We start from the raw sequence: 41,250 nt of genomic DNA, 5'->3' as shown, positions 1-41,250 counted from the left end.
CATCGCCAGCGTCAAACTGCTCTCAAGACGGGTGGCCCGGACATAGCCACAGCCATGCCGATTCCGAGTCCGACTCTAAGTCCGTTGAGCGCGATTTTTCTGCTCTCATATCTCAGATTTTTGCCACAATAAGCGTCACGCTCGCTAGCCAGCTAAAGCCATTCCAGCACGACAGAGACAGCATTTTTAGAAAACTATTTGTAAGGAAGAAGCATGAATGGCTAAAGTACGATAAAGTAGAGCAAATTTTCGTTAAGACTTATGCCTATAGTAGAATTAAAAAGCAATTGTCATATTTGCTCGTCGGCCGAAAAGGAAGCGGGAAGTCCACCGTAACTTCTTCAATACATCTTTCTACAGACATATACAAAGAAAATGCCAGCATAAATGTCGACAAAATAATATTGGAAAGAATATTTTCTTGGTTTGACTTTAAAAAGTTTGAGTCCGACATCAACCATGTAATTACTCAGGTTAACTTTTTTGAGTATGCCTGGGAAATGTTTGTTTATATCGTATGTATGGAAGTGGTTGTGCGAGAGAGCAACAAGAGATCACTACAGCCTGAGCAGGCTGTTATGATACCTATTGTAGAAAGCTTTCTCGACAACATAATGAGAAGAAAAGTTAGAAATCATATTTTGGACAAAGCGTCCCTCTATGTATTTTGCATGACATCCATAGCCCATTACTTTGACACACTGGTCAAGAACGCGAGACCGGAGCCGCAATATTTTTATACTGACATTTCAGCTGGTATTCAGCTCGACTTAATACTTTATAACTGCATTGGTCATGATGTTGTTTCAGGATTTAACCAAATCATTGGATACTGTCAAAAGAAATTTTTGATCTCTATGGACGGTTTCGATACAATCTTTGATGAGTTTCGTCGGACTACAATCAGCTTGGAAAGAAAGGAACCAGCCATATATGAAAAGAGAATGATGCTTGAAGTAGACTGGCTTAGATCATTTCTGCACGTCGTGTGCAGAATGAAGTCTAACCATGAGTGCTCCGCCTTTTACGATAACATAGACTTTTGTATTACAATACCAAAAGACCGATTTATGGAAATAATGAGAATGGAAAGAGATGCATACAACTATCACGGAAGATATATAAATCTAAACTGGTCTGGGGTCGAGTTAGCAATCTTATTAAGAAAAAGATTAGAGCACGTTTCTAATTACTTTGCAGACAAAAAAGGCAGCCCTAAAGAGCGCCTTGATCAAATTGTTGCGCAAAAATATTCGAACATCCCGCAATACGTCGCAACATTTGTGGGAGGAAGAGAGTATAAAATGCCATTATTTTTATACGTGCTGAGACATACGTTTTGGCGGCCGAGAGACATACTTTTCTATTATTGGAACATAATTACAACTATAGATACCTTGTCAGCTAAAAAGCTTCCTATTAACGATGAAGCCATTAGGAGAATTGTCGCAGATACGACAATTCAGATAATAAATACGGAGTTTATTAATGAGTTCCAAACGTCTCTCATAAATGTACATGAAATTCTCGATGCTTTTACAAAGTCCTGTCAGGAGCTATCTTTTGATGATGTGTCGCAACTGATAGGGAAAATGGACTTTCTATTTTACGACAGATTAGCACCAGTTACAGATATAGAGACCAAAATTTCTTTTCTTTATGAGATTGGATTCATTGGCATAAGGTCAACGGAGAGAACAACAAAGAGATTTGGCGTCAGATCTTCTCACTCATTTTATTTTACAGAAAATGATGATATTAATGTGTCTTATGGAGTAGATGCACTGAGGACTGTTAAGTTCCTCATCCATCCGATATTCTGCGAATTTCTTCAGCTTGATACAACATGCAATGATGAGTTGGTGCTTGAGTTAACCTGGGAATTTATAGAGTCCAATGAAGCCTTCAATTTTGCTACATGAGTAATTTGGAGTGCTAAGAGTGTCTTGTTCTTTCGAAAGCCTCGCGGTCTGACAGCGTGATGACCATTTCACATCGTATCATGAAAAATCATCTGTCGTGTCAAGGTCATCGCAACCACTCCATACCGACATGAGATGCACCCCCTGCTCAATGACTCAGGGAACGCTGCCGGTGACCGTGCTTACCGGCAGCGTTCGAAGGTCGAACCCGTCATGTCGATTGAGAAGCGGAAGTGAGGCGTGGTCCTATCCGCCCGCACCGACCTCACGCAACGGTCTCAAACATTGCTCGGAGACGTCGTCTACAACGTCAACCGCCTTGTTCTGCTTGGTATTTCCGCAGGAGCCTTTCGACAGAGCCAGGCGCTCTTAGGACGCCGCATGTGCCTCCCTTTTCCAGAAGGAGGGCTATTCCCCTACTCCGCCTTCCTCTCCAAAATCAGCGTCGACAGCGGCGGGATGGTGAGGTCGAGCGAGTGGGTGCGGCCGTGCCAGGGCATCTCCTCGGCATAGACGCCGCCGCCGGGATTGCCGACGCCGCTGCCGCCGTATTTGCCGTCGTCGGTGTTGATCCGCTCGACATAGCGGCCGGGCAGCGGCACGCCGACGCGGTAGCCCTGGCGCGGGACGGGGGTGAAGTTGCAGACGGCGATCACGATGTGCTCGGGGTCGTCGGCCTTGCGCAGGAAGGTGTAGACCGAGTTCTCGTTGTCGTTCGATTCGATCCACTCGAAACCGGACGGGTCGCAGTCGGTCTTGTGCAGCGGCTCCAGCTCGCGGTAGAGGCCGTTCAGGTCGCGCACGAGGTCGCGCATGCCGCGGTGCATCGGCTGGTCCAGCAGGTGCCAGTCCAGGCTGCGCGCTTCGCTCCACTCGTTCCACTGGGCGAACTCGCCGCCCATGAACAGCAGCTTCTTGCCGGGATGGGCGAACATGAAGCCGTAATAGGCGCGCAGGTTGGCGAATTTCTGCCAGTCGTCGCCCGGCATCTTGTTGATGAGCGAGCCCTTGCCATGCACCACCTCGTCATGGCTGAGCGGCAGCACGAAGTTCTCGGAGAACTGATAGATCAGCCCGAAGGTCATCTGGTGGTGATGGTAGCGGCGGTGGATCGGGTCGTTCTGCATGTAATGCAGCGTGTCGTGCATCCACCCCATGTTCCATTTGTAGCCGAAGCCGAGACCGCCGAGATATGTAGGCTTCGACACCATCGGCCATGAGGTGGATTCCTCCGCCACCGTCATGGCGCCCGGCTGCTGGCCATAGACCAGCTCGTTCATCCGCTTCAGGAAGGCGATGGATTCCAGGTTCTCGCGCCCGCCGAACTTGTTGGGGACCCACTCTCCTTCCTTGCGGCTGTAGTCGAGATAGAGCATGGAGGCGACGGCATCGACGCGCAGGCCGTCCAGCTTGTACTGGTCGAGCCAGAACAGCGCGTTGCCCAGCAGGAAGTTCTGCACCTCCGTCCGGCCGAAATTGTAGATAAGGGTGTTCCAGTCCTGGTGGAAGCCCTGGCGCGGGTCGGCATGCTCGTAGAGATGCGTGCCGTCGAAATCGCCCAGCCCATGCGGATCGGTCGGGAAATGGCCCGGCACCCAGTCCAGCAGCACGCCCAGCCCGGCGCGGTGGCAGGCGTTGACGAAGTCCTTGAAGTCCTCCGGCGAGCCGTGGCGGGCGGTCGGCGCATAGAGGCCGATGGGCTGGTAGCCCCAGGAACCGTCGAACGGATGCTCGGTGATCGGCAGCAGCTCGATATGGGTGAAGCCCATGTCCTTGGCGTAGGGGATCAGCCGCTCCGCCAGTTCCTGATAGGTCAGGAAGCGGTTGTCCTCCTCCGGCACCCGCGCCCAGGAACCCAGATGCACCTCGTAGATCGAGATCGGGGCGGTGCGGTCGGAGGTGGCGAGCTTGCGGCTCTGCCAGTCCTGGTCGCGCCATTCGTAGGACGGCAGGCCGTGGACCACCGAGGCGGTGGCCGGGCGCATTTCCGCCTGGAAGGCGTAGGGGTCGGCCTTGGCCGGCATCAGGTTGCCGTTGGGCCCTCGGATCTCGAACTTGTAGCGCTGGCCGGGACGGGCGCCGGGAACGAAGATCTCCCACACCCCGACCTCGACACGTCGGCGCATCGGCAGGCGGCGGCCGTCCCAGTTGTTGAAGTCGCCGACGACGCTGACGCTGCGGGCGCTGGGAGCCCAAACGGCGAAGGACACGCCGGCGACGCCGTCGACCTCGCGCGGATGAGCGCCGAGCTTCTCGTAGGTCCGCAGGTGGGTGCCTTCGGCCAGCAGATGGACGTCCAGTTCGCCCAGCATGTTGCCGAAGCGATAGGCGTCCTCGAACTCCTGGGTCGCCAGCGGGTATTGCGCGCGCAGGCGATAGCGGAAACGCTCCGTCCGGTCGGGCATCACGGCCAGGAAGAAGCCGTCCTGGTGAATGCGCTCCGCCTCACCCGCCGGCTCGCCGGTGGCGCTGTCGATCACCCACAGCCGCTCGGCGCCGGGAACGAAGGCGCTGACCTCCACCGGGCGGCCGGGGCCCTCCTGCTGCATGCCGAGCACGGCGAAGGGATCGCCATGGTCGGCCCGCGCGATGGCGTCGGCCGCCGCGCGCAGGGCCTCCATCCGGTGATCGGGCCGGTGATCGGTGGGGCCGGGGTTACGGCTTTCGGAGACGCCGGTCTGCGCCTGGTCCTTGCGGGTGTCCGTCGTCATGTCGCTCGCCATTGGCCAAGTGCCCTTCTTCGTGGAGGCCCTATCGTCTTCATGGACCATAACTGTCCCAAGGCCGTCATCCCCGCGAAGGCGGGGATCCAGGCTTACGCGCTAAACCCCGTTTTGGGGAGCCCTGGATTCCCGCCTTCGCGGGAATGACGGCGAACGAGGCGCTGCATGGTGCAATGCCCCGCCGGAACGCCTTCTCCGGAGGTGAACATACCCGCGGCGGTTTCGTCACACCATGCCCGCCGCGGATTTGTCCGGCTACTCCTTCGCGCCCGCCTCGTTGGCGTCGTCGAGAAGGCCCAGAACGCCCTTGACCGGGATGCCGATCCAGTTGGGCCGGTTCGCCGCCTCGTAGCCGATCTCGTAGAATGCCTTTTCCAGCAGGAACAGGGTCAGCAGGCCGCGCGCGGTGCCGCCCTCCGACGGCCAGGCCGGGCAGCCCTCGATCACCGTGCGGTAGCCGTCGAGGAAGGATTCGACGCTGCGGCGCTCCCAGTCGCGGGCGGCGGCCAGTGCCGGGCTGTCGCCGCTGTTGGACCCCTCGCCGGCGCTGTCCAGCCGGAACAGCGCCGCCCAAGCGGCATAGTTGAAGGAGCGCAGCATGCCGGCCACGTCACGCAGCGGGCTGGACTTGGCGCGGCGTTCCTCCAGCGTCTTGGCCGGCTCCCCTTCGAAGTCGAGGATGTACCAGTCGTTCTGCGCCCGCACGACCTGCCCGAGGTGATAGTCGCCATGGATGCGGGTCTTGACGCCGTCGGCCGGCATCGACGCCAGCGCCGACAGCCGGTCCATCGCCTCCGCCCGGCGGGCCAGAAGCTGTTCGGTATCGGCCCGCACGTCTGCCGGCAGGCGGTCCAGCGTGCCCGGCAGGGCGGCGAAGGCGGCCTCCGCCTGGACGCGGGCGGCATCGGCCCAGCGCGCCAGATCCTCAGGCGTAATCGGCTCCGGGTCGAAGGCCGGATTGGCGGTGCCTTGCTTACCGGGGCCTTGCGCCAGCGCCCGGTGCAGTTCGGCGGTGCGCTGTCCCAACGTGGTCATCATCACCAGATGCATGCCGAAGGGCTCGCCCGATTCGGCGGCGTCCTCGGTGGTGCCGGCGACCCCCAGACGGATGTCCTCCAGCTGGCGTTCCAGCTCCTCCACCGTGCTGGCCCAGCCGTCGCCCTGGTTGCGGACGAAGGCCTGGGCCACCGCCAGTGCCGTCGGCGTGCCGTCGGCGGCGACCTGTTCGACCGTGCCCAGCAGGGCGGGGGTGTTGGCGAAGCCGACCTCGGTCAGGAAGCGGCCCATCTCGACCTCGGGATGCTCGCCCTCCACCAGACGGCGCAGCACCTTCAGCACGATCTGGCTGTCGACCAGGACGGAGGTGTTGCTCTGCTCCACGCCCAGACGCCGCACCTCGGGCTCTTCCGACAGTTCGATGGCGTTCAACGCCTCGGTCGCGGTGAAGCGGACGACGTCGTCACCGGCGGCGGCCTTCAGCGTGTCGCCGCGGCGCAATGCCTCGATCAGCGCCAGGGCGAAGCCGTCGGCCTGCACCGCGTCATAGATGGCGCCGGTCCTGGGACCGCGCCGCACCTTGCCCAGCGTGTAGGGCAGCAGCGGCCAGCCGGTGCCGCCGGCCCCGCTCTCCCAGCTCATCGCCAGCGGCAGGAAATAGCTCTGGTCGGCGGCGTCACCATCCACTCCGATCCCACTCAGGCCGACCTGCGTCCTGACCAGCATGAAACCGTCGCCGGGACCCGGCAACTGGGCGGCCATGGTGACGTGCGAGCGGGTGATGCGGCGGTCCTTGGCGGAGAACCAGCGCTGCTTGGGCAGGAAGGCCTGCAGGATATCGCGGCCCAGTTCGTCCGCCGCCTTGCCACTGGTCAGGCTGTGCCAGCCGTCGCGCATGACGACGGTCAGCAGGTCCGGCACCGGCTCCGGCGGAGTCTCGTGCCAGGTCGGCAGCTCCGCCTCCGCCGTCAGGGCGAACCAGTAGAAGCCGTAGGCCGGCAGGGTCAGCAGATAGGGAAGGTCGCCGATCGGCGGGAAGACGGTGCGGCCCAGCAGTTCTACCGGGATCCGGCCCTTCCAGTTCTTCAGGTCCAGTTCCACCGCCTGGGCCGAGCGCGACAGGTTGGCGACGCACAGCGCGATCTCCGACCCGTTTTCCGACTCCAGGCTGCGGATATAGGCCAGGACCTTGCGGTTGCCGGGATAGAGCAGCGAGAAGCTGCCGCGGCCGAAGCTCTGCCGCTGCTTGCGCACCGCCACCAGCCGCTTCATCCAATTCAGCAGCGAGGATGGATTGCGCGCCTGCGCCTCGACATTGACGGCCATGAAGCCGTAGATCGGGTCGAGCACCGCCGGTAGATAGAGCCGCGCCGGGTCGGCGCGCGAGAAGCCGCCGTTGCGGTCGATCGACCACTGCATCGGCGTGCGCACGCCGTCGCGGTCGCCGAGATAGATGTTGTCGCCCATGCCGATCTCGTCGCCGTAATAGAGCACCGGCGTGCCGGGCATAGACATCAGCAAGCTGTTCAGCAGCTCGATCTTGCGGCGGTCGTTTTCCAGCAGCGGGGCGAGGCGGCGGCGGATGCCGAGGTTGATCCGCATGCGCCGGTCGGCGGCATAGAAGTTCCAGAGATAGTCGCGCTCACTGTCGGTGACCATCTCCAGCGTCAGTTCATCGTGGTTGCGCAGGAAGATGGCCCATTGGCAGTCGGCCGGGATGTCCGGGGTCTGGCGCATGATGTCGGCGATGGGATGCCGGTCCTCCATCGCCACCGCCATGTAGATGCGCGGCATCAGCGGGAAGTGGAAGGACATGTGGCATTCGTCGCCGCCCTTCTCCGGATCGCCGAAATAGGGCAACACGTCCTCCGGCCACTGGTTGGCCTCGGCCAGCAGCATGCGGTCGGGATATTCGGCATCGAGAGCGGCGCGGATCGCCTTCAGGACGTCGTGGGTTTCCGGCAGATTCTCGTTGTTGGTGCCCTCGCGCTCCTTCAGGTAGGGGATGGCGTCGAGCCGCAGCCCGTCCACACCCATGTCCAGCCAAAAGCGCATCACCTTCAGCACTTCCTCCAGAACCTCCGGATTGTCGAAGTTCAGGTCGGGCTGGTGCGAATAGAAACGGTGCCAGTAATAGGCGTTGGCGACCGGATCCCAGGTCCAGTTGGACTTTTCCGTGTCGCAGAAGATGATGCGCGTGCCCTGGTATTTCTGGTCGCTGTCGGACCAGACATAATAGTCGCGGTGGTTGGAGCCGGGAGGCGCCTCCCGCGCGCGCTGGAACCAGGGATGCTGGTCGGAGGTGTGGTTGATGACCAGCTCCGTGATCACCCGCAAGCCGCGATTGTGGCATTCCTCCATGAAGCGGCGGAAGTCATCCAGGTTCCCGTAGGTCGGGTTGACCGAGGTGTAGTCGGCGATGTCATAGCCGTCGTCGCGCAGCGGCGATGGATAGAAGGGCAGAAGCCACACCGCCGTCACCCCCAGTTCCTGGATATAATCCAGCTTCTGGGTCAGGCCGGCGAAATCGCCGATGCCATCATTGTCGGCGTCGAAGAACGCCTTGAGGTGCAATTGGTAAATGACGGCGTCCTTGTACCAAAGCCGGTCCTGCCGATCGATCATGGGTCGAGCACTTTCGAGAAGCGTTTGACGGAACACGTGTCGCGGGAACACGGGACGGAAACAAGACACAGGGGCGAAGGTTTCACCCGAAGGGCCGTCAGACAACCCCTGACTTCCGGATAGGCAGGACGGCGAGAACCAGGGCGTACCACGTTCAGAAGGAGCCGGCCGGAGGTTCCAGGCAACCGTTCGAAAGCGCAGCAATCCAAACTGGACATCGATTGACGCCGAAGGGTTATCCAGGCAGGGTGGCTCTACGCACAACTTTACGCCTATGGCGTATCGGGTAAATCATGCTGGGCTCCTTCATCGTCGTCACCGGCGGCGACAGCCGCTATCATCCGTTGATCCGCGAGCTGATCGCGTCGCTGCGGGCGTTGAAGCCGGCGGCCGACTGCCCCATCGGCGTGATCGACGCGGGCCTGACGGACGGGCAGATCGTGGAGTTGAAGGCGCAGGGGGCCGCAGTGGTGACGCCGCCCTGGCCGGTCAGCATCCCCGCGCACAAGCTGCGCAACCGCATCCATTTGAAGGCCAACCTCGCCAAGCTGCACCTGCCGACATATTTCCCCGGCTACGACACGGTGATCTGGATCGACGCCGACGCCTGGGTGCAGGATTGGGAGGCGGTGGAGATGCTGCGGCGGGGGGCGGCGCTGAACCGCTTCGCCATCGTCGCCCAGTTCGGCCGCTTTTCGGAGACGGAGCTGCGGCTCGCTTGGCTGTTTGGGCCCTTCGCGCGGGTGCGGTCGATCCTGTACAAGAACTCCAGCCGCGCCGGACTGACCACGGCGGAATGCCGGGCGCTGGCGACCCGCCCGACCTTGAATGCCGGCGCCTATGCGCTGAAGTCCGACGCGCCGCATTGGGAGGCGTTCCAGCGCTGGCAGAAGCGGGTGCTGCGCAAGGGCCGGCTGTTCACGTCGGATCAGCTGGCGATGGCCGGCGCCATCTATCTGGACGGGCTGCCGGTCGAGCTTCTGCCGGAATGGTGCAACTACATCGGCCCCTGGCGCTTCGACCCGGAGCGGCGGGAGTTGGTGGAGTATTACCTGCCCAACCGCCGCCTGGGCATCGTCCACATGGCCGGCGAGGACGCCATGCGCGCCGACCCGTCGGTGCTGCGCCCGGTGCTGGACATGCAGGACCGCACACACCAGCTGAGCCTGCGCTACCCGGCCTGGGAAGTGCCGTCGGTGGAGCGGGTGGCGGAGGCGGTTTAGCGGTTCTTCCTCCTTGTCCAAACAGTTCCATGTTATCTTGTTTCCGGATGCCAGTCGGTTTTCAGATGCGACCTGCGTGGAGAAAACGAGATGGCGACCCTCAATAGAGGCACAGCGATGACCGACGAGGATCTGAAAGCGATGAAGGAGGCGATCCGGCAGGCGACGGAACGTGCGCTGGAAACGCCGGAATCTGCCCGCCGGTTCATCGAACGGATCTCCGCTCCCCCTGCAAACCAGCAGGGCGACGCGGACTGATCCTGTACAATGACCGATCTCTCCAATCCGTTCGTTCTTGGCTATCACGGGTGCCGAAAGCTAGTTGGTGAGGATATTCTCGCTGGAAGGGTCCCCCATCTGCTGGACAGTCAAAACAAATGGGACTGGCTCGGATCGGGGGTATATTTCTGGGAAGCCGACCCGCGGCGGGGCTACGAATGGGCACTCGACCGTTACGGTCCAGGTGAGGCATTCGTCATCGGTGCCGTCATCCATCTCGGCTATTGTCTGGACCTGATGTCGCGCGGACCGCTCGATCTTCTGAAGCCCGCCTATGATAGTTTGGTCAGAATCTATGAAATGGCAGGCACGCCTCTGCCGGAGAACAGGCGCACCATACGGGGACCCTCCCATGCCCTCGATTGCGCTGTAATCAACGCGCTTCACGACCATCGGGCGACCAGTCAGCCGGAGCCTCTGCAGCCGTTTAATACCGTTCGTGGGCTCTATCAGGAAGAACCTCCGGTCTTCGAGAAGTCGATGATCATGTCCAAGACGCATGTTCAGATCTGTGTGCGGACACCGGACGAAAGCATCAAGGGCTACATCCGCGTGCCGGAGAGCCAATACCTTCCGCAAAGCTGACCTCACCCGGTCGCCAACCGCGCCAGATCGCGCACCGCGCGGTCCAGCATCGCCGGGTCGTGGGCGGCGAAGCCGAGGAGGAGGCCGTTGCCAGCGGTCCCGGGGTCGGAGCGGTGATAGTTGGACAGCGGCGGCGTGGTCAGGCCGATGCGGGCGGCGCGCTCCGCCAGGAGATGGTCGGGGCAGTCGGGCGGCAGGCGGAGCAGGACATGCATGCCGGCCTCCCCCGCCTCGGCGCTGGCGAAGCCGGCGAAGGCGTCGGTGATCGACTCCAGGATGGCGGAGCGCTTGGCGGCGTAGAGGGAGCGCATGGCCCGCAGGTGCGAGGCGAAATGGCCGTCCGCCAGGAAGCGGTGCAGCGCCGCCTGCGGCACCACGCTGGTCCCGCCGTCGAAATGGCGGCGCGCCGCGCGCACCAGCTCCACCAGATCGGGCGGCACCACGACATAGCCGAGCCGTAGCGCCGGGAACATCACCTTGCTGAAGCTGCCGACATAGATGACGCGGCCGGCACCGTCCAGACCCTGGAGGGCGGCCAGCGGCGGGCCGGCATAGCGGAACTCGCTGTCGTAATCGTCCTCGACAATCCAGGCGTCGCGCGCCGCCGCCCAATCGAGCAGGCGCAGGCGGCGCGCCAGGCTCATGGTCACGCCCAAGGGGAACTGGTGGGAGGGGGTGACCAGAGCCAGCCGGGCGCCGGCCCCGCGAGCCATGCCGGCGGCGACATCGATGCCCTCGCCATCCACCGGCACCGGGACCAGCCGCGCCCCGGCGCCCAGCAGAGCGGCGCGGTTGCCGGGCCAGCCGGGTTCCTCCACCCAGGCCTCGTCACCAGGGTCGAGCAGCAGTTGCGCCATCAGCGCCAAGCCCTGCTGCGCGCCGGAAACGATGACCACCTGCTCCGCCTCGCAGCGCACGGCACGGACGGCACGCAGATAGGCAGCGATCTCCGCCCGCAGCGGAGCGTAGCCGAGCGGGTCCGGATCCGTCGCCAGCGTCCGTCCGCCGTGGCGCCAGCAGCGGCCGAGCAGCTGCGCCCACAGCTCGATGGGAAAGGCACCGAGGTCCGGCGTGCCGAGCGCGAAGGGCCGCCCCACCCGGTCGCGGGCGATGGCCGGCGCCTCGGCCAGCGCCCGGCCACGGGCGGACAGGCCGACACCGCGCCGGGCCTCGTCGCGGGCCGGAACGCCGCCGGGCGCCGCATCGGGAAGCGAGGGGGCGATGAAGGTGCCGGCCCCCACCCGGCCGCTGACATAGCCCTCCGCCAGCAGCGTGTCGTAGGCGGTGACCACCGTGTTGCGCGACAGTCCCCACTCGGTGGCGAGCGCCCGGCTGGGCGGCAGGCGCTCGCCCGGACGCAGCCGGCCGTCCAGCACCGCCTGACGCAGCGCGCGGTAGAGCTGGCGGTGCAGCGGCTCCGCCCCGTCGCGGTCGAGCGCCACCGGCCCAAGGCTGGACAGAACCGGACGCGCCGATCGGGCCATGGCGAGCCTTTCAGGAGGACAGTAAATTGGTCCCTATGGAATCGACATTCCGGACCTTTCGAAGGAGCCATTCTGCCGGCCATTCTGGGCCATCGCAACAGTTCCGGCCTTGAGCACGACCATGACCAGCCTTCTCACCGAGTCCCCTGCGGTCGATTCCCCCGCCGCCTTGGCCCAGACCCCGCGCACCCGTCCGGTGCGGTTGGGCGACCGCGGCAGCCATGACGTCGCCCTGATCCATTCTATCATCGACGAGGCGCCGATCTGCCACGTCGGCTTCGTCGACGACGCCATCAAGGGTCAGGGCGCTCCATCCCCCATGGTGATCCCGACGGTTCCCTGGCGGGTGGGGGACGAGTTGATGATCCACGGCGCGTCCTCCAGCCGGATGATCCGGCGGCTGCAGGAGGGGGGCGAGGCCTGCATCACGCTGTCGCTGATCGACGGTTGGGTGCTGGCGCGCTCGGCCTTCCATCACTCCGTCAACTACCGCTCGGTCATGCTGTTCGGTCGGCCGCGGCTGGTGGCGGAGGAGACGGAGAAGCGCGCGGCGCTCGACGCATTGATGGAAAAGATCGAACCCGGACGTAGCGCCAAGGTGCGGGCGCCCAATGCGCAGGAGCTGAAGGCCACATCCGTGCTGGCCTTCCCCATCGCCGAGGCGTCGGTCAAGCGCCGCTCCGGCCCGCCCGGCGACGATCCGGAGGATATGGACCACCCGGTGTGGGCGGGCGTGGTGCCCTTGCGGCTGACCGCCGGCGAGCCGGAACAGGACCCGGCCCAGATCGGGGGGTGATAATCGGGGACTGACAGCAGTCTGAAACAGAAAAAGGCCGCAACCGGAAAGCCCGGCGCGGCCTTTTTCCTGCGGTTTCTCCCGCTGGCGGGAAGGCCGGTCCGATACCCCCGGAACGGCCCCCTGCCAACCGTCCTTAGGACGACGGAGCGTTCAGCAGGCGCGGCAGGATCTGCGCACGACGGTTGGACGGCTCGCGGACGTTCGGACCGGTCTGAACCAGCAGCTGGCTCTCGCCCTTGCCCTGGGTCGTGATGTTGGCGGCCGGGATGCCCTTGGCGACCAGGGCCTTCTTGACCGCGTCGGCACGACGCACCGACAGCTTCTGGTTGTAAGCCGGCGACCCCGAGGTATCGGTGTGGCCGACGACGTTGATCTTGGCGCCACCGTTCTTCAGGATGGCCGACACCGCGTCACCGATCACGCGATCGGCGGCCGGGGTGATGTTCGACTTATCCCAGTCGAAGAACACCAGATATTCGCTCTGGACCGCGGCGACGGCAGCCGGAGCCGGAGCGGCGGCGGCCGGCGGGCACGGATAGCTGCCCTGATGGATGACATAGCCGCCGTCAGCGGTGCGGGCGGCGACGTTGCCCCAGCCGATGACCGGGTTGCACCACTCGGTGCCCTTGCCGACCAGGCTCGCGTCCTGGGCATTGGCGGCCGCCGACAGACCGAAAGCGACGATGGCGGCCGGGATGGCAGCCAGACCCGCGCGAACAATAGTCTTCATTGTCTTCACTCCCTTCCAGAACCCTTCCCCATCAGAGTGCCTGCGGGGGATGAACCTATCAATCGAAGCATCCGCCCGAGTTCAAGCGCGGCAGCGACCTTCCCAACATGTGGTGCGCGGTGGTGTTCCGACACCCCAGCCGATTGGCCGAACCGTACCCGTTCTTGGACCTATGCTCCACTTCCATAGCAGCTTTTCCGGTAGGTTTCCGCCAAATCCGTGTAACGGTGGCTGAGAACCGGAAAAACCGCGAGATCGCGCTCCGTCAGCTCGCGAACCGGTCTAGCAGGGCTGCCGGCCCACAAGAGTCCGGACGTCACCCGCTTTCCGGGCGTCACCAGAGCACCGGCCGCGACCATCGCCCGCGACTCGACATAGGCCCCATCCAGGATGCAGGCCTTCATGCCGATGAAGCAGCCGTCTTCCAGCGTGCAGGCGTGCAGCAACGCCATGTGGCCGACGGTGATGTCGTCGCCGATGTAGGTGCCCTGCCCTTCAGAGGCCACGTGGATCACGGTGCCGTCCTGAATGTTGGTGCGAGCGCCGATTCGGACCTCGTTGACGTCTCCACGCACGGTGCAGCCGTACCAGATGCTGCTGTTCGCCCCGATCACGACATCACCGATCACCGCCGCCGTTTCCGCGATGAACGCGGTCGGGTCGACGGTGGGCAGGATGCCGTTGAAGGCGCGAACAAGGCCGGTCATCAGGTCGTACCGAAGTCGTGCATGACGGGCGGGATTGAAGCACCGTAAGGCTTAAGGCACCACCTGATTTCGCATTGACAGGCCAAAGCAAATCCCGATTGGTGCCTCTGTGCAACAGTGCGGACAGGGGGCCACAACGCTGTCACAGCCCCCGCCCCACCCTGCCGCGGTACCCGATTACGGGAAAAGCGGCGCCTGATCGATGCCGGTCGTCTCGCCCAGCCCCATCATGACGTTCATGTTCTGGATCGCCTGACCCGACGCACCCTTCACCAGATTGTCGATCACCGACACGATGATGGCGCCGCGCGGGGTGCGGTCGGCGACCACGCCGATCAGATTGTGGTTGGAGGCACGGACATGGCGCGTCGCCGGCACCACGCCGGCGGGGGTCACGCCGACGAAGGGCTCGTCGGCATAGCGGGCGGCCAGCGTCGCGCGCAGGTCGTCGGCGGTGACGCCGTCGGCCATGCGGACATAGATGGTCGCCATCATGCCGCGGTTCATCGGCACCAGATGCGGGGTGAAGGAGACGGTGACCGGCCGGCCGGCGGCCAGCCGCAGTTCCTGCTCGATCTCCGGCATGTGGCGGTGGTGGCCGACACCATAGGCGTTGAAGCCTTCCGACACCTCGGTGAACAGGTTGGCCTGCTTGGCGTCGCGGCCGGCGCCCGACACACCGGACTTGGCATCGATGATGATGCCGCCCGGCTCGATCTGGTTCTCCATCAGCAGCGGCAGCAGTGGCAGCAGCGAGCAGGTCGGGTAGCAGCCCGGATTCGCCACCACCCGCGCCTTGCGCACGCCATGGCGGTTGAACTCGGTCAGGCCGTAGGCGACCTCCTTCTGCAGGCCGATGGCACGGTGCTCATGCCCGTACCAGGTGGCGTATTCGGCCGGGTCGCTCAGGCGGAAATCAGCGGACAGGTCGACCACCTTCAGGCCGCTGGGCAGGCCGGCGACAACCTCCTGCGTGGTGCCGTGCGGCAGGGCGCAGAAAATGAAGTCCAGATTGTCCCACTTCAGCTCTTCGATCTTCACCAGATCGGGCAGGCCATAGCCGCCCAGATGCGGGAACACCTCCGCCATCGGCTTGCCGGCCTGTCGTTCGGCGGTCAGCGCGGCGATCTCCACGTTCGGGTGGCGCAGCAGCATGCGCACCAGTTCGGCGCCGGTGTAACCGGAAGCGCCCAGGATGCCGACGCGGATTTTCGAACCGCCGGGGGTGGTGCCCGGAATGCTGATCGAGGCCATGGAACCGATGTCCTTCGCTTGACGGGAGGAACGTTGAAGTTTGGGTAGGCGTAACGGTGAGGGCAAAAAGAAAGGGGCGCCCCTTTCGGGACGCCCCTCGCTTGTACCGTAAAGCAGCAGGCCCGTGTAGGGATTAGCGCTTCGAGAACTGGAAGCTGCGGCGGGCCTTGGCGCGGCCGTACTTCTTACGCTCGACCGTACGGGCGTCGCGGGTCAGGAAGCCGGCGGCCTTCAACGGCGGGCGCAGGGCCGGCTCGAAGTAGGTCAGCGCCTTGGAGATGCCGTGACGGACGGCACCGGCCTGGCCCGACAGACCGCCGCCGGCGACGGTGGCGACCACGTCGAACTGCTCCGAACGCTCGGTCACGCCGAACGGCTGAGCAATCATCATGCGCAGAACCGGGCGGGCGAAATAGACCGACTGGTCGCGGCCGTTCACGGTGACCTTGCCGGAGCCCGGCTTGATCCACACGCGGGCGACGGCGTCCTTGCGCTTGCCGGTGGCATAGGCGCGGCCCTGGGCGTCCAGCTTCGGAGCGGCCAGCTCTTCGGTGACGGTCGCGGTGGCGGCGGCGCCCGTCAGTTCCTTCAAGCTGGAGAGGGTGGTGGTGACCTGAGCCATTGTTACGCGCTCCGCTTATTCTTCGGGTTCAGGGCGCCGACGTCGAGGGCGACCGGCTGCTGCGCATCGTGCGGATGCGTGGCGCCCTTGTAGACCTTGAGATGGGTCATCTGCTGGCGGCCGAGCGGACCGCGCGGAACCATGCGCTCCACGGCCTTCTCGATCACACGCTCCGGATACTTGCCGTCCAGGATCTGGCCCTTGGAGCGGCCCTTGATCCCACCCGGATAGCCGGTGTGCCAGTAGAAGATGTCGGCGTCGCGCTTGTTGCCGGTCAGCTTCACCTTCTCCGCATTGATCACGACGATGTTGTCGCCGCAATCCATGTGGGGGGTGTAGGTCGGCTTGTTCTTGCCACGCAGGATGTTCGCCAGGATGCTGGCAAGCCGCCCGAGAACGAGGCCGTCGGCGTCAACGACGTACCACTTCTTCTCGATTTCGGTCGGCTTCAGATTGAAGGTCTTCATCGCCACACTCGTTTCTTCGAATACGGATCGGCAGGCCGCCGATTCCGGGGCGCCGAAGCGGACGGCTTTCTACGGGCCGGAGCAGGCCTCTGTCAACGGAAAAATTTCCGTTTTCTTTCAATGGCTTACGGACGCGGTAATAAGATACCGCGCAGACAAACCCATTGATCCTAAACGACTTTTTATGGCGCCTCATCCATGCGGTAATGAGATACCGCAACGGTGACGGGGGCGTGCGGCGGGATGGAGTAGGTTCCGGTGACATGGGCGACCGGCTCCGGATCGCCTTCGGAGAACAGCAGGATCTCGCCATAGGCCAGCCGCTTGCCCAGCTTCAGGACGCGCGCCTCGGCGATGATGGCGACGGGCGGCGGGCGGCGCAGGAAGTTGATGGTCATGCTGGTGGTCACCGCCAGCTCGACCCGGCCGATCAGGCTCAGCACCGCGCCATAGAGCGCCACGTCGGCCAGCCCGAACATCGCCGGGCCGGTGACGGTACCGCCGGGCCGGACGAAATCGTCCTTGTAGGGCAGGCGCAGGCGAATCGTCCCGGCGCTCAGGCTTTCCACGACGATGCCGAAATTCCCGACCAGGGGAACCCCCTCGCGGATCAGTTCCTCCAGCTCTTCCTTCGTCATGGCGGGAGCGGAGACGGGGGCGGCGCTTTGTGCGGTATCGACGGCGGACATGGACCCTCTGCCGGTGATCTCGGTTGGACCTCCGGACTGTGCGCCATCCCGGCCATTCGGACAAGTATGGTGCTGCTATTCCGCCGGCTTCGGCTCCGCTGGGGGCGGCTCTGCTGGGGGCGGGCCTGCGGGCTCCGGAGCCGCCGCGGGGGCGGGTGCGGTGGGTGCGGTGTCGGTGGGAGCGGTGTCGGTGGGGGCAGTCAGACGGATCGGGCCGCCGCCGCTGGCGGGCGGCGCCGGTTCGGCGGTGGACTGCTCCGCCGGAGCGGGTACCGCCGGCGCGGCCGGTTCGGCGGGCGGGGCGAGCGGGACGGCCTTGATGTCCGATTTCGGCGCTTCCGATTTCGGCGCATCGGGCTTGTGTGCGTCCGCCTTGGGCGAATCGGCCTTGGCGGGCGCGGGATCGGCCGGGGTGGAATAGTCGGGGACGATGCGGGCCTGGCTGCCGGTGATGACCAGAACCTTCTGGCCGATGGGCAGCGGCTGCGGCTCCTTCTGGGTCAGCGACAGCAGGTCGCCATTCGATTTGCGGACGATGTATTCCCAGCCGGTGGTGTCGCCGGCAATGTGCTCCATCGCCGTGCCCAGCAGGCCGCCGATCGCCGTGCCGCCGACGGTGCCCAGCGCGGCGTTCATGCCGCCCGTCCCCACCTGCGCCCCCAGGATGCCGCCTGCCGCCCCGCCGCTGACCGCGCCGACCGTACCGTTGGCGCTGATCGCCACCTGACGGAATCCGACGACGACGCCCGGCTCCACCTTGTTGGCCTGCTGGACCGCGTTGGAGGCGTAGGTGTTGGGAGAATAGTCGGAGGTGCAGCCCGCAAGACCGCCGGCCGCGGCGATGAACAGGCAGAAGGAGACCGATCGGAGCACGGGGTAGCCATCCGTTTTGAAACCCGCCGAGTTTCTTACGGCAAAGCCCCCCGGCTCGTCACCGGGCAAAATCCGGACACGGCCGGAAGGCTGCGTTGCAGTGCAGCGATGGCCGCCCGGCGTCAGCGGCCGGCGGTCTGGTTGCTGGCCTTCAGCGACAGGTATTTCAGCGTCAGCTTCGGCACATTCTCGATCACCCAGGAGGCCATCGCCTCCTCCTCGCGCAGCGAGGTCTGCAGCAGCGGCGTGGCGAAGGCGAAGTTGCCGGCGTCCGCCACCGTCAGCAGCGAGCGGTAGCTCGCCACCTCGAAATTCTCAAAGGCGTAATTGGCGAAGGAGTTCTTGAGGATCTCGTCCTCGGCGAAGGTATGGCCGAGCGCGGCCAGATTGCCCATGATCGACAGGGCGGTGTCCTTCAGCCCGGAATGGCTTTCCTGCAGCTGGTCCAGGATCTGCTCGATGCGGGTGATCTGGGACTCGGTCTCGCCACGGTGCATGCGCAGATGGTCGGAGACTTCCGGATAATTCACGAGGCGGTCCAGCTGGCGGTCCATCAGGGCCAGCGCCTGCTGTTCCACCGCATGGGCGTTGCGCAGGCCGGTGACGAACAGCGCGCGCGTGAGATCCGCGGGATAGGCGGCCATGTGTGTGCTCCTGTGGTATCAACGCTCCGTTGAACGTCTGCCCGCTCCAACAGCGGGACACCGTCTTCGACGCTTACCGCTTCCGCCATAATTCAAAAGGGCAGAGCTTCGGCCACCCGTGTCCGGCACCGGTGGGGAAGTGCCACGACCGGGACACGGACGCGCGGTTGCCGGACACGCGGTATCGCGGGGATATGGTGGGCATGATCCGCATCCCCGCCAAAGGCGCCCCCGCAAGAGGCATCCCCGCCATGCCAGTCACCCTGCCCGGATCCGTGGGTGCGGTGGTCGTCCTCATCCTCGCGTTGGCCGCCCTCGCCGGCTGGCGCCGGGCGGAACCGGAGGACCTGACCGGCTGGCGCGCCGAACGGCTGGCGGCCTTCCAGGTCTGGCAGGCGGCCAACCCGGCCCGCGAGATCTGGGACCATCCCGACGCCCCGGTCCTGGTGGCGCTCCCCCCCGGCAGCTTTCTCCAGGGCTCGCCCGAATCGGAACAGGAGCGCTTTCCCGACGAACCGCTGCAACGGCTGATGTCGATCCAGCACCCCGTAGCCATCGGCAAATACCCGGTGACCCGTGGTGAATATGCCCAATTCATCCAGGACAGCGGTTACAAGCCACGGACGATCTGCCGCGGCTATGCCGGCGAGACGGAGCTGCTGCCGCGCTGGCATTTCTCCTGGCGCCGGCCGGGCTTCGACCAGACGAACCAGGACCCGGCGGTCTGCATCAGCTGGTACGACGCCAAGGCCTATGTGGACTGGCTCAGCCGGCGGACCGGCAAGCCCTACCGCCTGCCGACGGAGGCGGAGTGGGAATATGCGGCCCGTGCCGGCACCCGGACCGCCCGCTGGTGGGGCGACGATCCGGCCAAGGGGTGCGATGCGGCGAACGAGGCCGACCTGAGCGCCAAGGACCGCTTCACCGACTGGGAGGTCGCGAACTGCCGTGACGGCGCCCTGTTCACCGCGCCGGTCGGCAGCTATCGGCCCAACGGCTTCGGCCTCTACGACATGCTCGGCAATGTCTGGCAGTGGGTGGAGGGCTGCGCGACGGATGGCGGCGGGAAATGCCCGCAACGGGTGATGCGGGGCGGTTCGTGGCACAGCAATCCGCGCTATGTCCGGTCGGCCGTCCGCCGGATCGACGGGGCGGAGATCGGCTATGCCGCCTACGGCATCCGCGTCGCCCGCGATCCCTGAGGCCCCGCTCCGGCCCCCTCAGCCACGCAGGACGGCCAGCGCCGACAGCCCCTCCACCGCATGGTCGAGGAAGGCGCGAACCCGGCCGGGCATCAGCCGTGCCGTCGGCACCACGACATGGACGGGCAGCGGCGCCGGCTCGGTGTGCGGCATCAGGCGCACCAGGCTGCCGGCGGCGAGATCGTCGGCCGCCTGATAGGACAGCGGCCGGGCGATGCCATGGCCGTCGCGGGCGGCGAGCAGCGCCGGCTCGATGTGGCTGACCGAGAGCCGCGGGGTGACCCGGACCACCCGCTCCCGCCCATCGACCAGGAAGCGCCAGTCGGGCGGCCGGGGCCGGGCGGTCGACAGGATGATGTCGTGGCCGGCCAGATCCTCCGGAGTCGTCGGTGTGCCGCGCCGCGCCAGGTAGGCGGGGCCGGCGACCAGATAGCGCCCGACCTGCCCCACCCGCCGGGCGACGAGGCCGGAATCGGGCAAGGGGCCGATGCGGATCGCCACGTCCAGCTCCTCCTCGATCAGGTCGAGGTTGCCGTCGGACAGCACCAGTTCGACCCGGATGTCGGGAAAGGCCCGCATGAAGTCGAGGACCAGCGGCGTCACATGCTTGCGTCCGAACATCACCGGCGCGGTGACGCGCAGCCGCCCGCGCACGGGCCGGTCGGTGCCGGTGGCGGCCAGCGCCTCGTCATAGTCGGCCAGCAGCCGGCGCGCCTGCTCGGCAAGCCGCCGGCCGGCGTCGGTGGGTGCGAGGTTGCGGGTGGTCCGCTCGATCAGCCGCAGGCCCAGCCGCTCCTCCAGCCCCGACAGCGCGCGGGTGACCGCGGGAGCCGACCGCCGCAGCCGCTTCGCCGCGCCGGCAAGGCTGCCGGCCTCCAGGATCGCCACGAAGATTGCCAGTTCGTCCAGCCGGTCCACAATTCTTCCGCTTCCTGAAAGAGTCCCTTTTGATGAAAGCGCATTCCTGCCGATGCGCGCAAGTGGTTGGCTGTGGGCATCCGCGAAACAGACATCGAGGGGAACCGTCCGATGAGCATCACCACCGAGCCCGCCATCACGCTCTACGGCACGCCGCTGTCAGGGCACACCCATCGGGTGGAAGCCTTTCTGAACATCCTCGGCCTGCCTTACCGCTATGTCGAGGCCGGCGCCGAGCTGCGGCGGTCGGAGAGCTTCCTCGCCCTGAACCCCTTCGGGCAGATCCCGGTGCTGGTCGACGGCGACCTCGTCCTGCCGGACTCCGTCGCCATTCTGGTCTATCTCGCCGACCGCTATGACGCCTCCGGCCTGTGGAACCCGAAGGCGCCGGAGGACGCGGCGCGGGTGCAGCGCTGGCTGTCGATCGCGGCCGGCGACCTGCGCTTCGGGCCGGCGCTGGCGCGGATCCTGACGCTGTGGGGCGGAGCCGCTTCGCTGACCGACGCGCAGGCGGTCGCCGGGCGCGTGCTGCGCTTCATGGATGGTCATCTGGCAAGCCGCGAGTGGCTGGCGGCGGAGCGGCCGACCATCGCTGACATCGCCTGCTACGCCTATGTCGCCCGCGCGCCGGAAGGCCACATCCCGCTCGACCCCTATCCGGCGGTCCGCCGCTGGCTGGAGCGGGTGGAGGCGATCCCGGCACTGACACCGATGCCGCAGAGCGCTATTCCGCAACCCGCCTGAACACCCGCCACCGCGACCGAAGGAGCACGGCCATGGACCAGGACCGCATCCCCGACCCCTTCCATCCCGGCGAGCGGGAGGCGCAGGCGCGGGCCGGGTTCCGCGTGCCGTCGGCGCCGATCCGCGACCGGCTGATTCCCCAGCATCAGCAGTTCTTTCCGCTGCTGCCCTGGCTGCTGGTCGCCGCGCGTGACGAGGCCGGCGACCCGACGGCCGGGGTGCTGACCGGCGCCCCCGGCTTCGTCTCCGCCACCGACCCGCAGACGCTGTGGGTGCGGCCCGACCATGGCGCGTGGCAGCCCTGGCCGGCCGGACCGGCGGTGGGGGAACCGGTGGCGGCGCTGGGCATCGACCCCGCCACCCGGCGCCGCAACCGGGTGAACGGCCGGGTGGCGGCGCGCGACGGGCTGGCCTTCGCCATGGCGGTGGAGGAGAGCTTCGGCAACTGCCCGCAATACATCCATGTCCGCTGGGTGGAGGAAGAGGCCCCCTCCCCCGCCGGAGCCGTGGAAACGCTGGCCAGGCTGGACAGTGAGGCGCGGCGGCTGATCGGTGCGGCCGACACCGCCTTCGTCGCCTCCGCCTCGTCGGCGGGGCGTGACGGCCGGCTGGATGTGTCGCACCGGGGCGGGCCGGCGGGATTCATCCGGATCGAGGGGGACCGGCTGATCGTGCCCGACTATGCCGGCAACCGCTATTTCAACACACTGGGCAACATGCTGCTGAACCCGCGCGCCGGGCTGCTGCTGGTCGATGTCGCCGGCGGCGACGTGCTGCACCTGACCGGGGCGGTTAGCATCGATTGGGAGCCCGACCCTACCCTGCCCGACGCCCAACGAAGCTGGAGCCTGCAGGTGGAGCGCGGATGGCGGCGGAAGGCGGCGATCCCGCTGCGCTGGAAGGAACCGGGAGAACGTATCGGGGTACCGTGACGCATGGGTCACACGACCGTCGCCAAGCGTCCGGATCTGTGTTTCGATGACGGTTCCATGACACTTGATGGATGGGTGTGTCGATGCGCAATTCCGCCTGTTCCGGGCGCTGGTCGCTGCTGTCCGGTGCGGTTGTCCTATCCCTTCTCGCCGGGCCCGCCCTGGCGGCTGATCCGGCACCTCAAGGCTCGGTGCCGCAGAGCGACCTGCTGAACGCCGAGCTGTGGATGCAGCGGTCGGTCGAGTACAAGGCCAACGCGCTGGCGGTCTACGCGCTGGGCAAGGTCCAGCTGGACAAGGCGCTGGCCGACAAGAACTGGACCGCGGCGACCGAGCAGACCGGCAATTACCAGGACCTGCCGCCGGCGGTGGTGCTGGACCTGGACGAAACGGCGATGGACAACTCCGCCTATCAGACCGGTCTGGTGACCAGCGGCACCGACTTCTCGCCCAAGACCTGGGACGCCTGGGTGAAGGCGGAAAAGGCGACGGCGGTGCCGGGTGCGGTGGAGTTCACCCAATATGCCGAGTCGAAGGGCGTCAAGGTCTTCTACGTCACCAACCGCAGCGCCGACCAGGAGGAGCCGACCCGCCGCAACGCGCAGGCGCTGGGCTTCCCGATGGGCGGGAACGTCGATACCTTCCTGATGTCGAAGGAAAAGCAGGAGTGGGGTTCGGCGAAGAGCGCACGCCGTGCCTTCATCGCCAAGGATTACCGGATCGTCCTGCTGTTCGGCGACAATTTCAACGACTTCACCGATTCCGCCAACGGCAGCGAGGCGGAGCGGATGAAGGCCTATGAGACGGTGAAGGAGCATTTCGGGCGCGACTGGCTGATGCTGGCCAATCCCGGATACGGCTCGTTCGAGAGCGCGCCCTATGGGCATAATTTCAAACTGTCGGCGGACGAGAAGCGGGCCAGGAAGATCGGCGCGCTGGAACCCTGGGTGGTACCGGCCCAGTAAGGGTGTGAAGGGGAGTGCGCCAGATTTAAAAGATCAGGCGCACCGCCTGCACGATCACCACCCAGGGCGCGCCTATCATCACGGTCCACACCGCCAGTCGCGGCAGACCGCTCATCTTGCGGACCTTCGGTTCGGCGGAGGGGGTGGCTTCGAACGACGCGGCGTTGTAGATCGACATGGCCTGCTGCTCCATGAGCAAGATGACGGTGAGGACATCTTGCGGTTTCGATCCTTAACGACCATTAAAGAGCGCCGCCTGCGAAGTCGACGTTTGCGAATTACCTCGACAGTCGGAATATACCCCGAAATTGCGCGGCGTCGTGGGGTGGAAGACCACCACGACGCCACGAAACAGGGGATTACGGCTTCGCCACATGCCAGACATTGTTCACGCCGTCGCCGGTGGCGTCGCCGGGCTTCATGTCCTTGGCCCAGGTGTAGAGCGGCTTGCCGTTGTAGGCCCACTGGTGGCTGCCGTCGTCGCGGGTGACCACCGTGTATTTGCCCATCGGCTTGGCGGAGGCGGGAGCCATCAGCGGCGGCCAGTTGGTCGCGCAAGGGCCGTTGCAGGCCGACTTGCCGGCGCTGTCCTTGTCGAAGACGTAGAGCGTCATGCCCTTCGCGTCGGTCAGGACGGGCCCCATCGCGGTCTTGCCCATCATGGCCGGCTCTTTTTCCTGGGCGAAGGCGGGCGCGCCGAACAGCACGGCTCCCAGGCCGATGGCGGCGGCGGTGAAACGGAGTGCGGACGTCATTCTGCGGTTCCTCCCCAAAACCGGTCCGCCGGACGACGGACCCGATGGAGGAAGGACGCACCCGGAGGCGGGGTTATTCCGCAGGCATCATTCCGCTGGCATCACACCGTCAGGTATTTGCGAACCTCCTGCTCGTCGAGGCCGCTGCGCGGGCCGGACAGCATCACTTCGCCGCGTTCCATTACCACCCAGTCGTCGGCAAGGTCGCGTGCGAAGTCGAAATACTGCTCCACCAGCAGGATCGCCATGGTGCCCTTGTCGCGCAGATAGGAGATGGCGCGGCCGATGTCCTTGATGATGGAGGGCTGGATGCCCTCGGTCGGCTCGTCCAGCACCAGCAGGCGCGGCCGGGTCACCAGGGCGCGGCCGATGGCGAGCTGCTGCTGCTGGCCGCCGGACAGGTCGCCGCCACGGCGGTCCAGCATGGATTTCAGCACCGGGAACAGCTCGAACACCTCGTCGGGGATGGAGCGCTGCGAGCGCGGCAGCGGGGCGTAGCCGGTCAGCAGGTTTTCCCGCACGGTCAGCAGCGGGAAGATCTCGCGCCCCTGCGGGACATAGGCGATGCCGCGGCGCGCCCGGTCGGCGGGCGCCATCTTGGTCACGTCGGCGCCGTCCCAGCCGATGGAGCCGCCGGACACCGGCTTCAGCCCGACGATGGCGCGCAGCAGGCTGGATTTGCCGACGCCGTTACGGCCGACCAAGCACGTGACTTTGCCGATTTCGGCCTTCATGGAAACGCTGCGCAGGGCCTGTGCGGCGCCGTAATGCAGATCGAGAGAGCGAACGTCCAGCATCTTGGGATCTCCCGTCAGCGGCCGAGATAGGTGTCGATGACCTGTTGATTGGCGCTGACCGCGTCCAGCGAGCCTTCGGCCAGGACGGAGCCTTCGGCCAGCACCGTGACCTTGACGCCGAGCGCACGGACGAAGCTCATGTCATGCTCCACCACGATCACCGAATGCTTGCCGGCGATGCTGCACAGCAGTTCGGCGGTCTGTTCGGTCTCGGCGTCGGTCATGCCGGCCACCGGCTCGTCGACCAGCAGAAGCTTGGGGTCCTGGGCCAGCAGCATGCCGATCTCCAGCCACTGCTTCTGCCCGTGCGACAGGCTCCCGGCCTGACGGTTGCGCAGGGCTGACAGGCGGGTGATGTCGAGGATTTCCTCGATGCGGGACCGGTCGTCGCGGCTGATGGCGTAGGTCAACGTCTTCAGCGGCCGGCGCGGCGCCTTCAGCGCCAGTTCGAGGTTGTCCCACACACTGTGCGGCTCGAAGACGGTCGGGCGCTGGAACTTGCGGCCGATGCCGAGATTGGCGATGGCGGCCTCGCGCAGTCGGGTCAGGTCGGTGTCGCCCTCGAACAGGATGGTGCCGGTGTCGGGGCGGGTCTTGCCGGTGATGACGTCCATCATCGTCGTCTTGCCGGCGCCGTTGGGGCCGATGATCGCCCGCATCTCGCCCGGCATCATCACCAGCGACAGGCTGTTCAGCGCCTTGAAGCCGTCGAAGCTGACCGACACGCCGTCGAGATAGAGAAGGGTCGATTCCGCGCTCATGGGTCAGGCTCCCTTCTGGTCGGCGGTTTGGGCGTTGGGGAGGGCGGGGGTCTTGCGGCCGGGCAGCTTGGCCTTCAACTGCGCGCCCAGCCCCAGCAGGCCCTTGGGCAGGAACAGGGTGACCGCCACGAACAGGCCGCCCAGCGCGAACAGCCACAGCTCCGGCAGGGCGCCGGTGAAATAGCTCTTGCCCATGTTGACCAGCACCGCGCCGAGGATGCCGCCGGCCAGCGTGCCGCGCCCGCCGACCGCGACCCAGATCACCGCCTCGATCGAACTGGCCGGGGCGAATTCCGACGGATTGATGATCCCGACCTGCGGGACATAGAGGGCGCCGGCAACGCCGGCCATGCAGGCCGACAGGGTCCAGGCGAACAGCTTGTAGCTTTCGGTGTCGTAGCCCATGAAACGGACGCGGCTTTCGGCGTCGCGCAGCGCCACCAGCACCTTGCCCAGCTTCGACCCGATGACGCCGGACGCGATCATGTAGGAGAGCGCCAGGGCGGCCACCGTCGCCACGAACAGGGCGACGCGGGTGGTGTCGGCCTGGATGTCGTAGCCGAGGATGTCCTTGAAGTCGGTCAGGCCGTTGTTGCCGCCGAAGCCCATGTCGTTACGGAAGAAGGCCAGCAGCAGGGCGAAGGTCAGCGCCTGGGTGATGATCGACAGGTAGACGCCGGTGACGCGGCTGCGGAAGGCGAACCAGCCGAAGGCAAAGGCCAGCGCCCCCGGCACCACCAGCACCATGATGGCGGCGAACCAGAACTGGTCGAAGCCCAGCCAATACCAGGGCAGCTCCTTCCAGTTCAGGAAGACCATGAAGTCGGGCAGGACCGGGTTGCCGTAGACGCCGCGCGGCCCGATCTGCCGCATCAGGTACATGCCCATGGCATAGCCGCCGAGCGCGAAGAAGGCGGCATGGCCGAGCGACAGGATGCCGCAATAGCCCCAGACAAGGTCCAGCGCCAGCGCCAGCAGCGCAAAGCACAGGTATTTGCCCAAGAGCGAGACGGTGAAGACCGACAGGTGGAAGGGCGAGTCCGCCGGCACCCACAGCGTCATCACCGGAACCGCCACCGCCAGGATGGCGAGGATCGTCAGGACGATCCCGGCCTTGCGGTCCAGCCCCATCAGGAAAAAGCGCAGCAGCATCGGATCAGGCCTCCACCGCGCGGCCCTTCAGCGCGAACAGGCCGCGCGGACGCCGTTGGATGAACAGGATGATGAAGATCAGCACCAGGATCTTGCCCAGCACCGCACCGGCGTAAGGCTCAAGGAACTTGTTGATGGAGCCCAGCGTCAGCGCGCCGACGAGCGTGCCCCACAGGTTGCCCACCCCGCCGAACACCACGACCATGAAGCTGTCGATGATGTAGCCCTGGCCCAGGTTCGGGCTGACATTGTCGATCTGGCTCAGCGCCACACCGGCCAGCCCGGCGATGCCGGAGCCGAGGCCGAAGGTCAGCGCATCCACCCGCGCGGTGCGGATGCCCATGGCGTTGGCCATCGGCCGGTTCTGCGTCACCGCCCGGATAGACAGGCCGAACCAGGTGCGCTTCAGCGCCACCAGCAGCGCGGCGAAGACGGCGAAGGCGAAGATGACGATCCACAGCCGGCCGTAGGTGATGGTCAGGCCACCCAGTTCGAAGGCGCCGGACATCCAACTCGGCGCGCCGACCTCGCGGTTGGTCGGGCCGAAGATGGAGCGCACCGCCTGCTGGAGCGCCAGCGACAGGCCCCAGGTGGCGAGCAGCGTTTCCAGCGGACGGCCGTAGAGCCAGCGGATCACGCTGCGCTCGATGATGATGCCGACGCCGCCCGACACGATGAAGGCGGCGGGCAGCGCCACCAGGATCGACAGGTCGAACAGGCCGGGGGCATGGGCGCGGAAGAACTCCTGCACCAGGAAGGTGGTGTAGGCGCCGATCATCACCATCTCGCCATGGGCCATGTTGATGACGCCCATCACGCCGAAGGTGACGGCCAGCCCGATGGCGGCCAGCAGCAGCACCGAGCCCAGCGACAGCCCGTACCAGAGATTTTGCAGCGCGGCCCAAAAGGCCAGCTTCTGTTCCAGGGTGGAGACGGCGGCGGCGGCCGAGCGTTTGGTGACATCGGACGCACCGGAGCCGGCGACCATGTTCAGCAGGACCAGCGCGTCGCGGTCGCCGCGGGCGGCCAGCGTGTCGGTCGCCGACTGGATTTCGGCATCGCTCATCTTCGACGCGGCTTCGCCGGTCAGCAGGATCGCGGCGCGCGCCTGCTCCATGGCGGCGCGGACGCCCTTGTCCTGCTCCTTGTCGATGGCCTTCTGCAACGTCGGCAGCGCGTTGGCGTCGCGGCTCTTGAACACCGCATCGGCGGCGGAGCGGCGGACGCCGGCATCGGGGCTCATCAGGGTCAGGGCACCCAGCGAGGCGCTGATGGCGCGGCGCAGCGAATTGTTGATGCGGATCTTCTCGACCGCGGCGGCCGGCGCATCGCCAAGCGCGGCGCGGGTCAGCGGGTCGGTCAGGGTGAAGGCGTCGCCGGCCTTGCGGGCGACGACCACGGTGCCGTCGGCCTTGCGCACATAGAGGTCGCCGGCCTGGAGCGCCTCGATCACCGGCACGGCGGCAGGGTCGCCGGCCTCGGACAGTTGCGCCAGGGCCTTTTCGGTTCCGGAATAGCCGCCGCTGCCCAGGGCCTGGACAAGCGGGCGGAGGTCAGCGGCGAGTGCGGCGGTCGATGTGGCGACCACCACACAGACGGCCATCAGCCAGCGGAGAGCGCGTCGCATCGCGGGTCCTTTGGTGCGGGGGGCGGATGTCGGGAGAACGTTCAAAATGCGCTGACGCTTGCCCCCTCCCCGACCCTCCCCCGCTGACGCGGGAGAGGGAGAGATCCCCTCCACCGCCGGAAGGCGGGGGAGGGTTAGGGAGGGGGCAAGCGTCGCGACCACTCAGACGATCAAGTCAGCGAACGCTACCGTCACGACCCCTTGCCGCCGCACTTGCCGGTCTTCACGTTGAAGTTGCCGCAGGACATCGGCTTGCGCCAGTCGGCGATCAGGTCCTTGCTGTCCGGCAGATAGTCCGACCACTCGTCGCCCGGGACAAGGCCCGAGGTCTTGGAGACGACGTCGAACTGGCCGTTCTCCTGCACTTCGCCGATCAACACCGGCTTGGTGATGTGGTGGTTCGGCAGCATCGCCGAATAGCCGCCGGTCAGGTTCGGGACCGACACGCCGACCATGGCGTCGATGACCTTGTCCGGCTCGGTGGTGCCGGCCGCCTCGACCGCCTTCACCCACATGTTGAAGCCGATGTAATGGGCTTCCATCGGGTCGTTGGTGACGCGCTTGTCGTTCTTGGTGTAGGCCTTCCACGACTTGATGAACTCGGCATTGGCCGGGGTCTCGACCGACTGGAAGTAGTTCCAGGCGGCCAGATGGCCGAGCAGCGGCTTGGTGTCGATGCCGGCCAGTTCCTCTTCGCCGACCGAGAAGGCGACGACCGGGATGTCCTCGGCCTTCACGCCCTGGTTACCCAGCTCCTTGTAGAAGGGAACGTTGGCGTCGCCGTTGATGGTGGAGACGACGGCGGTCTTCTTGCCGGCCGACCCGAACTTCTTGATGTCCGCCACGATCGACTGCCAATCGGAATGCCCGAACGGCGTGTAGTTGATCATGATGTCCTCGGGCTTGACGCCCTTGCCCTTCAGGTAGGCTTCGAGGATCTTGTTGGTCGTGCGCGGATAGACGTAGTCGGTGCCGGCCAGCACCCAGCGCTGGACCTTCTCCTTCTGCATCAGGTAATCGACGGCCGGGATCGCCTGCTGGTTCGGAGCGGCGCCGGTGTAGAAGACGTTGCGGGAGGACTCCTCGCCCTCATACTGGACCGGGTAGAAGAGGATGTTGTTCAGTTCCTCGAACACCGGCAGCACCGACTTGCGGCTGACCGAGGTCCAGCAGCCGAACACGGCCGACACCTTGTCCTTGCTGATCAGCTCGCGCGCCTTTTCGGCGAACAGCGGCCAGTTGGAGGCCGGATCGACCACCACCGGCTCCAGCTTCTTGCCCAGCAGGCCGCCCTTCTTGTTCTGCTCGTCGATCAGCATCAGCATGACGTCCTTCAACGTCGTCTCGCTGATCGCCATCGTGCCGGACAGGGAGTGCAGGATGCCCACCTTGATGGTGTCGTCCGCCGCCTGGGCCGGCATCGCGAAGGACGCCATCGCGCCCATGGCCAGACCGGCCAGCGCGCTGATCCCGAAGCTGGACGTCAGTTGCTTGGTCCGCATGAAGTTGCCCCCTTCCTTTGGCGCCCCGGTTGCTCCGGGGCTTCGCCACATCGTCGGGGGAAAAGCTACCGCGCATGCGAAAGGCGGTATCTACGTCAAATGACACATACGGCCACGCCAGCGCCTCCATCGCCGTACCACCGGCGAAGGTTCGGAATAAAACCGCCGCCTCAGCGTCCAACTGCTGGATGAGCGCGTGTAACGGAGACAGCCGCCGGCGAGTGGGACGGCGATGCAAGGGAGCAACAGTGTGAACAGCAGAGCTGCCGACACCAAATGTCGCTTGCGGATCGAGGAAGGCTCATCGAAGGATACAGCGCTCGATCCTTTCCGTTCACGTTCCGGTCCCATCGCCATGCATGATCTCCGCCGCCCGATCTCCCGCCGCTCCGCCGCCTTCTGCCTGGTCGGCGGGCTGGTCGGCGTCGTCCTGAGCGGTCCGGCGCTGGCCGCAGCGGCGAAGGAGGCGGCGCACGCCGCCAAGCCGCCGCTGGTGGCCGGCTGGGCCACGGCGCTGGAGCAGCGCGCGCAGGAAATCCAGAACGCGCCCAAGGCGCCGGCCACCCGCGTCGGCTATGGCGCGGTGGTGAAGCTGGGCGACGGCGGCATGGTCGAGAGCGTCGCCCCGGCGATGGACGTGCCCCCTGCCGATGTCCAGGCGCAGGCCCCCACCCTGCCCGGCATCGCCCCGGTCGAACCCGCACCGCCGGTCGTCATCACCGTGCGCTCGCCGTTGGCCGATCGCGTCGGCAAGGTGTCGCGCCGTCTGATCGAGCTGGGCTATCTGCCCGCCGACAAATGGACCGACAGCTTCAACGAGGATGTCGAGACCGCCGTGCGCGCCTTCCAGCTTGCCGAGGGGCTGCAGCCCGACGGCAAGGTGGGCGAGGTGACGCGCCAGGCGCTGGACCGCACCCCGGCGCAGACCGTCGCGCTTCTGCGCCGCGCCGCCGCGGCGATGCGAGCGCAGCAGGCCTCCATCCCCGACACCACGGTGCTGGTCAACCTGCCCGGCCAGTCCGTCACCCTCATCGAGCATGGCCGCCCCGCCTTCACCATGCGGGCTGTGGTCGGCCGGCCGTCGCGCAAGACGCCGCTGCTGCAGGACAAGATCACCAGCGTCACCATCAACCCGACCTGGACCGTCCCGCCGACGGTGCTGAGCGAGGACAAGCTGCCGGCCCTGCGCAAGAAGGGCACCACCGGTATCAAGAACGCCGCCGTCTATCTGGACGGATCGGAGGTGGTCAACACGCAGTCGATCAACTGGTGGTCGGTCGATCCCGGCCGCGTGCGCATCGTCCAGAAGCCGGGCGACGACAACGCGCTGGGCCGCTTCCGCTTCAACCTGACCAACGGCGACGGCATCTTCCTGCACGGCACCAACGACCCCAGGCTGTTCAGCCGCGACCTGCGCGCCGCCAGCTCCGGCTGCGTGCGGCTGGAGGATGCCCGGATGATGGCGGAAACGCTGCTGGGTGCGGCCAAGGTGACGCCGGCCGTCATCAGCCAGCAGCTCGACACCGGGGAGACCAAGACGATCCGGCTGCCGAACGCCATCCCCGTGCGCTTCGTCTACTGGAACGCGTCGGTCGACACCTCCGGCGTGGTGCGCGTCCACCCGGACATCTACGAGGATCCGCCCACGCTGGCGACTCCGTCCGGCCAATCGGGTTCGGCGGCTCCGGCCATGTCGGCGAATCCGGCAGCGGCAAATCCGGTGACGCCGGCCTCGACGCCGCGCCCGCTGTCGAAGCCGGCGCCGCTGCCGGTCCCGACCGCCCATGCGCCGACGCCGCTGTCGTCGGCCTCCACCCCGGCGCCGGTGAAGCCGCTGCCGGCTTCGACCGGGATGTGAGGACAGAGTTTTCCCTCTCCCGCCCCGGGAGAGGGAAGGGGCCCATGCGCAGCATGGGAAGGGTGAGGGGTAGTGCAAGGAACCATGCGCTTCTGGTTTCTTGCATCACCCCTCACCCTCCCCACTTCGTGGGTCCCCTCCCTCTCCCGGGGCGGGAGAGGGCTTTATTGCGCCTGCAACACGCCCACGGCACCGCGGGCCACTTCGTGCAGGTCGGCTTCGCCGCCGGACTGGACATGGGCGAACAGGCCGGCGCGCATACGCGGATCCCAGAATTTGCGGATGTGGGTCGCCGTCTCCGTCACAGCCTCCTCATGGGGGTAGGTGGCGAAATGGACGGCGATCTGGTTCGCCATCCGGACCAGATCCTTGGCGTGGTTCGTGTGGCTCATCGGTGTCTCCGGAATGGGTTGGTATCAGCGGAACAGGATGACGGTGTCGCGGCGCGACAGCGCGCCCAGAGTCAGGTTGGCGTTGCGCGCCAGTTCCAGCGCCAGCGCCGTCGGGGCCGAGATGGTCGCCAGCAGCGGAATGCCCACTGCGGCGGTCTTCTGCACCAGTTCGAAGCTGCAGCGGCTGGTCATCACCACGAAGCCGCCGGCCGGGTCGGCACCAGAACCGGCGATGGCGCCGATCAGCTTGTCCAGCGCGTTGTGGCGGCCGACATCCTCGCGTGCCAAGCGGATGCTGCCGTCCGGCGCGCACCACGCGGCCGCGTGGACCGAGCGGTTGGCCCGGTTCATCGGCTGATGGTCCGGCAGGGCGCGGAAGGCGGCGGCCACGGCGGCCGGGTCGACCTCCAGCGAGGTTTCGATCTTGCGGGGCTCCCGAACGGCGTGGACAAGACTGTCCACGCCGCACAGGCCACAGCCGCTCCGCCCCTCCATGGAGCGGCTGCGCAGGCTTCCGCGCAGGAGCCGCAATGGGTCGACCGTCAGGTTGACGACGAAGCCCAGCGGCGTTTCCCGCACGGCGATTTTCTCGATATCGGCGGCGGTCCCGACGATCTCCTCGGCGAGGCTGAAGCCCAGCGCGAAGTCTTCCAGATCGGCGGGGGTCGCCATCATCACGGCATGGGAGCGGCCGTTATATTCGAAAGCGACCGCGGTTTCCTCCGGCACCTGCCATTCGACGTCCGCCCCCTCCTCCACCCCGACACCGGCGGCAAAGCCGGTGCCGGTGACGGCGATGGAGCACATGAGGCTGTCGTCAGGACGGATGGAACCAGAAGGCATCGCGGTCATGCTTCCCACTCCTCAGGCCATTACTCGGCGGCGATGACGTTGGCGGCGGCGATGCGCTTGCGCTCGACGTCGTTCTTCGCGTAGTCGACCTGCCAGTCGGACGGCTGGTTGCTGCGGGCGACCTGCACCGCCGTCACCTTGTATTCGGGGCAGTTGGTCGCCCAGTCCGAATTTTCCGTGGTGATGACGTTGGCGCCGGTCACGGGGTGGTGGAAGGTGGTGTAGACGACGCCGGCCGGCATGCGGTCGGAGATGACGGCACGCAGCGTGGTCGCCCCCATGCGACTGGCGAGCGACACCATGTCGCCGTCCTTGACGCCGCGGATCTCGGCGTCCACAGCGTTGATCTCCAGCACGTCCTCCGGATGCCACGCCACGTTGGCGGTGCGCCGGGTCTGGGCGCCGACATTATAGTGGGCGAGGATGCGGCCGGTGGTCAGCACCAGCGGGTACATCCGCGTGGTCCGCTCATCGGTCGGCACATATTCGGTGACCACGAAGCGGCCGAGACCGCGGGCAAAGGTCTCGCCATGCATGATCGCCATGCCGGTGTCGTCGTCCTCGAACCCGGTGCAGGGCCACTGGACGCTGCCGACGCGGTCGAGCTTCTCGAAGCTGACGCCGCGGAAGGTCGGGGTCAGCCTCGCGATCTCGTCCATGATCTCCGACGTGGTCTCGTAATGCATCGGGTAGCCCATCGCCGTCGCCAGCGCGCAGGCGACCCAATGCTCGTCTTTGCCAACCTTGGACGGCATCGCCTTGCGGACGCGGTTGATGCGGCGCTCGGCGTTGGTGAAGGTGCCGTCCTTCTCCAGGAAGGAGGTGCCGGGGAAGAAGACGTGGGCGAAGGCCGCCGTCTCGTTCAGGAACAGGTCCTGGACGATGACGATGTCCAGCGCTTCCAAGGCCGAGGTGACGTGGGTGGTGTTGGGATCGGACTGGACGATGTCCTCGCCCTGCACGAACAGGCCGCGGAAGCTGCCGTCATGGGCGCTGTCGAACATGTTGGGAATACGCAGGCCCGGTTCCGGATCCAGCGTGACGCCCCAGGCGGCCTCGAACTCCTGGCGGACGAGGTCGTCCGACACGTGGCGGTAGCCCGGCAGCTCGTGCGGGAAGGAGCCCATGTCGCAGGAGCCCTGCACGTTGTTCTGACCGCGCAGCGGGTTCACGCCGACGCCCTCGCGGCCGATGTTGCCGGTCGCCATCGCGAGGTTGGCAATCGCCATCACCGTGCTGGAGCCCTGGCTGTGCTCGGTCACGCCCAGGCCGTAGTAGATCGCGGCGTTGCCGCCGGTGGCATAGAGACGGGCGGCGGCGCGGATCTGATCGGCCGGAACGCCGGTGCGCGATTCCAGATATTCCGGCGAGTTGCGGTGCTCGGCGATGAACGCCTCCCACTTCGCGAATTCCTTCGGATCGCAACGCTCCTCGACGAAGGCGCGGTTGACCAGCCCTTCGGTGACGATGACGTGAGCAATGGCGTTGACCACGGCGACGTTGGTGCCGGGCTGGAGCTGGAGATGGTGCTCGGCCTGGACGTGCGGGCTGCGCACCAGATCGATGCGGCGCGGATCGATGACGATCAGCTTGGCCCCGGCACGCAGGCGCTTCTTCATGCGGGAACCGAACACCGGGTGGCCGTCGGTCGGGTTGGCGCCGATGACCAGGATGACGTCGGACTTGTCGACGCTCTTGAAATCCTGGGTGCCGGCCGAGGTGCCGAAGGTCTGCGACAGGCCATAGCCGGTCGGCGAATGGCAGACGCGGGCGCAGGTGTCGATGTTGTTGGTGCCGAAGGCGGCCCGGATCATCTTCTGGACGACATAGACCTCTTCGTTGGTGCAGCGCGACGAGGTGATGCCGCCGATGGAGCCCCGGCCATATTTGGCCTGCACCGCCTTCAGCCGCTCGGCGGCGTAGGCGATCGCCTCTTCCCACGACACTTCGCGCCACGGGTCGGTGATCTTCTCGCGCACCATGGGCTTCATGATGCGGTCCTTGTGGGTGGCGTAACCCCAGGCGAAGCGGCCCTTGACGCAGCTATGCCCCTCGTTGGCGCCGCCATTCTTCCACGGCGTCATGCGGACCACGGTGGTGCCCTGCAGTTCGGCCTTGAAGGAGCAGCCGACGCCGCAATAGGCGCAGGTGGTGATGACGCTGTGCTCGGGCTGGCCGTGCTCGATGATCGACTTCTCGGTCAGGGTCGCGGTCGGGCAAGCCTGGACGCAGGCGCCGCAGGACACGCACTCGCTGTCCATGAAGCTTTCCTTGGCGCCCGGCGACACCGAGGAGGCGAAGCCGCGGCTGTCGATGGTCAGCGCGAAGGTGCCCTGGGTCTCCTGGCAGGCGCGGACGCAGCGCGAGCAGACGATGCACTTGGAAGCGTCGAAGGTGAAATACGGGTTGCTTTCGTCCTTCGCGGCGGCGCGATGGTTTTCGCCGTCGAAACCGTACCGCACGTTGCGCAGGCCGACGGCGCCCGCCATATCCTGCAACTCGCAGTCACCATTGGCGGCGCAGGTCAGGCAGTCGAGCGGATGATCGGAGATGTAGAGCTCCATCACGCCGCGGCGCAGCTTGGCCAGCTTGTCGGTCTGGGTGTGGACCTTCATGCCGGGGGCGACGGGGGTGGTGCAGGAGGCCGGGGTGCCGCGGCGCCCCTCGATCTCCACCGCGCAGAGGCGGCAGGAGCCGAAGGGTTCCAGGCTGTCGGTCGCGCACAGCTTCGGCACGGTGATGCCGGCGTCCATCGCGGCGCGCATCACGGAGGTGCCTTCGGGAACGGTGATCGCGCGGCCGTCGATCTCCAGCGTCACCAGGGTCTCGGAGACGCGGGCCGGGGTGCCGTAGTCGGTCTCGTGGATGAGGGTCATCTCGGGTGCTCCTGGGGCGCTCGTTATTCGGCGGCGATGTGGGTGACGCGAACGGCCGGGGCTTTCTTGCGGAAGTCTTCCGGGAAGTGCTTCACCGCGCTGCGCACCGGATAGGGCGTCATGCCGCCCATGGCGCAGAGCGAGCCGTCCACCATCACGTCGCAGAGGTCGGCGAGCAGTTCGAGGTTCGCGTCAACATTCTTGCCGGCGATGATCTTGTCCAGAGTCTCCATCCCGCGGGTCGAGCCGATGCGGCAGGGGGTGCACTTGCCGCAGGATTCCGCCACGCAGAATTCCATGGCGAAGCGCGCCTGCTGGGCCATGTCGACGCTGTCGTCGAAGACAACGATGCCGCCATGGCCGACCATCGCCTCCTGCGCGGCGAAGGCCTCGTAATCCTTGGGCAGGTCGAACTGCGAGGGCGGGAGGTAGGCGCCGAGCGGGCCGCCGACCTGCACCGCGCGGATCGGCCGGCCGGTGATGGTGCCGCCGCCATACTCGTACAACAGCTCGTGCAGGGTGATACCGAAGGCCTTCTCGACGATGCCGCCATTCTTGATGTTGCCGGCGAGCTGGAAGGGCAGCGTGCCGCGTGACCGGCCAACGCCAAAGTCGCGGTAATACGCGCCACCCTTGTCGAGGATGATCGGCACCGAGCAGAGCGACAGCACGTTGTTGACCACGGTCGGCTTGCCGAACAGGCCCTCCAGCGCCGGCAGCGGCGGCTTGGCGCGGACCATGCCGCGCTTGCCCTCCAGGCTTTCCAGCATCGCGGTCTCTTCGCCGCAGATGTAGGCGCCGGCGCCGACGCGGACGTCGAGATGGAAGGTGCGGTTGGTGCCGTGGATGTTGTCGCCGAGCCAACCCTCGTCATAGGCCAGCTTGATGGCATGGCGCAGGGTCGCGGTGGCGTGCGGGTATTCCGAGCGCATGTAGACGTAGCCGGAGGTCGCTCCCACCGCGATGGCGGCGATGGTCATGCCCTCGATCAGGCAGAAGGGGTCGCCTTCGATGATCATGCGGTCGGCGAAGGTGCCGCTGTCGCCCTCGTCGGCATTGCAGCAGACGAACTTCTCGTCCGCCGGGGCTTGCATCACCGTGTTCCACTTGATGCCAGTGGGGAAGCCGGCACCGCCACGACCGCGCAAGCCGCTGTCGGTCACCGCCTGGACGATCTCCGCCTGGGACATCGCCAGCGCGTTTTCGAGGCCCCGGAAGCCGCCATGGGCGCGGTAATCCTCGACCGACAGTGGATCGATGATGCCGCAGCGGGCGAAGGTCAGCCGCTCCTGCTTCTTGAAGTAGGGGATTTCCTCGGTCAGGCCGTGGCCCAGGGCATGCTCACCGCCGGTCAGGAAGCCGGCGTCGAACAGGCCGGGCACGTCGGCGGGGGTGACCGGGCCGTAGGCGACGCGGCCGTCCGGGGTTTCGATCTCGACCAGCGGTTCCAGGTAGAGCATGCCGCGCGAGCCGTTGCGGACGATGCGCAGGGGCAGGTCACGCTTGACGGCCTCGGCCCGGATGGCGGCGGCCACGGCATCGGCGCCGACGGACAGGGCGGCGGAGTCGCGCGGGACGAAGACGGTGATCAGATGGCCGCTCATTGCGCGTGACCCTTCTGGCTGAGGGCCCCATGGATTTGCCTGGGGATTTGCTGGTGGGCCGTCGGGTTGGCCCGCGTCTCGGCCGCCAGTTCGTCGAAGCGGTCGGGCGAGACCCGGCCGTGCAGGTTCTCGTCGATCATGACGGCGGGCGACAGGGCGCAATTGCCGAGGCAGAAGACCGGTTCCAGCGTGAAGGCGCCGTCGGCGGTGGTGCCGTGGAAATCGACCTGCAGGCTCTTCTTGATGTGGTCGACCAGCGCGTTGGCGCCCATCGACTGGCAGGCCTCCGCCCGGCAGACCTTGATGATGTGGCGGCCGGGCTTTTCGCGGCGGAATTCGTGATAGAAGGACACCACGCCATGCACGTCGGCGCGCGAGAGGTTCAGCTCCGTCGCCAGCAGGGGGATGGCCTGTTCGTCGATGTAGCCGAACTCTTCCTGCAGGGCGTGAAGGATCGGCAGCAGGGCGCCGCGCAGATGCCGATTGCTTTCGACAATCGTCATGGCGCGCTCAGCGCTCCACGGATGGCAAGCGTTCACGGGTATCCCTCCTTGCGATCGTCCGCGCCGGTCTTGAAGTCGGCGTCGTTCTGGCTTGGCTCTGTTGGCTTTTTCCAGGCGTCTCTCGTCGCCCGGCACCGTCAGAGTGTCGGAGGATACGGTATGCCAGCAAATTGTATTTTCCGATGGGCTGATAGCTTTTGGCTATCAAGAACAGCCCGTCAGCGGATCGCCACCCGCCAGGGGATCATCGCCTCGGCGACGCTGATCGCGATCCGCTGGGCGATGTCGGCGTCGGATGCCGCCACCGCCAGCGCCCTGGCCAGCGGCGGCGGCGGGTCGCGGTCGGCGTAGGCGAGGCCGACGACGTGGCTCAGCTCCGGGTCGACCAGCGGCAGGGCGATGATGTCGGCATGCGGCGGGACGACGGTCAGCAGCTGGCCGGGAACGATGCTGGCGCAGGTGCCGGTGCGCACGATGGTGTAGAGGCTGACGATGGAGTTGGTCTCCATCGCCGCCTGCACCGTCCGCCCGGTCATGCGGAAGGCGGTGTCGGCGATGCGGCGGTTCTGCATGTCGGGAGTCAGCAGGCAGAGCCGCAGATCGGCCGCCTTCTCCCAGGCGACCGCCCCCTGCGCGACCAGCTCCTCCGGCAACTCGTCGCGGCGGGCCAGCAGGTAATAGCGCTCGGTGTAGAGCGGCAGGGTGCGGACGTTGTTCAGCGGTTCGTTGTCGAGATAGGTGATGGCGGCGTCGAGTTCGAACTCGTCGAGCCCGCGCTGGATCTCGCGCGAGCTGAGCGACACGATGCTGGAGCGGATGTGCGGGAAGCGCGTGGCGAAGGGCGTCAGCACATGCGGCACCGCCGGCAGGGCGGTGGGGATGGCGCCGAGCCGCAGATGGCCGGTGACGCCCTGGGCCAGGGCCAGCAGCTCGTGGCGCAGGTTGTCGCGCTCGCCGACGATGCGGCGGGCATATTCCAGCACCTTCATCCCCTCCGGCGTGAAGCCTTCGAACTTCTGGCCGCGCTCGACGATGGGGACCTGAAGCTCCTCCTCCAGCTGGCGGATGGCGTTGGAGAGGGTGGGCTGCGAGACGTGGCAGCTTTCCGCCGCACGGCCGAAATGCTTTTCGCGGGACAGCGCCAGCAGATAGACGAACTTGCGGAACATCGCCGGCTCCCCTCCCCTCTCACGTCGCCGGGTCGAAGGGCGGCACCGGCAGGCCCGGCACCTCCACCGGCATGGCGAACAGGCCGCCGGACTGCGGGAAGCGTTCCAACTCGTCGGCCGGGCGGCCGGCGCTGGCGGTGGTGACGTAGAGCGTGCGCAGGTCGGGACCGCCGAAGGCCACCATGGTCGGGCAGCGCGCCGGCAGCGGATGCTCCGACAGCAACCGGCCATCGGGGGAGAAGCGTGCGACCCGGCCGCCCTCATAGAGCGCCGTCCAATAGCAGCCCTCCGCATCCACCGCCGCGCCGTCCGGCCGGCCGCGGTCGCCGTCCTTCGGCTCCAGCCGGATGAAGATCCCGCCGTCCGAGATCGCGCCGGTGGCCGGGTCGTAGCGGTAGCGGCGCACGGTGAAGGTCGGCGTGTCGGCGTGGTACAGGGTCCGCCCGTCCGGGCTGAAGGCGAGGCCGTTGGAGGTCAGCAGCCCGCCGGCCAGAACCGCCAGCCCGCGCCGGTCATAGCGGTAGAGATGCGCCTTGCCGCCGGCCTTCGGCTCGTCCAGCGTGCCGGCCAGATAGCGGCCGGCGGGATCGGTCTTGCCGTCGTTGAAGCGGCTGGCGCCCTGGTCCTCCGGATTGGCGGCGAGACAGGCGACCAACCCGCCCTCCCCGTCCAGCTGCCACAGGCCGGAGCGCAGGCCGGCGATGAAGCCGCCGCCCTTGCACGGGGCGACGCAGCCGATCTCCTCCGGCAGAGCCATCGCACGGGTGGCGCCGGTGGCGGGGTCGAAGCGGTTCAGCGCCCGGCCCTTGATGTCGACCCAATAGAGCGCCTGTTCGTCCACCGACCAGACCGGCCCCTCCCCCAGTTTGGCACGGGCGTCGAGCACGCAGGTGAAGGCTGGGGTGACGGCTGGGCCGGCGGTCATCGCGTGATCCTCAGTGTTCCAACGGACCCGCAGGGTCGGACAGAACGGCGGCGCGATCAACCCCGCGATTGGGGCCTTGCCGGCGGGGGATGGAACAGCGTGGAACAGGATTGAGCGGATGTTCCATCGGCCGGCGGACCCCCTACCGGCGATGGGAGAACGGACCGGCGGCGCGGCGGTTCACCGGGCCGGGGTTGAGGCCGGGATAGGGATCGTCGGGGTTGACGGTCCAGGGATAGAGCCCCTTCGGCCCCGCCGCCTCCGGCCGGGCCAGGATGGCGGCGACCATCTCGGGGTTGGGAGGGATGCGCTCGCGCAGGTCTCCGGGGAGGTCGTCGTCGAGTTCGGGGACGGTGACGGCCGGCGGATCTTCGGGTGTCGGGGCGGGTTTGGGGGCGGGCCGCCGGGGAGCGGGCGGCTGGTCGGGATGCCGGTCGGCGTGGGAGCCGGGGTGGAGGTCGGGCCGCTGGTCGGCGTGCGCGGCCTGCCGCTGGGGCGCCGGGAGGTCGTGACCGGCGAACAGCCCCAGCCGGTCGGCCAGCCAGCGCACCGTCGCCGGATCGCCCATGGAGACCAGCCGCTCGATCTGCTCGGCGACCAGGGCGCGGATCGAGGACAGGCGGAGTTCGGCCTCGCGGTTCAGCGCCTGCCGTTCCCACCACACCCTGTGACGGAAATCCTTGGACCCGTAATAGGCGCGCCACAGGGTGGTGCGGCTGCAGCCCATCGCACGGGAGACCTGAAGGAAGCTGCTGCCGCGCGCCAGCATGCCGGCGGCCATGATCCATTGCTCCTCGTGGAACTGCGATCCGGGGACCAGAGAGCCTTCGGCGGGCACCGGCGGCTCCTCGGCCCAGCGGGGGAAACGGTCATCGGCGAGGGTGCGGCTGTCGAGCGGCATGGGGTGGCTCCGCAAATGGGTGGGCATTGCGGAGAGGGTATGGGAATTTGGTCCTGTGGTGGGGAGATTTTGGGAAAATAGGATGAGCGACTTATACTTGGAGCGCGGTTCGGCTAAGAGCCTGACCCGAAAAGAATTGAGTGATTTCAGTCCCTTGTGATTCGATCGATGTTGCGAAGCATGACGAATGACA

General features: G+C 66.1%; 37 protein-coding genes. 10 read left to right on the top strand and 27 right to left on the bottom strand.

The annotated features are described in order from the left end of the window. On the top strand, positions 1-1,922 hold a 1,922-nt coding region (locus TSO5_RS32715; RefSeq protein WP_158282419.1), incomplete at its 5' end, for a hypothetical protein. A gap of 416 nt (positions 1,923-2,338) precedes the next feature. On the opposite strand, the gene glgB is transcribed toward TSO5_RS32715, so the two are convergent. Continuing rightward, positions 2,339-4,543, bottom strand: coding sequence for a 1,4-alpha-glucan branching protein GlgB (gene glgB / locus TSO5_RS15315; RefSeq protein ID WP_247870780.1), 2,205 nt, complete (start codon positions 4,541-4,543; stop codon positions 2,339-2,341). Positions 4,544-4,900: 357 nt separating this feature from the next. After that, positions 4,901-8,266, bottom strand: a complete 3,366-nt coding sequence (treS, locus tag TSO5_RS15310) for a maltose alpha-D-glucosyltransferase (RefSeq protein WP_109152367.1) — start codon at positions 8,264-8,266, stop codon at positions 4,901-4,903. A gap of 293 nt (positions 8,267-8,559) precedes the next feature. On the opposite strand from treS, the gene TSO5_RS15305 reads away from it, so the two are divergent. The 3 genes from TSO5_RS15305 (at position 8,560) to TSO5_RS15300 (ending at position 10,353) form a co-directional block, all read left to right on the top strand. Further along, positions 8,560-9,489, top strand: coding sequence for a glycosyl transferase (locus tag TSO5_RS15305; protein WP_109152366.1), 930 nt, complete (start codon positions 8,560-8,562; stop codon positions 9,487-9,489). 90 nt (positions 9,490-9,579) lie between these two features. Beyond that, positions 9,580-9,747, top strand: coding sequence for a hypothetical protein (locus TSO5_RS32710; protein WP_158282418.1), 168 nt, complete (start codon positions 9,580-9,582; stop codon positions 9,745-9,747). A gap of 9 nt (positions 9,748-9,756) precedes the next feature. Next, positions 9,757-10,353 carry a hypothetical protein gene (locus tag TSO5_RS15300; protein WP_109152365.1) on the top strand — a complete coding sequence of 199 codons (597 nt, stop codon included), beginning with the start codon at positions 9,757-9,759 and terminating at the stop codon, positions 10,351-10,353. Between the two features lie 2 nt (positions 10,354-10,355). Here the strand turns inward: TSO5_RS15300 and TSO5_RS15295 are convergent, their stop codons facing one another. Then, on the bottom strand, positions 10,356-11,837 hold the full coding sequence (locus TSO5_RS15295; protein WP_109152364.1) for a PLP-dependent aminotransferase family protein: 1,482 nt from the start codon (positions 11,835-11,837) through the stop codon (positions 10,356-10,358). A gap of 121 nt (positions 11,838-11,958) precedes the next feature. Here TSO5_RS15295 and TSO5_RS15290 point away from each other — a divergent pair, with 121 nt between their 5' ends. Beyond that, entirely contained in the window at positions 11,959-12,633 is a 675-nt protein-coding gene (locus TSO5_RS15290; RefSeq protein ID WP_109152363.1) for a pyridoxamine 5'-phosphate oxidase family protein, read from the top strand. 136 nt (positions 12,634-12,769) lie between these two features. Here the strand turns inward: TSO5_RS15290 and TSO5_RS15285 are convergent, their stop codons facing one another. The 8 genes from TSO5_RS15285 to TSO5_RS15250 form a co-directional block, all read right to left on the bottom strand. After that, positions 12,770-13,366 carry an OmpA family protein gene (locus TSO5_RS15285; RefSeq protein WP_109075174.1) on the bottom strand — a complete coding sequence of 199 codons (597 nt, stop codon included), beginning with the start codon at positions 13,364-13,366 and terminating at the stop codon, positions 12,770-12,772. A gap of 170 nt (positions 13,367-13,536) precedes the next feature. Next, the gene (locus TSO5_RS15280; protein ID WP_109152362.1) at positions 13,537-14,073 is read right to left on the bottom strand and encodes a gamma carbonic anhydrase family protein; all 537 of its coding nucleotides are present in this window, start codon (positions 14,071-14,073) and stop codon (positions 13,537-13,539) included. Between the two features lie 177 nt (positions 14,074-14,250). Further along, positions 14,251-15,327, bottom strand: a complete 1,077-nt coding sequence (gene argC / locus TSO5_RS15275; protein ID WP_109152361.1) for an N-acetyl-gamma-glutamyl-phosphate reductase — start codon at positions 15,325-15,327, stop codon at positions 14,251-14,253. Positions 15,328-15,460: 133 nt separating this feature from the next. Next, on the bottom strand, positions 15,461-15,949 hold the full coding sequence (gene rpsI, locus TSO5_RS15270) for a 30S ribosomal protein S9 (protein WP_109075171.1): 489 nt from the start codon (positions 15,947-15,949) through the stop codon (positions 15,461-15,463). A gap of 2 nt (positions 15,950-15,951) precedes the next feature. Beyond that, a complete protein-coding gene (gene rplM, locus TSO5_RS15265; RefSeq protein WP_109152360.1) occupies positions 15,952-16,416 on the bottom strand; it encodes a 50S ribosomal protein L13 in 465 nt (154 codons plus the stop codon). 182 nt (positions 16,417-16,598) lie between these two features. Then, positions 16,599-17,105, bottom strand: a complete 507-nt coding sequence (locus tag TSO5_RS15260; protein ID WP_109152359.1) for a PaaI family thioesterase — start codon at positions 17,103-17,105, stop codon at positions 16,599-16,601. A 75-nt stretch (positions 17,106-17,180) separates the two neighbouring features. Continuing rightward, a complete protein-coding gene (locus tag TSO5_RS15255) occupies positions 17,181-17,978 on the bottom strand; it encodes a hypothetical protein (RefSeq protein WP_109152358.1) in 798 nt (265 codons plus the stop codon). 122 nt (positions 17,979-18,100) lie between these two features. Beyond that, positions 18,101-18,622 carry a ferritin-like domain-containing protein gene (locus tag TSO5_RS15250; protein ID WP_109152357.1) on the bottom strand — a complete coding sequence of 174 codons (522 nt, stop codon included), beginning with the start codon at positions 18,620-18,622 and terminating at the stop codon, positions 18,101-18,103. Between the two features lie 203 nt (positions 18,623-18,825). Between TSO5_RS15250 and TSO5_RS15245 the strand changes: the two genes are divergently transcribed. After that, the gene (locus TSO5_RS15245) at positions 18,826-19,824 is read left to right on the top strand and encodes a formylglycine-generating enzyme family protein (protein ID WP_247870778.1); all 999 of its coding nucleotides are present in this window, start codon (positions 18,826-18,828) and stop codon (positions 19,822-19,824) included. Positions 19,825-19,842: 18 nt separating this feature from the next. Here the strand turns inward: TSO5_RS15245 and TSO5_RS15240 are convergent, their stop codons facing one another. Continuing rightward, the gene (locus TSO5_RS15240) at positions 19,843-20,742 is read right to left on the bottom strand and encodes a LysR family transcriptional regulator (RefSeq protein ID WP_109152356.1); all 900 of its coding nucleotides are present in this window, start codon (positions 20,740-20,742) and stop codon (positions 19,843-19,845) included. 111 nt (positions 20,743-20,853) lie between these two features. Here TSO5_RS15240 and TSO5_RS15235 point away from each other — a divergent pair, with 111 nt between their 5' ends. From TSO5_RS15235 to TSO5_RS15225, 3 genes are all read left to right on the top strand, one after another. Next, complete coding sequence (locus TSO5_RS15235) at positions 20,854-21,486, top strand: glutathione S-transferase (protein WP_109152355.1); 633 nt, start codon at positions 20,854-20,856, stop codon at positions 21,484-21,486. A 32-nt stretch (positions 21,487-21,518) separates the two neighbouring features. After that, the gene (locus tag TSO5_RS15230; RefSeq protein WP_109152354.1) at positions 21,519-22,418 is read left to right on the top strand and encodes a pyridoxamine 5'-phosphate oxidase family protein; all 900 of its coding nucleotides are present in this window, start codon (positions 21,519-21,521) and stop codon (positions 22,416-22,418) included. Between the two features lie 83 nt (positions 22,419-22,501). Next, positions 22,502-23,383, top strand: a complete 882-nt coding sequence (locus TSO5_RS15225; RefSeq protein ID WP_109152353.1) for a 5'-nucleotidase, lipoprotein e(P4) family — start codon at positions 22,502-22,504, stop codon at positions 23,381-23,383. Between the two features lie 25 nt (positions 23,384-23,408). On the opposite strand, the gene TSO5_RS32945 is transcribed toward TSO5_RS15225, so the two are convergent. The 7 genes from TSO5_RS32945 to urtA all read right to left on the bottom strand — a co-directional run bounded on the left by TSO5_RS32945 (position 23,409) and on the right by urtA (position 29,920). Beyond that, positions 23,409-23,561: a hypothetical protein gene (locus tag TSO5_RS32945; protein WP_199230908.1), complete on the bottom strand. Its 153-nt coding sequence runs from the start codon at positions 23,559-23,561 to the stop codon at positions 23,409-23,411. A gap of 181 nt (positions 23,562-23,742) precedes the next feature. Further along, the gene (locus TSO5_RS15220; RefSeq protein WP_109152352.1) at positions 23,743-24,138 is read right to left on the bottom strand and encodes a hypothetical protein; all 396 of its coding nucleotides are present in this window, start codon (positions 24,136-24,138) and stop codon (positions 23,743-23,745) included. 101 nt (positions 24,139-24,239) lie between these two features. Next, the gene (gene urtE / locus TSO5_RS15215) at positions 24,240-24,935 is read right to left on the bottom strand and encodes an urea ABC transporter ATP-binding subunit UrtE (protein ID WP_109152351.1); all 696 of its coding nucleotides are present in this window, start codon (positions 24,933-24,935) and stop codon (positions 24,240-24,242) included. Between the two features lie 14 nt (positions 24,936-24,949). Beyond that, positions 24,950-25,696 (bottom strand): urea ABC transporter ATP-binding protein UrtD, encoded by a 747-nt coding sequence (gene urtD, locus TSO5_RS15210; protein ID WP_109152350.1) that lies wholly within the window; start codon positions 25,694-25,696, stop codon positions 24,950-24,952. Positions 25,697-25,699: 3 nt separating this feature from the next. Continuing rightward, the gene (urtC, locus tag TSO5_RS15205; protein WP_109152349.1) at positions 25,700-26,848 is read right to left on the bottom strand and encodes an urea ABC transporter permease subunit UrtC; all 1,149 of its coding nucleotides are present in this window, start codon (positions 26,846-26,848) and stop codon (positions 25,700-25,702) included. Between the two features lie 4 nt (positions 26,849-26,852). Continuing rightward, positions 26,853-28,475: an urea ABC transporter permease subunit UrtB gene (gene urtB, locus TSO5_RS15200; protein ID WP_109152348.1), complete on the bottom strand. Its 1,623-nt coding sequence runs from the start codon at positions 28,473-28,475 to the stop codon at positions 26,853-26,855. Positions 28,476-28,666: 191 nt separating this feature from the next. Then, positions 28,667-29,920 (bottom strand): urea ABC transporter substrate-binding protein, encoded by a 1,254-nt coding sequence (urtA, locus tag TSO5_RS15195; RefSeq protein WP_247870779.1) that lies wholly within the window; start codon positions 29,918-29,920, stop codon positions 28,667-28,669. 412 nt (positions 29,921-30,332) lie between these two features. Between urtA and TSO5_RS15190 the strand changes: the two genes are divergently transcribed. Further along, the gene (locus tag TSO5_RS15190; RefSeq protein WP_109152346.1) at positions 30,333-31,835 is read left to right on the top strand and encodes a L,D-transpeptidase family protein; all 1,503 of its coding nucleotides are present in this window, start codon (positions 30,333-30,335) and stop codon (positions 31,833-31,835) included. Between the two features lie 164 nt (positions 31,836-31,999). On the opposite strand, the gene TSO5_RS15180 is transcribed toward TSO5_RS15190, so the two are convergent. The 8 genes from TSO5_RS15180 to TSO5_RS15145 form a co-directional block, all read right to left on the bottom strand. Continuing rightward, positions 32,000-32,227 (bottom strand): formate dehydrogenase subunit delta, encoded by a 228-nt coding sequence (locus tag TSO5_RS15180; protein WP_109152345.1) that lies wholly within the window; start codon positions 32,225-32,227, stop codon positions 32,000-32,002. 24 nt (positions 32,228-32,251) lie between these two features. Further along, positions 32,252-33,079 (bottom strand): formate dehydrogenase accessory sulfurtransferase FdhD, encoded by an 828-nt coding sequence (gene fdhD, locus TSO5_RS15175; protein WP_109152344.1) that lies wholly within the window; start codon positions 33,077-33,079, stop codon positions 32,252-32,254. 20 nt (positions 33,080-33,099) lie between these two features. After that, positions 33,100-35,955 carry a formate dehydrogenase subunit alpha gene (gene fdhF, locus TSO5_RS15170; protein ID WP_109152343.1) on the bottom strand — a complete coding sequence of 952 codons (2,856 nt, stop codon included), beginning with the start codon at positions 35,953-35,955 and terminating at the stop codon, positions 33,100-33,102. Positions 35,956-35,978: 23 nt separating this feature from the next. Further along, positions 35,979-37,559 carry an NADH-quinone oxidoreductase subunit NuoF gene (locus tag TSO5_RS15165; protein WP_109152342.1) on the bottom strand — a complete coding sequence of 527 codons (1,581 nt, stop codon included), beginning with the start codon at positions 37,557-37,559 and terminating at the stop codon, positions 35,979-35,981. Next, the gene (locus tag TSO5_RS15160) at positions 37,556-38,098 is read right to left on the bottom strand and encodes a formate dehydrogenase subunit gamma (RefSeq protein WP_109152341.1); all 543 of its coding nucleotides are present in this window, start codon (positions 38,096-38,098) and stop codon (positions 37,556-37,558) included. The genes TSO5_RS15165 and TSO5_RS15160 overlap by 4 nt, the downstream gene beginning before the upstream one ends. Before the next feature lie 182 nt (positions 38,099-38,280). Further along, positions 38,281-39,231 carry a LysR family transcriptional regulator gene (locus TSO5_RS15155; RefSeq protein WP_109152340.1) on the bottom strand — a complete coding sequence of 317 codons (951 nt, stop codon included), beginning with the start codon at positions 39,229-39,231 and terminating at the stop codon, positions 38,281-38,283. 19 nt (positions 39,232-39,250) lie between these two features. Beyond that, positions 39,251-40,156 carry an SMP-30/gluconolactonase/LRE family protein gene (locus tag TSO5_RS15150; protein WP_109152339.1) on the bottom strand — a complete coding sequence of 302 codons (906 nt, stop codon included), beginning with the start codon at positions 40,154-40,156 and terminating at the stop codon, positions 39,251-39,253. Positions 40,157-40,298: 142 nt separating this feature from the next. Beyond that, positions 40,299-41,057 carry a hypothetical protein gene (locus TSO5_RS15145; protein WP_109152338.1) on the bottom strand — a complete coding sequence of 253 codons (759 nt, stop codon included), beginning with the start codon at positions 41,055-41,057 and terminating at the stop codon, positions 40,299-40,301. Positions 41,058-41,250 lie beyond the last annotated feature (193 nt).

Origin of the sequence: Azospirillum sp. TSO5, assembly GCF_003116065.1 — a bacterium.
Classification (GTDB): domain Bacteria; phylum Pseudomonadota; class Alphaproteobacteria; order Azospirillales; family Azospirillaceae; genus Azospirillum.
This window is presented reverse-complemented; position numbering and strand designations above follow the sequence as displayed.

Bases quoted from the DNA above. Each gene is read 5' to 3' on its own strand.
- urtC (WP_109152349.1), bottom strand. From the start codon at position 26,848: ATGCTGCTGCGCTTTTTCCTGATGGGGCTGGACCGCAAGGCCGGGATC.
- TSO5_RS15165 (WP_109152342.1), bottom strand. From the start codon at position 37,559: ATGAGCGGCCATCTGATCACCGTCTTCGTCCCGCGCGACTCCGCCGCC.
- urtB (WP_109152348.1), bottom strand. From the start codon at position 28,475: ATGCGACGCGCTCTCCGCTGGCTGATGGCCGTCTGTGTGGTGGTCGCC.
- glgB (WP_247870780.1), bottom strand. From the start codon at position 4,543: ATGGAGGCCCTGCGCGCGGCGGCCGACGCCATCGCGCGGGCCGACCAT.
- TSO5_RS15190 (WP_109152346.1), top strand. From the start codon at position 30,333: ATGCATGATCTCCGCCGCCCGATCTCCCGCCGCTCCGCCGCCTTCTGC.
- TSO5_RS32945 (WP_199230908.1), bottom strand. From the start codon at position 23,561: ATGTCGATCTACAACGCCGCGTCGTTCGAAGCCACCCCCTCCGCCGAA.
- TSO5_RS15145 (WP_109152338.1), bottom strand. From the start codon at position 41,057: ATGCCGCTCGACAGCCGCACCCTCGCCGATGACCGTTTCCCCCGCTGG.
- urtD (WP_109152350.1), bottom strand. From the start codon at position 25,696: ATGAGCGCGGAATCGACCCTTCTCTATCTCGACGGCGTGTCGGTCAGC.
- TSO5_RS32710 (WP_158282418.1), top strand. From the start codon at position 9,580: ATGGCGACCCTCAATAGAGGCACAGCGATGACCGACGAGGATCTGAAA.
- urtE (WP_109152351.1), bottom strand. From the start codon at position 24,935: ATGCTGGACGTTCGCTCTCTCGATCTGCATTACGGCGCCGCACAGGCC.
- TSO5_RS15155 (WP_109152340.1), bottom strand. From the start codon at position 39,231: ATGTTCCGCAAGTTCGTCTATCTGCTGGCGCTGTCCCGCGAAAAGCAT.
- TSO5_RS15300 (WP_109152365.1), top strand. From the start codon at position 9,757: ATGACCGATCTCTCCAATCCGTTCGTTCTTGGCTATCACGGGTGCCGA.
- TSO5_RS15295 (WP_109152364.1), bottom strand. From the start codon at position 11,837: ATGGCCCGATCGGCGCGTCCGGTTCTGTCCAGCCTTGGGCCGGTGGCG.
- TSO5_RS15305 (WP_109152366.1), top strand. From the start codon at position 8,560: ATGCTGGGCTCCTTCATCGTCGTCACCGGCGGCGACAGCCGCTATCAT.
- rplM (WP_109152360.1), bottom strand. From the start codon at position 16,416: ATGAAGACCTTCAATCTGAAGCCGACCGAAATCGAGAAGAAGTGGTAC.
- TSO5_RS15220 (WP_109152352.1), bottom strand. From the start codon at position 24,138: ATGACGTCCGCACTCCGTTTCACCGCCGCCGCCATCGGCCTGGGAGCC.
- treS (WP_109152367.1), bottom strand. From the start codon at position 8,266: ATGATCGATCGGCAGGACCGGCTTTGGTACAAGGACGCCGTCATTTAC.
- TSO5_RS15285 (WP_109075174.1), bottom strand. From the start codon at position 13,366: ATGAAGACTATTGTTCGCGCGGGTCTGGCTGCCATCCCGGCCGCCATC.
- TSO5_RS15280 (WP_109152362.1), bottom strand. From the start codon at position 14,073: ATGACCGGCCTTGTTCGCGCCTTCAACGGCATCCTGCCCACCGTCGAC.
- fdhD (WP_109152344.1), bottom strand. From the start codon at position 33,079: ATGACCGCGATGCCTTCTGGTTCCATCCGTCCTGACGACAGCCTCATG.
- argC (WP_109152361.1), bottom strand. From the start codon at position 15,327: ATGGCCTCGATCAGCATTCCGGGCACCACCCCCGGCGGTTCGAAAATC.
- TSO5_RS15290 (WP_109152363.1), top strand. From the start codon at position 11,959: ATGACCAGCCTTCTCACCGAGTCCCCTGCGGTCGATTCCCCCGCCGCC.
- TSO5_RS15235 (WP_109152355.1), top strand. From the start codon at position 20,854: ATGAGCATCACCACCGAGCCCGCCATCACGCTCTACGGCACGCCGCTG.
- TSO5_RS15250 (WP_109152357.1), bottom strand. From the start codon at position 18,622: ATGGCCGCCTATCCCGCGGATCTCACGCGCGCGCTGTTCGTCACCGGC.
- TSO5_RS15150 (WP_109152339.1), bottom strand. From the start codon at position 40,156: ATGACCGCCGGCCCAGCCGTCACCCCAGCCTTCACCTGCGTGCTCGAC.
- TSO5_RS15260 (WP_109152359.1), bottom strand. From the start codon at position 17,105: ATGTCCGCCGTCGATACCGCACAAAGCGCCGCCCCCGTCTCCGCTCCC.
- TSO5_RS15230 (WP_109152354.1), top strand. From the start codon at position 21,519: ATGGACCAGGACCGCATCCCCGACCCCTTCCATCCCGGCGAGCGGGAG.
- TSO5_RS15245 (WP_247870778.1), top strand. From the start codon at position 18,826: ATGATCCGCATCCCCGCCAAAGGCGCCCCCGCAAGAGGCATCCCCGCC.
- urtA (WP_247870779.1), bottom strand. From the start codon at position 29,920: ATGGGCGCGATGGCGTCCTTCGCGATGCCGGCCCAGGCGGCGGACGAC.
- fdhF (WP_109152343.1), bottom strand. From the start codon at position 35,955: ATGACCCTCATCCACGAGACCGACTACGGCACCCCGGCCCGCGTCTCC.
- TSO5_RS15225 (WP_109152353.1), top strand. From the start codon at position 22,502: ATGCGCAATTCCGCCTGTTCCGGGCGCTGGTCGCTGCTGTCCGGTGCG.
- rpsI (WP_109075171.1), bottom strand. From the start codon at position 15,949: ATGGCTCAGGTCACCACCACCCTCTCCAGCTTGAAGGAACTGACGGGC.
- TSO5_RS15180 (WP_109152345.1), bottom strand. From the start codon at position 32,227: ATGAGCCACACGAACCACGCCAAGGATCTGGTCCGGATGGCGAACCAG.